We start from the raw sequence: 56,878 nt of genomic DNA, 5'->3' as shown, positions 1-56,878 counted from the left end.
CCCGCCTGCTGAACCAGTGTCAGCAACGGCTGCGGGTAAACGCCGAGGAAGAACGCAACCAGGGCGATGGCCAGCAGCATGACGCCGCCCGCCTTTTGTTCCCAGTGCAACTCGGCATCGTGGCGACGCAGGTTTGGCTCGATCAGGTACAGGGTGACCATCACGCGCAGGTAGTAGAAGACGCCAATGGCGCTGCCCAGTACCAGCGAACCTACCAGCCACCATTGGTGCGATTCGACACCGGTGGCGATGATGTAGAACTTGCCGATGAAGCCTGCGGTCAGCGGGATACCGGCCAGGGACAGCATCATCACGGTCAGTACGGCGGTCAGGTACGGACGGCGCCAGAACAGGCCGCGGTATTCGTACAGGGCATCCGCGTCACGGCCGTTGTACGGCGAGGACATCAGGGTGATCACGCCGAAAGCGCCGAGGCTGGTGATCACGTAGGTGACCAGGTAGACGCCGATGGCTTCCACCGCCAGACCCTTGCTCGCCACCAGGGCGATCAGCAGGTAGCCGAAGTGCGCGATGGACGAGTAACCGAGCAGACGCTTGAGGTTGCTCTGGGTCAGGGCCAGCAGGTTACCGAACAGGATCGAGGCGACAGCGATCACGCTCAGCACGTCGCTCAGTACGCCACTGCTTGCAGCAGGGGAGATCTGGAACAGACGCACCATCACTGCGAACACGGCGACTTTGGAAGCGGTCGCCAGGAACGCGGCGACCGGTGCCGGAGCACCTTCGTACACGTCCGGCGTCCACAGGTGGAACGGTACCAGCGACAACTTGAACGCCAGACCGATCAGCATCATGCCCAGGCCCAGTTGTGCCAGCGGGCTAGGCAGGCCAGTGGCAGCCAGTGCCTGACCGATACCGGTGAAGCTCAGCGAACCGGCGTCTGCGTACAGCAGCGCCATACCGAACAGCAGGAACGCGGAACCGGCGGCCGACAGCACCATGTACTTGATGCCGGCTTCCAGTGAACGCTTGTTGAAGAAGGCGTAAGCCACCAGACCGTAGACCGGCACCGACAGCAGTTCCAGACCGATGAACAACCCGGCCAGGTGCTGCGCGCTGACCAGAACCAGACCACCGGCGGCGGCCATCAGGATCAGCAGGTACAGTTCTTCACGGTTGCCCGGGTAACCCGAACCGCCGTCACCCAGATAGGCGTGGGCGAGGGTGACGCAGGCGAGGGTGGCGACCAGGATCAGCGCCATGTACAGGCATGCGAACGCATCGATCTGCAGCAATGGGGTGACGGCCAGAGGCGCGACTTTCAAGGCAGGCAGGATCGACAGCAAGGCCAGGTTCAGACCGGCCACAGAGATCAGGAAGGTCTGCGAGTGGTTGCGGCGCCAGGCGATTGCCAGCATCACCACGATAATGGTGAGGCTGGTGATCAACAGTGGCGCAAGCGCAATAAAGTGTTGAATCGTGAATTCCATAGCGCTCTTACCGGGCCGAAGCGAGTTGAGTGAAGGCGGTGCCGAGCCACTGCTGTACGCCATGCATCGTGGCGGCAGAAGTATCGAGGAACGGTTGCGGGTAGACGCCGAGGTAAATCAGCAGCACCGCAAGGCCTAGCACCATGATCAGTTCGCGAGCGTCCATACCGTGCAGGACCGCATCCGATTTGGACGGGCCGAAGTACGCACGGTGGATCATGATCAGCGAGTAGACCGAACCGAACACCAGACCGGACGTGGCAATCGCAGTGATCCATGGCCAGCTTGCAAAAGAGCCGATCAGGATCAGGAACTCGCCGACAAAGTTACCCGTGCCCGGCAAGCCCAGCGACGCGGCTGCAAAGAACAGGCTGATCGCCGGCAGGTAAGCAATACGCGACCACAGACCGCCCATCTCACGCATGTCACGAGTGTGCAGACGCTCGTACAACTGACCGCTGAGGATAAACAGTGCGGCTGCCGACACACCGTGCGCCAGCATCTGGATCACTGCACCTTGCAGGGCCAGTTGGCTGCCGGAGTAGATGCCGATCAACACGAAGCCCATGTGGGAAACGGAAGAGAAGGCGATCAGACGCTTGATGTCGGTTTGCGCGAACGCCAGGAACGCACCGTAGAAGATCCCGATCAGACCGAGGGTCATGGCGATCGGCGCGAACTCGGCCGAGGCGTTCGGGAACAGCGGCAGGGCGAAACGCAGCAGACCGTAGGCAGCGGTTTTCAGCAGGATACCGGCGAGGTCGACGGAACCTGCGGTCGGTGCCTGGGCGTGCGCATCAGGCAACCAGGAGTGGAACGGTACAACCGGCAGCTTGACCGCGAAGGCGATGAAGAAGCCGAGCATCAGGATGTACTCGGTGGTCATCGACATCTTGGTTTTCAACAGGTCGGCGTAGTTGAAGGTAATCACGCCAGTGTTGTTGAAGTTGACCAGTACCAGACCGAGGATCGCCACCAGCATGATCAGGCCGGAAGCCTGAGTGAAGATGAAGAACTTGGTCGCTGCGTAGATCCGGGTTTTCTTGCCGTCCGAAGAACTGTGACCCCAGAGCGCGATGAGGAAGTACATCGGCACCAGCATCATTTCCCAGAAGAAGAAGAACATGAACAGGTCGAGGGCGAGGAACACGCCGACAACACCGCCCAGGATCCACATCAGGTTCAGGTGGAAGAAGCCAACGTGACGTTGAATCTCTTTCCACGAGCAGAGTACCGAGAGGATACCCAGCAGACCGGTCAGCAGGATCATCAACAGCGACAGGCCGTCGAGGGCCAGGTGCACGCTGATGCCGAAACGCGCGATCCAGATGTGCTTGAACTCAAGCGCCCAAGTGGGATCGGCGCCAGGCGCCGGGGCAAATGAATAGTTGCCGGTTGCCCACAGCCAGAGGCCGATCGCGAGCAACAGGGACATGGTGATCAGCGCAATCCAGCGGGGCAGGGTAGCGCCGAAGCGCTCACCCATCCAGCACAGCAGGCCGCCGATGAAGGGGATCAGGATTAGCCAAGGCAGAATCATGACGGGCTCGTTTCCTTTCGCAAATTCGCAAGGTTCATATCAGACCGCTACCAGCACGATGGCGCCAATAACCAGCACGGCACCAGCAGCCATCGAAGCAGCGTACCAACGCAGTTGACCGGTCTCGGTGCGGCTCAGGGCAGTGTGACCACCCTTGGCCATACGCGGGATCAGACCGATGGTCTGGTCGAGCGGGTCTTTGCGCAGGATGTGGCTGATCGCAAGGTACGGCTTGACGAACAGTTTGTCGTAGATCCAGTCGAAGCCCCAGGCAGCGAACCACCAGGCCGACAGGAAACGCCCGACGCCGCTGTTGGCAATCGCCGTCACGAAGCGACGCTTGCCGAGGAACAGCAGGGCCGCCAGCAGGATACCGGCCAGAGCGATGGCGCCCGAGGCGATTTCCAGACTGTGCTTGGCTTCGCCACCGGCATGGCCAACGCTTTGCGGCAGTACGCCGTGCAGCGGCGGCACGATCATGGCGCCGACGAACGTCGACAGCACGATCAGCACCGACAATGGCAGCCAGTGAGCGATGCCGTGACCGGCGTGGGCTTCAGTCTTGGCTTCACCGTGGAACGCGATGAAGATCAGGCGGAAGGTGTACAGCGAAGTCATGAACGCACCGACCAGACCTGCGTAAAGCAGACCCTGGTTGCCGCTGGCGAACGCTTCCCAGAGGATTTCGTCCTTGGAGTAGAAGCCCGCGGTCACCAGTGGCAGGGCAGACAGAGCCGCGCCGCCGACGATGAAGCTGGCGTAGGCCAGTGGCAGTTTCTTCCACAGGCCGCCCATCTTGAAGATGTTCTGCTCGTGGTGGCAGGCAACGATCACCGCACCGGAAGCAAGGAACAGCAGCGCCTTGAAGAAGGCGTGGGTCATTAGGTGGAAGATCGCGCCATCCCAGGCACCTACACCCAGCGCCAGGAACATGTAGCCGATCTGGCTCATGGTCGAGTAGGCGAGGATACGTTTGATGTCGGTTTGAACCAGAGCGGCGAAACCGGCGAGTACCAGCGTCACACCACCAACGATGCCGACCAGGTGCAGGATGTCCGGCGCCAGGGTGAACAGACCGTGGGTACGCGCAATCAGGTAAACACCGGCGGTAACCATGGTTGCGGCGTGGATCAGTGCCGAAACCGGGGTCGGGCCAGCCATCGCGTCCGCGAGCCAGGTTTGCAATGGCAGTTGTGCCGATTTACCGACAGCGCCGCCCAGCAGCATCAGGGTCGCCAGGGTGATCCAGAAGTCGCCGACCTGGAATTTCTGCGGTGCCAGCACCAGCAGTTCCTGGATGTTCAACGTGCCCACTTGCTGGAACAGGATGAACAGGCCAATGGCCATGAACACGTCGCCGATCCGGGTCACGATGAAGGCCTTGAGTGCGGCGTTACCGTTGTTGCGGTTGCTGTAGTAGAAACCGATCAACAGGTACGAGCACAGGCCCACGCCTTCCCAGCCGAAGTACAGGAACAACAGGTTATCGCCCAGGACCAGGAACAGCATGCTGGCGATAAACAGGTTGGTGTACGAGAAGAAGCGCGAGTAACCCGCTTCACCGCGCATGTACCAGGAGGCGAACAGGTGGATCAGGAAACCTACGCCCACCACCACGCCGAGCATGGTGATCGACAGGCCGTCGATGTAGAGGGCGAAGTCAGGCTTGAAGCCTTCCACTGCCATCCACTGCCACAGCACCAGGGTGTAGTGACCGCCTTCGGGAGGCGCGACGTTGAATTGCCAGATGACGTAGGCGGTGACAATCGCCGACAAGCCAATGGAACCCACGCCGATCAGCGCCGAGAGGTTTTCCGACCAGCGTCCACGAGAGAACGACAGCAGCAGGAACCCGATCAGGGGGAATACGAAAGTCAGAAAGATTAGGTTCATCCGCGCATCTCACTGGCAGCGTCGATATCGAGCGTGTGGAAGCGGCGATACAGTTGCAGCAGGATCGCCAGACCAATACTGGCCTCGGCAGCTGCAAGGCTGATCACCAGGATGAACATGATCTGTCCATCCGGCTGGCCCCAACGGGCGCCTGCAACGATGAAGGCCAGTGCAGAGGCGTTCATCATCACTTCCAGACTCATCAACACGAACAAAATGTTGCGACGAACCATCAGGCCGACGAGGCCGAGGCAGAACAGGATGCCGGCAACCGCCAGACCATGCTCAAGAGGGATAGCAGGCATAAGTTACTCCGTCGCCTCGTTGCGGCCCAAATGGAACGCCGTGACGGCTGCGGCAAGCAGCAGCATCGAGGCGAGTTCGACCACCAGCAGATACGGGCCGAACAGGCTGATGCCCACGGCTTTTGCATCGACGGTGGTGTGGCCGATGGCCTGGCCGCTCTGGTGAGCGAACAGCACATACAGCAATTCGGCCAGCAGCAGGCCGGCGAGAATCACCGGCCCGGCCCAGATGCCGGGCTTGAGCCAGACGCGTTCCTGCTGAACCGCGGCGGGGCCGAGGTTGAGCATCATCACCACGAACACGAACAGCACCATGATGGCGCCAGCGTAGGCAATAACTTCCAGCACACCGGCGAACGGTGCGCCGAGGGCGAAGAAGGTCATGGCCACGGCGATCAACGAGATGATCAGGTAGAGCAGGGCGTGCACAGGGTTGGTGTTGGTGACCACACGTAGCGTGGCCACGACAGCGATACCCGATGCGAAATAGAAAGCGAATTCCATCGTTCTTCCTTAAGGCAGCAAGCTCTTCACGTTGATCGGTTCGGCTTCGTTCTGTGCAGAGCCTTTCGGCTTGCCAGCGATTGCCATACCTGCAACACGATAGAAGTTGTAATCAGGGTTTTTGCCGGGGCCGGAGATCAGCAGATCTTCTTTCTCGTACACCAGGTCCTGACGTTTGAACTCGGCCATCTCGAAATCCGGAGTCAACTGGATTGCGGTGGTCGGACAGGCTTCCTCGCAGAGGCCGCAGAAAATGCAGCGCGAGAAGTTGATACGGAAGAAGTCCGGGTACCAGCGACCGTCTTCGGTTTCAGCTTTCTGCAGCGAGATGCAACCCACCGGGCACGCCACGGCGCACAGGTTGCAGGCTACGCAGCGTTCTTCGCCATCGGGGTCGCGGGTCAGGACGATGCGACCACGGTAGCGTGGTGGCAGGTAGACCGCTTCTTCCGGGTATTGCAGGGTGTCGCGCTTGCGAAAACCATGGCCGAAGACCATGACCAGGCTGCGCAACTGGGTACCGGTACCCTTAACGATGTCGCCAATATATTTGAACATGGGTCAAATCCTCACTGAACCGCAACCGCGGGCGTGTTCAACAACACAACCGCAGCGGTCACCAGCAAATTGATCAGGGTCAGTGGCAGGCAGAACTTCCAGCTGAAGTCCATCACCTGGTCATAACGCGGACGCGGGATAGAGGCGCGCAGCAGGATGAACAGCATGATGAAGAACGCGGTCTTCAGGGCGAACCACAGGAACGACAGTTGCGGCAGGATGCCGAACGGACCGTGCCAGCCACCGAAGAACAGAGTGACCAGCAGCGCCGAGATCAAGATGATGCCGATGTATTCGCCAACGAAGAACATGCCCCATTTCATGCCGGCGTATTCAATGTGGTAACCGTCAGCCAGTTCCTGTTCCGCTTCCGGCTGGTCGAACGGGTGACGGTGAGTCACGGCGACGCCAGCGATGAAGAAGGTACAGAAGCCGAAGAACTGCGGAATGATGAACCACAGGTTCTGCGCCTGGTACTCGACGATGTCGCGCATGTTGAACGAACCGACCTGCACCACGATGCCCATCAGGGCCAGGCCCATGAACACTTCGTAGGACACGGTCTGCGCCGAGGCACGCAAGGCACCCAGCAGGGCGAACTTGTTGTTACTCGACCAGCCGGCGAACAGCACCGCGTAGACCGACAGACCGGCCATGGCGAAGAAGAACAGCAGGCCGATGTTCAGGTCCGCGACACCCCAGGTCGGGGTGATCGGGATGATCGCGAACGCAATCAGCAAGGCCGACATGGCCACAACCGGTGCCAGGGTGAAAATCACCTTGTCGGCAAACGGTGGCGTCCAGTCTTCCTTGAAGAACATCTTCAACATGTCGGCGGCGATCTGGAACATACCAAACGGACCAACGCGGTTCGGACCGTAACGGTCCTGCCACCAGCCCAGCAGGCGACGTTCGACAAAGCTGAGCAACGCGCCCGCGACCACAACGGCCAGCAGAATCACGATGGCTTTGACGACCGTCAGGATCACATCGATCACTTCAGGGGTGAACCAGGTCATTGCGCTGCCTCCTGCAGACCGTCGACGGATACGCCGGCGAATGCCGGTGGAATGCCGGCGATGCCCGCAGGCAATGCCACCAGACCTGCGCCCAGTTCTTCATTGATGCGCAGCGGCAGACGCAGGGTCTGACCGGCCACGTTCAGGCTCAGCAGCGCACCTTCGTTGACGCCCAGGCGATCCGCTTCGGACTTGGCCAGTGCAACGTAAGCCGCCGGAATGCGTTCCTGAACCGGAGCGGCTTTCGAAGAGGTTTCTTCGCTGCCGAACAGGTGGAAGAACGGCACGGCTTGCCAGGTACCCGGCATCGGGTTGAACGCACGCGGCGCTGCAGCGAACCAGTTCAGCGAATCACCAGTGCTTTCGATCAGGCGGGTGCCCGGATCGCCAGCGCGCAGGTGACCACCGACTTCGTCCTGGAACTTGTTCCAGGCTTGCGGCGAGTTCCAGCCCGGCGACCAGGCAAACGGCACTTGCTGACGCGGTTCGGCAGAGCCCGAGTAACCTTCCATGGAGAAGGCGAACGCGGTGTCTTTGTCTTGCGGGGTGCGTGGTTCGTGAACGCTGATGTCGGCGCGCATCGCGGTGCGACCGGAGTAACGCAGCGGCTCACGCGCCAGTTTCAGACCCTTGATACGGAACGCCGCGGACGGTGCAGCGTCGACAATACGCGCCAGTTGCGCGGTGCTCGAAGCAACGGCAGCGGTCACGTGGTCGAGTTGCGTCCAGTCGATTGGCTGATTCAGCAGGGTGGCGCGCAGGGCGTGCAGCCAGCGCCAGCCTTCGTGCACCAGAATGCTCGCGTCCAGGTATTGCGGATCGAAAACCTGGAAGAAACGCTGGGCGCGACCTTCCTGGCTGACCAGCGTACCGTCGCCTTCAGCAAAGCTCGCGGCTGGCAGAACCAGATGCGCGCGATCACTGGTAGCGGTTTTCTGATGGTCAGCGACGATCACCACTTTCGCGGCGTTCAGGGCTGCATCGACCTTGTCTTTGGCGGTGCGGGTGTAGAGATCGTTTTCCAGCACGACGATAGCGTCGGCCTTGCCATCAATCACTGCTTGCAGCGCAGCATCAACCGATTCGCCACCCAGCATGGCCAGACCGAGGCTGTTGGCTTCCGGCACGATCAGGCTGATGGAACCGTTCTTCTCGCGCAGCTTCAGGGCTTTCGCGATATTGGCAGCAGCCTCGATCAGCGCTTTGGAACCCAGCGAAGTACCGGCGATGATCAGCGGACGCTTGGCGGCGAGCAGGGCATCAGCGATGCGCTTGGCCAGTTCCAGTGCTTCAGCATCCAGGCCTTCCACAGCCGGTGCGCTGGCGTCCAGCGCGTGAGCCACAGCAAAACCGATGCGCGCCAGATCGTCCGGAGCTGCGTGAACGCATTCTTCGGCGATGTCGTCGAGCTTGGTTTCAGCCAGGCTGGCAATGAACAGCGGGTTCAGCGTGTGCTGACCGATGTTCTTCACCGCGGCATCGAGCCATGGCTGGACGCGCATGGCGTCGGCCATTTCTTCGGCTTTGCCCTTGACCGACTGACGCAGCGACAACGCCATACGGGCGGCGGTCTGGGTCAGGTCTTCACCGAGCACGAAGATGGCGTCGTGGTCTTCGATGTCACGCATGTTCGGTACTGGCAGCGGGCTGTCATTGAGCACTTGCAGAACCAGACGGATGCGTTCCAGTTCGGACGCTTCGATACCCGAGTAAAAATGTTCGGCGCCTACCAGTTCACGCAACGCGTAGTTGCTTTCGAGGCTGGCACGCGGCGAACCGATACCGACAATGTTGCGACCGCGCAGCAGATCGGCGGCTTTATCCAGCGCAGCGTCGAGGCTCAGCTTGGTGCCGTCGGCCAGCAGCGGCTGGCGTGGACGGTCGGTGCGGTTGACGTAGCCATAACCGAAACGGCCACGGTCGCACAGGAAGTATTGGTTCACCGAACCGTTGAAACGGTTTTCGATGCGACGCAGTTCGCCGTAACGCTCGCCCGGGGAGATGTTGCAACCGCTCGAGCAGCCATGGCAGATGCTCGGCGAGAACTGCATGTCCCACTTGCGGTTGTAGCGCTCGGAGTGAGTCTTGTCGGTGAACACACCGGTCGGGCAGACCTCGGTGAGGTTGCCGGAGAACTCGCTTTCGAGGGTGCCATCTTCGACGCGACCGAAGTACACGTTGTCGTGGGCACCGAACACACCGAGGTCGGTGCCGCCAGCGTAGTCTTTATAGAAACGCACGCAGCGGTAGCAAGCGATGCAGCGGTTCATTTCGTGGGAAATGAACGGGCCCAGTTGCTGATTCTGGTGAGTACGTTTGGTGAAGCGATAACGGCGCTCGTTGTGGCCGGTCATCACTGTCATGTCTTGCAGGTGGCAGTGACCGCCTTCCTCACAGACTGGGCAGTCGTGCGGGTGGTTGGTCATCAGCCATTCGACAACACTGGCGCGGAATGCCTTGGACTCATCATCGTCGATGGAGATCCAGGTGTTGTCGGTGGCGGGCGTCATGCAGGACATGACGATGCGACCACGGGTGTCGTTCTCGTCGGTGTACTGCTTGACCGCGCACTGGCGGCAGGCCCCGACGCTACCTAGCGCGGGGTGCCAGCAGAAATATGGAATGTCGAGGCCCAGCGACAGACATGCCTGTAACAGGTTGTCTGCCCCGTCGACTTCGAGCGCTTTGCCGTCTACGTGGATAGTGGCCATGGTTCAAAGGTCTTCGTTGGCCCGGTGTCAGCGGGCGTGGCTAATGGAATCTTGTTATCCGTCCGAATCCAGTCAGCCCCGAAAGGCGTCATCGGACGAAAGGCGAAGGGCACGGACCCTTCGCCTTTTAAGCGTTTACGCGCCGATTACGATCGGCCTTGCCAGAGGCGGGACGGCGCTTGCAGGCGCGATACCGGCTTCGAACTCTGGACGGAAGTATTTGATGGCACTGCCCAACGGCTCCACGGCACCCGGTGCGTGAGCACAGAAGGTTTTGCCCGGGCCGAGGAAACCGACCAGACCCAGCAGGGTCTCGATGTCGCCTGGCTGACCCTTGCCCTGTTCGATGGCCATCAAGAGCTTGACGCTCCATGGCAAACCATCGCGGCACGGGGTGCAGAAACCGCAGGATTCGCGGGCGAAGAACTGCTCCATGTTGCGCAGCAGCGAGACCATGTTGACGCTGTCATCCACCGCCATGGCCAGACCGGTACCCATACGGGTGCCTACTTTGGCAATGCCGCCGGCGTACATTTGTGCGTCGAGGTGTTCTGGCAGGAGGAAACCGGTACCGGCCCCGCCTGGCTGCCAGGCCTTGAGTTTGAAACCGTCGCGCATGCCGCCCGCGTAGTCTTCGAACAACTCGCGACCGGTGACGCCGAATGGCAATTCCCACAGACCCGGATTCTTGACCTTGCCGGAGAAGCCCATGAGCTTGGTACCCATGTCTTCAGAGCCTTCGCGGGCCAACGATTTGTACCAGTCAACGCCGTCGGCAATGATTGCCGGCACGTTGCACAGGGTTTCCACGTTGTTCACGCAAGTCGGCTTGCCCCAGACGCCGACGGCGGCAGGGAAGGGCGGCTTGGAGCGCGGGTTGGCGCGGCGGCCTTCGAGGGAGTTGATCAGTGCGGTTTCTTCACCGCAGATGTAACGCCCGGCGCCCGTGTGGACGAACAGCTCGAAATCAAACCCGCTGCCCAGAATGTTCTTGCCCAGCAGGCCAGCCGCCTTGGCTTCTTCCACGGCACGGTTGAGGTGCTTGGCGGCGGTGGTGTACTCGCCACGCAGGAAGATGTAGCCACGGTAGGTTTTCAGCGCGCGCGCGCTGATCAGCATGCCTTCGATCAGCAGATGGGGCAGTTGCTCCATCAGCATGCGGTCTTTCCAGGTGTTCGGCTCCATTTCGTCCGCGTTGCACAGCAGGTAGCGGATGTTGATGGATTCGTCCTTGGGCATCAGGCCCCACTTGACGCCCGTGGGGAAGCCTGCACCGCCGCGACCTTTGAGGCCTGCGTCTTTCACGGTCTGGACGATGTCGTCCTGGCTCATGTCGGCGAAGGCTTTGCGCGCTGCGGCGTACCCGTTCTTGGCCTGGTACTCGTCGAGCCACACGGCTTCGCCGTCGTCACGCAGACGCCAGGTCAGGGGGTGAGTTTCGGCCGACCGCTGAATGCGGTTGGCAGGACCGAAAGATGTCAGGGTCATACGTAGCCCTCGAGCAGTTTGGCGACGCCGGCAGGCTGCACATCACCAAAGGTGTCGTCGTCGATCATCAGCGCCGGTGCCTTGTCGCAGTTGCCGAGGCAGCAGACAGGCAGCAGGGTGAAACGACCGTCGGTGGTGGTCTGACCCAGGCCGATGCCCAGATTGTTCTGGATTTCGCTGACCACCGACTCGTGGCCGCCGATGTAGCAGACCATGCTGTCGCAGACGCGAATGATGTGACGGCCGACAGGCTGACGGAAGATCTGGCTATAGAACGTCGCCACACCTTCAACGTCGCTGGCCGGGATGCCGAGCATCTCGCCGATGGCGTACAGGGCGCCATCCGGCACCCAGCCACGTTCTTTCTGAACGATCTTCAGGGCCTCGATCGACGCCGCGCGCGGGTCTTCGTAGTGATGCAGCTCGTGCTCGATGGCCGAGCGCTCGGTTTCACTCAAGGTGAAACGGTCTGTCTGGATAAGCGTGCTGTTCATGCTTAGCGGTCCACGTCGGCCATAACGAAGTCGATACTACCCAGGTACGCAATCAAGTCCGCGACCATGCTGCCTTTGATCACCGAAGGGATCTGTTGCAGATGCGGGAAGCTTGGAGTACGGATCCGGGTACGGTAGCTCATGGTGCCGCCGTCGCTCGTCAGGTAATAACTGTTGATGCCCTTGGTCGCTTCGATCATCTGGAAGGATTCGTTGGCCGGCATGACCGGGCCCCACGAAACTTGCAGGAAGTGCGTGATCAAGGTTTCGATGTGCTGCAGCGTGCGCTCTTTGGGCGGCGGCGTGGTCAGCGGGTGATCCGCCTTGTACGGGCCTTCCGGCATGTTGCGCATGCACTGGTCGATGATCTTGATGCTCTGGCGCATTTCTTCAACGCGCACCATGCAGCGGTCGTAGGCATCGCCGTTGGCGGCCAGCGGCACTTCGAACTCGAAGTTCTCGTAGCCCGAGTACGGACGCGCTTTACGCAGGTCGAAATCGCAACCGGTCGAACGCAGACCCGCACCAGTGACACCCCATTCCAGGGCCTCTTTGGTGTTGTAGGCGGCAACGCCGATGGTACGACCCTTGAGGATGCTGTTCTGCAGGGCAGCCTTGGTGTATTCGTCGAGGCGTTTTGGCAGCCATTCAACGAAGTCTTTCACCAGTTTTTCCCAACCGCGCGGCAGGTCGTGGGCAACGCCACCGATGCGATACCAGGCCGGGTGCAGACGGAAACCGGTAATGGCTTCGATCACCGTGTACGCCTTCTGGCGGTCGGTGAAGGTGAAGAACACCGGCGTCATCGCGCCAACGTCCTGGATGTAAGTACCCAGGAACAGCAGGTGGCTGGTGATCCGGAAGAACTCGGCCATCATGATGCGGATGACGTCGACCTTCTCGGGCACCTTGATGCCGGCCAGCTTCTCGACCGAGAGCACGTACGGCAGGTTGTTCATCACGCCGCCGAGGTAGTCGATACGGTCGGTGTAAGGGATGAAGCTGTGCCAGGACTGACGCTCGGCCATCTTCTCGGCGCCACGGTGGTGGTAACCGATGTCCGGAACGCAGTCGACGATTTCTTCACCGTCCAGCTGCAGAATGATACGGAAGGCACCGTGAGCCGAAGGGTGGTTCGGGCCCAGGTTGAGGAACATGTAGTCCTCGTTCACGCCGGAACGCTTCATGCCCCAGTCTTCAGGACGGAAGCGTGCGGCTTCTTCCTCAAGCTGTTGCTTGGCGAGGTTGAGGCTGTACGGATCGAATTCGGTGGCGCGCGCCGGGAAGTCCTTGCGCAGCGGGTGACCTTCCCAGGTCGGCGGCATCATGATGCGCGACAGGTGGGGGTGGCCTTTGAAGTCGATGCCGTACATGTCCCAGACTTCACGCTCGTACCAGTTGGCGTTCGGCCAGATGCTGGTGACGGTCGGCAAGCTCAGGTCGCTCTCGGACAAGGCGACCTTGATCATCACGTCACTATTACGCTCAAGCGACATGAGGTGATAGAACACGGTGAACTCGGCGTCCGATGGCAGACCTTGACGCTTGGTGCGCAGACGCTCGTCCACGCCGTGCAGGTCATAGAGCATGACGTACGGCTTGGGCAGGTTGCGCAGGAAAGTCAGGACTTCGACGAGTCTGGCACGCGCCACCCACAGCACCGGCATGCCGGTGCGGGTTGGCTGGGCGGTGAACGCCTCTGGGCCAAAACGGTTGTTCAATTCAACGACCACATCCTGGTCGTCTGCCTTATAAGGCGGGATGTACAGAGCGCTGCCTGTAGTCATGGTTATTTTTTCGCTTTCGGTCAACGTAAAGAATGAAGCCAGCTTCTCGTTTCTTGGTAAGAACAGATCTGGATCAGACTTCGTCAGGGCTGCGCAGGTTGGTCACTGCGATTCGCTGTTCGCGGCGCTGTTCCTTCTGCGAAGGCATGTCGGCGCGATAAACGCCTTGATCACCAACGACCCAGGAAAGCGGGCGACGCTCCTTGCCAATCGATTCCTGCAACAGCATCAAGCCTTGCAGAAATGCTTCTGGACGGGGCGGGCAGCCAGGTACGTAGACGTCCACCGGCAGGAACTTGTCCACCCCTTGAACTACAGAGTAGATGTCGTACATGCCGCCGGAGTTGGCGCACGAACCCATGGAGATAACCCATTTCGGTTCGAGCATTTGCTCATAGAGACGCTGAATGATCGGCGCCATCTTGATGAAGCAGGTACCGGCGATAACCATGAAGTCGGCCTGACGCGGCGATGCCCGGATAACTTCGGCGCCAAAGCGCGCGATGTCGTGGGGTGCCGTGAAGGCGGTGGTCATTTCCACGTAGCAGCACGACAGGCCGAAGTTGTACGGCCACAGGGAGTTTTTACGTCCCCAGTTGACCGCGCCACTCAGCACGTCTTCGAGCTTGCCCATGAAAATGTTTTTGTGAACTTGATCCTCTAACGGATCGGAAACGGTTTCCCGTTCGCCGATCGGGTACTGATCGTTAGGAGCATCGGGGTCGATCCTGGTGAGATTGTATTGCATTGCCAAAGCCTCATTGTTTCAGCTTCGCCTGCCGCTTGCGACGAGCTTCCGGAGCCCAGTCAAGGGCGCCCACTCGGAACAGGTAGACAAGACCTGCCAACAGAATTGCTATGAAAACGAGAGCTTCGACGAATCCGGTCCAGCCGCTTTCGCGGACGGACACAGACCATGCAAAGAGAAAGAGGGCTTCGATATCGAAGATCACGAAGAGCATCGCGACCAGATAGAATTTGGCTGAGAGCCGCAAGCGGGCGCCACCGGTAGGTAGCATGCCCGACTCGAACGGCTCGTTTTTGCTGCGGCCCCAGGCTTTTGACCCGAGGAGGCTGGAGACACCAAGCATGAAGGCACACAGGCCGACGACACCCAAAAGGAAAATGGCAAAGCCCCAGTTGTGGGCCATGAGTCCTGTCGCTTCGGGCATGCTGGTAATCCTTAACAGAGAGCAAAGGTCTCTGAGCTTGATAAAGAAATAGGCAGTGACGATATGTCGCAGCAATCAATCGCGCTGATTTTATGGCTAAACACCCAGCAAGTAAAATTCCTATAGCGAAATTATTTATTGGAATAAGGACATAGCGCACCTCGAATGCCCTGAGGCCCATGCGTTGCGGGCATTAGCCGGGTTTCAATGAATAATGTTTTGTCGTGGATGTAACGAACATAGTTGTGACTGAATGATAATTAATATCGTTTGGGATGGTTTTGTAACTATTTAGCGGCGCAGTCGTTGGGAAGTTGTCTTATATACCCATTACTGCAAGTAGCGGCGGCGTCCGTTTTAGCTGATTTTCCTGGCGTGGATGCCGATCTGGATCAATGTTTTGTCTTGCAGGCTGAAGACGACACCTGTGGAAGCGAGCTGGCTCGCTCCCACAAGAGGTCTGTGGCGTTTGAGGAATCGCAGGCGAAAAAAAACGCCCCGAACCAGTCGGGGCGTCAGATGTGCAGCGCTGCGGTTAGCTTTTAATCGTTGCGCAACGGCCGTTTACTCAGTGAAGTCAATCAGTGGAACTGTTCTTCTTCGGTCGAACCGGTCAGTGCGGTTACCGAAGACGTGCCACCTTGAATCACGGTGGTCATGTCGTCGAAGTAGCCGGTGCCCACTTCCTGCTGGTGCGCCACGAAGGTGTAACCCTTGGAGGCGTCAGCGAATTCCTGCTCTTGCAGCTTCACGTAGGCAGTCATGTCGTTGCGGGCGTAGTCGTGCGCCAGGTTGAACATGCTGTGCCACATGTTGTGAATGCCGGCCAGGGTGATGAACTGGTGCTTGTAGCCCATGGCGGACAGTTCGCGCTGGAACTTGGCGATGGTCGCGTCGTCCAGGTTTTTCTTCCAGTTGAAGGAAGGCGAGCAGTTGTACGACAGCAGTTGGTCCGGGTATTCCTTTTTGATCGCTTCAGCAAAGCGACGGGCTTCGTCCAGATCCGGCTTGGCGGTTTCGCACCAGATCAGGTCAGCGTACGGCGCGTAAGCCAGGCCACGGGCGATTGCCTGGTCCAGACCGGCACGAACCTTGTAGAAACCTTCCTGAGTACGCTCGCCAGTCACGAACGGCTGGTCGTACGGGTCGCAATCGGAAGTCAGCAGGTCAGCAGCGTTCGCATCGGTACGCGCCAGAATGATGGTCGGTGTACCGGCAACGTCAGCAGCCAGACGTGCAGCGGTCAGCTTCTGTACGGCTTCCTGGGTAGGAACCAGTACTTTGCCGCCCATGTGGCCGCATTTTTTCACGGAAGCCAGTTGGTCTTCGAAGTGAACGCCGGCGGCGCCTGCTTCGATCATGCTCTTCATCAGCTCGTAAGCGTTCAGCACGCCGCCGAAACCGGCTTCGGCGTCAGCCACGATCGGCGCGAAGTAGTCGATGTAGCCTTCGTCGCCCGGGCCTTTGCCGGCTTTCCACTGGATCTGGTCAGCACGACGGAACGAGTTGTTGATGCGCTTGACCACGGTTGGAACCGAGTCCACCGGGTACAGCGACTGGTCCGGGTACATCGATTCTGCGGAGTTGTTGTCCGCAGCGACTTGCCAGCCGGACAGGTAAATGGCCTGGATACCGGCCTTGACCTGCTGAACAGCCTGGCCGCCGGTCAGGGCGCCCATGCAGTTGACGAAATCTTTGTCTGGACGGAAGGACGGCTTGGCACCCTGGGTGACCAGGTTCCACAGCTTCTCGGCGCCGAGTTTTGCAAAAGTGTGCTCAGGTTGAACCGAGCCACGCAGGCGGACGACGTCAGCAGCGGAGTAAGCGCGGGTCACGCCTTTCCAGCGCGGGTTTTCAGCCCAGTCTTTTTCGAGGGCTGCAATTTGCTGTTCGCGTGTCAGTGCCATGGAGATAAACCTCGTCGCGTCTTTTATGAAAAGTTGTTCTGCGGTGGAAAATTCCTGCGCTCGCTGACCAGAAGCTTAGGCGGTCAAGTCGGATTCGGCGGGGTAGGCGACGGGATGAACGATGGGCTCGAGGGGAAGTGAGCAGGTAAGGGCGGACTGCGGGCGTATTCGGGCGTCGTGGGCCTTTGTACGAACTACAGCGTGAAGCCGGGTTACCTAAATACGCTTCCGTCCCTCGGGACAACTTCGTTCCAGTCGGCAACCTCGTCAAACACACCTTGTGGGCGGTACAGACACGAAGCGGTTCGCGGGGTAGATGCGAACATCGCTTCGAAGACCCTTGCCAGGGCCTCTGATTAGCGGGAGCGAGGCCATCATGCCTTCGCTTTTTTGCCTCGTCAAACGTTTTGTAGTGCTTTTTTTCAAGCACTACATCTTTCGTCTAATACGACTAATCAGTCAGTTTTCGGTGGTTTAGTCCAAGGCTTCGACTTTCACCTTCAAGGTCATGTCATCCCGGCCTTGAGTCGAGTAGCTGCGGGCCAGACCCTGTTTGTCGGCCTGAGTCTGGCGATTCACACCGGCCAGAGTGATCCACTCGCCGAGACGTCCGCTGACGGTTGTGTCGGTACTTTGCACGTTCACTACATCGGGACGTTCCTGGCTCATACGGTCGCGATTGGTCGTGATTGCCAGGTGAACGATGTCGCCGGTGACGCTGGCGGTGACGTAGAAACCCTGGGTAACGTTACGGTACTCGGTCTGGCTGCTGTAATCGCCGTAGGAGTTGCTCTGGCTGCTGGTGATCGGCACGCTCTGGCCGACCTGGATCAGCGCCGGCATGCCGTCGGTGGCCTGGACTTGCTGGACGCCGCCGTCACGGCTGGAGGTGCTGCGGCTGATGATGCGGGTCTGCGCACCATCGACCGAATAACCTTCATCGCCACGGCCGTTGTTTTCATTGGTGTCGACGGTGATCAGCAGACGTTTTGGTGCCGTGTCGAGCTGAGTGATCAGCGCCTTGAGTTCCTCGATCTTGTCCGGCTCGGCTTTGACGATCAACTGGTTGCCATAGGCGCTGACCTGGCCGTCCTTGCCGATGAAGTCTTGCGCCATCGGCAGCATGTCGGCGCTGGTGCGGAACTTGAGGGGGACGACTTCTGTGGCTGCCATCACCGAAAAACTGCAGCCGAGCAGCAGGGTGGTGAGCAGGGTGCGTAGGGACATGTCCGTTATCTCCGCTTTCGAAAGGCTTGATATTGCCAGTTTGTCGGCCTGGGGTGGGGCAAGTTGAATCGTAGACAGCAAAACGCCCCGGCATCGTGGGATGTCGGGGCGTTTTACAGTGTGCTTCATGGCCTCTTCGCGAGCTAATGCTCGCTCCCACAGTGGTTTTCTGTTTGACACAAATCTGTGTCCACTGAAGTTCCCTGTGGGAGCGAGCCTGCTCGCGAAGGCTGCGCCTCGGTTTTAAGCCGAATGGCGAACCATATCGACGTGCGGAATCCCTGCTTCCAGGAACTCTTCACTGACCAGGCTGAAACCCAGGCGCTCATAAAACGCCGTAGCCTGCACCTGAGCGCTGAGCATCTGCTGCTTCAGACCGCGCGCTTCAGCTTCAGCGATGACCGCTTGCATCAGCGCATCACCGACCTTCATGCCGCGCCAGTCTTTGAGCACCGACACCCGGCCGATGTGCCCGTCGGGCAGCAGGCGCGCAGTGCCGATCGGAAAGTCGCCTTCAAAGGCCAGAAAATGCACCGCGCTTGCGTCATCCGCGTCCCACTCCAGCTCAGGTGGCACCGATTGCTCAGCGATAAATACCGTCTCACGAATGCGGCGGATCTCGGCGATGTCCTTTTGCCAATCTGCGACACGTACGCGAATCTTATTCATCGGCGAACCCCAGGCTCCCTTGCTTGACCAGCTCGCACAGCAGGCCACGACCGTCTTCGTCGTTCAGCCACTCACCGAGGTTGTCGACATGCAACGCATCAGCGGCGCAGATCAGTTTCAGCAGCTCACGCAGTTTGCCCGGCAGGTAACGGCTCTGGCCGCTGGCGAACAGCAGCAGATCGTCATCGACTTCTGACCACGCCAGACGTGCGCTTGGGTTGCGGATCAATACGGCGCCATCCTGCAGGGCGCTGAGGAAGTCTTCTTCTTCGACTTCTTCCGGGCCGACGACCAGTTCCGGGTAGCGCGGCTCGGTCATGTACTGGCCGAACCAGGTCAGCAACAGGCGCTCGTCGCTCATGTGCTCGGCGAGCAGGCTCTTCAGGCGATCCAGTGCATCGTGTTGAATCTGATGCGGATCGACCGCTGGCTGCGCGTCGGCATCGGTGTAGCGCTCTTCGTCAGTCAGGAACTGGCTGAGGAAATCGGTGAAGTGGGTCAGCACTTCGGATGCGCTTGGTGCGCGGAAGCCGACCGAGTAGGTCATGCAGTTATCCAAGGCGACGCCGCAGTGGGCCAGGCGCGGCGGCAGGTAAAGCATGTCGCCCGGTTCCAGAACCCACTCTTCAGTCTGTTCGAATTCAGCGAGGATGCGCAGGTCTGCGTGTTGCAGCAGCGGGCTCTCGGAATCGCACATCTGGCCGATTTTCCAGTTGCGCTTGCCGTGACCTTGCAGCAGGAACACGTCGTAGTTGTCGAAGTGCGGACCAACGCTGCCACCTGGTGCGGCGTAACTGATCATCACGTCGTCGACGCGCCAGCTCGGCAGAAAGCGGAAGCTTTCCAGCAGCTCGCTGACTTCCGGCACGAACTGGTCGACTGCCTGAACGAGCAGGGTCCACTCTTTTTCCGGCAATTTGCTGAATTCGTCTTCAGCGAACGGACCGCGACGCAGTTCCCATGGGCGCTCGCCGTGCTCGATCACCAGGCGCGATTCAACTTCTTCTTCCAGAGCCAGGCCGGCCAGTTCGTCGGCGTCGATCGGGCTTTCGAAGTCAGGAATCGCCTGACGGATCAGCAGTGGCTTTTTTTGCCAGTAGTCGCGCAGGAATTCGCGCGCCGTGAGGCCGCCCAGAAGTTGAAGAGGAATATCGGAATTCATATGTAACCTATTGAAAAAAAGCACTTTTCAGACGGGAATAAAAACGCCCGGCGCGGCCGGGCGTCTCAAACGGGTCAAGCGGTCAATCAGATGCGTTTGGCTTGCGCTACAGCGTTACCGATGTAGTTGGCCGGGGTCAGCAGTTTCAGCTCGGCTTTCGCTTCGGCTGGCATGTCCAGGCCGTCGATGAAAGTCTGCAACGCTTCAGGGCTGATGCCCTTGCCGCGGGTCAGTTCTTTCAGCTTCTCGTACGGGTTTTCGATGTTGTAGCGACGCATCACGGTCTGGATTGGCTCAGCCAGAACTTCCCAGCAAGCGTCCAGATCAGCGGCGATCTTCTGTGCATTCAGCTCAAGCTTGCTGATGCCTTTGAGGCTGGCTTCGTACGCGATCACGCTGTGGGCGAAGCCGACACCGAGGTTACGCAGTACGGTGGAGTCGGTCAGGTCGCGCTGCCAGCGGGAGATCGGCAGTTTGCTCGCCAGGTGCTGGAACAGCGCGTTGGCGATGCCCAGGTTGCCTTCGGAGTTTTCGAAGTCGATCGGGTTGACCTTGTGCGGCATGGTCGACGAACCGATTTCGCCAGCGATGGTGCGCTGCTTGAAGTAACCCAGGGAGATGTAGCCCCAAATGTCACGGTCGAAGTCGATCAGAATAGTGTTGAAGCGCGCAATGGCGTCGAACAGCTCGGCGATGTAGTCGTGCGGTTCGATCTGCGTGGTGTACGGGTTGAAACCCAGACCCAGCTCGTCTTCGATGAAGGCGCGGGCGTTGGCTTCCCAGTCGATCTGCGGGTAAGCCGACAGGTGAGCGTTGTAGTTGCCGACAGCGCCATTGATCTTGCCCAGCAGCGGAACGGCAGCGACTTGAGCGATTTGACGCTCGAGGCGGTAAACCACGTTCGCCAGCTCTTTACCCAGAGTGGTCGGGGAGGCTGGTTGGCCGTGGGTGCGCGACAGCATCGGCACGTCGGCGAAACGGATTGCCAGCTCGCGGATGGCGTCGCAGGTCTGACGCATCAGCGGCAGCATTACATCGTCACGGCCTTCGCGCAGCATCAGGGCGTGGGACAGGTTGTTGATGTCCTCGCTGGTGCAGGCAAAGTGGATGAATTCGCTGACGGCGGCCAACTCGGGCAGTTTGGCGGCTTGCTCTTTGAGCAGGTATTCGATCGCCTTGACGTCGTGGTTGGTGGTGCGCTCGATCTCTTTGACGCGCTCGGCGTGCTCCAGCGAGAAGTTTTCAGCCAGTTCATTGAGAACGGCGTTGGCCTCGGCGGAGAACGCTGGCACTTCAGGGATACCAGCGTGGGCGGCCAGGCGCTGGAGCCAGCGCACTTCAACCAGAACACGGGCACGGATCAGACCGTACTCGCTGAAAATCGGGCGCAGGGCCTGGGTTTTGCCGGCGTAGCGGCCGTCAACAGGGGAAACCGCAGTGAGCGAAGAAAGCTGCATGGGGTGTTCTCGGACAGTCGGGCAACGAAATGGGGCGCGTATCATACATGAAAAAATCCGCCGGTCCGTTGCCAACTGACCGGCGTATTACGCGTTACAGACTTCAAAGCGTTTGTTGCAGACGATTTACTCGCTGCGCATCAGCGGATACAGCTCTTTGAGCAGCTTGCGCCGGCTGATCACCAGCTGCCAGCGATGGCCGCCGAGCTGACGCCACAGGCGCGCCGAGCGAATCCCGGCGAGCAGCAGGGCACGAATTTTCGAGGCATTGCTCGGCTGTTGCAGGTTGCGCATGTCGCCGTGCACCTGAATGCGTTGGCGCAGCGTGCTCAGGGTGTCCTGATACAGCGCGCCGCAGGCGGCAATGACGTTTTCGTGCGCCGGGCCGAAATGCTCGACCTGCGACTGGATCTGCGGCAGACGCTTGCCGATCGCATCGAGCATGTCGTCGCGCTTGGCCAGTTGGCGCTCAAGGCCGAGCATCGACAGGGCATAGCGCAACGGTTCGCGCTGCAACGTGCTCGGATCGCGTTCAAGGGCGCCGATCAGTGCGCGATAGCCTTCGCGCAGATTGAGGTCGTCGCCGCCGTATACGTCCAGCGTGTCTTTCGGGTCGCGTACCAACAGACTGCCGAGCATGCAGGTCAGGCCGGCTTCGCTGGTCTGCCCGCTTTTGGCGATCCGGTCGACCAGCACGGCGGCGAGAAATACACCGCCCAGCGCCGTCAGTTGCTCCTGAGTCGGGCTCATGCCTGACCACTCCATGGCTCGGCGACTTCGATCACGCCGCCGCCGAGGCAGATTTCACCGTCATAGAACACCACGGATTGGCCCGGTGTTACCGCGCGTTGCGGCTCATCGAACACGGCGCGGTAGCCGGTTGCAGTCTGCTCCAGCGTGCAGGCCTGATCGCTCTGGCGATAACGCACTTTGGCAGTCAGGCGACGTGGCTGGCTCAGGTCGACCGGGTTGACCCAGTAGATTTCCGAGGCGAGCAGGGCGCCGGAGAACAACCACGGATGGTTGTTGCCCTGGCCGACGATCAGCTCGTTGGTGTCCAGATCCTTGCGCAGCACGTACCACGGCTCATCGCCGGCATCTTTCAGACCGCCGATGCCCAGGCCCTGACGCTGACCGATAGTGTGGTACATCAAGCCGTGGTGGCGGCCGATGACTTCGCCTTCGGTAGTCTTGATCTCGCCCGGCTGTGCCGGCAGGTACTGCTTGAGGAAGTCGCTGAAGCGCCGTTCGCCGATGAAGCAGATTCCGGTGGAATCCTTCTTCTTGGCGGTCGCCAGTTCGTATTTCTCGGCAATTGCGCGGACTTCAGGTTTTTCCAGTTCGCCGACCGGGAACAGGGTCTTGGCGATCTGTTCGCCGCCGACGGCGTGCAGGAAGTAGCTTTGATCCTTGTTGGCATCGAGGCCTTTGAGCAGCTCGGTGCGGCCATCGATGTCGCGGCGGCGCACGTAGTGGCCGGTGGCGATCAGGTCGGCACCGAGCATCATGGCGTAGTCGAGGAACGCCTTGAACTTGATCTCGCGGTTGCACAGGATGTCCGGATTCGGCGTGCGCCCGGCTTTGTATTCGGCCAGGAAGTGCTCGAACACGTTGTCCCAGTACTCGGCAGCGAAGTTGGCGGTGTGCAGCTTGATGCCGATCTTGTCGCAGACAGCCTGGGCATCCGCCAGGTCGTCCATGGCGGTGCAGTATTCCGTTCCGTCGTCTTCTTCCCAGTTCTTCATGAACAGGCCTTCCACCGCGTAACCCTGCTCGATCAGCAGGAGAGCGGAAACGGAAGAGTCCACGCCGCCGGACATGCCGACAATGACGCGCTTCTTGGATGTGTCAGAAGGGGCTGGATCACGCATAGGGATTCAATGAGTGTCTTTAAAAAGGACGCGATTCTATCAGGCTCGCGGCCTCAAGGCTAAAGAGAAGGGCGGATCAATTCGAGGCCGAAGTGATGGCCGGCCAGATAATCATCGATGCAACGGATGATCAGCTCGCTGCGCCAATGCTCGCGCTGCTCGATTAATTCGTCGCGGGTCAGCCACTTGGCGCCGACAATGCCGTCGTCGAGCTGATAATCCGGGTGATGTTTCAGTGCTTTGGCGACGAAGCAGATGCGTTGGTAGGTCACGCCGTTGCTGGGTGCGGTGTACAGATAAATGCCGACCACGCCGGTGGGTTCGACGTCCCAGCCGGTTTCTTCGAGGGTTTCACGAATGGCGGCATCGATCAGGGTTTCGTCAGGGTCGAGATGACCGGCGGGCTGGTTGAGCACGTTGCGGCCGGCCTTGTGCTCTTCAACCATCAGAAAGCGACCGTTGTCCTCGACGATGGTGGCGACGGTGATGTGGGGGAGCCATTCCATAAATCTTCCTCAATCTATTGGTTGAAGCCCAGTCCCTGAGGGAGCTGGCATGCCGGCGATAGCGGTGGGTCAGTCACCCTTCATGTTGGATGATAAGCCGTCACCGCTGGCAAGCCAGCTCCCACAGGGGTTTATGGTGATCATAAAACCCGGAAACACAAACCCCGGCACAAGGCCGGGGTTTGTTTACAGCGCTACAACCTTAAACCAGCGCAGCAATCGCCGCGTTGAGGGTTGCGCTTGGGCGCATGGCCTTGCTGATCAGCTCGGCATTGGCGTGGTAGTAACCGCCGATGTCGACTGGCTTGCCCTGAACGGCGTTGAGCTCGGCAACGATGGTTGCTTCGTTCTCGGTCAGAGTCTTGGCCAGAGTCGCGAACTGCGCTTGCAGTGCAGCGTCTTCGGTCTGGGCTGCCAGAGCCTGAGCCCAGTACATCGCCAGATAGAAGTGGCTGCCGCGGTTGTCGATGTTGCCGACTTTGCGCGATGGCGACTTGTTGTTGTCGAGGAACTGGCCAGTGGCCTGATCCAGGGTCTTGGACAGCACCAGTGCTTTCGGGTTGTTGTAGTTCACACCCAAATGCTCAAGCGAGGCTGCCAGGGCAAGGAACTCACCCAGCGAATCCCAGCGCAGGAAGTTTTCTTCAACCAGTTGCTGCACGTGCTTTGGAGCCGAGCCGCCGGCGCCGGTTTCGAACAGGCCACCGCCGTTCATCAGCGGCACGATCGACAGCATCTTGGCGCTGGTGCCCAGTTCCATGATCGGGAACAAGTCGGTCAGGTAGTCGCGCAGGACGTTGCCGGTCACCGAAATGGTGTCCTTGCCTTCGCGGGTGCGCTGCAGGGTGTACTTCATGGCATCGACTGGCGCCATGATCTGGATGTCCAGACCTGCGGTGTCGTGATCCTTCAGGTAAGCCTGAACTTTCTCGATCACTACGCCATCGTGAGCGCGCATTGGGTCCAGCCAGAAAATAGCGGGAGTGCTGCTGGCGCGAGCACGGTTGACGGCCAGTTTGACCCAATCCTGGATCGGCGCGTCTTTGGTCTGGCACATGCGGAAGATGTCGCCGGCTTCAACAGCCTGTTCCATCAGCAGGGTGCCTTTGCTGTCGGTCACGCGAACCACGCCGTCAGCCTTGATCTGGAAGGTCTTGTCGTGGGAACCGTATTCTTCGGCTTTTTTAGCCATCAGGCCAACGTTTGGCACGCTGCCCATGGTGGTCGGATCGAAAGCACCATTGGCTTTGCAATCTTCGATCACGGCCTGGTAGATGGTCGCGTAGCAGCGATCCGGGATCACAGCCTTGGTGTCGTGCAACTGACCGTCAGTGCCCCACATCTTGCCGGAGTCACGGATCATCGCTGGCATCGAGGCGTCGACGATAACGTCGCTCGGCACGTGCAGGTTGGTGATGCCTTTGTCGGAGTTGACCATCGCCAGCGACGGACGAGCAGCGTAGACCGCCGCCATGTCGGCTTCGATCTGCGCTTGTTGCTCGGCCGGCAGGGCTTTGATGCGAGCGTACAGATCACCGATGCCGTTGTTCAGGTTGAAGCCGATCTGGGCCAGCACGTCAGCGTGCTTGGTCAGTGCGTCTTTATAGAACTCGGCAACGATCTGGCCGAACATGATCGGGTCAGAGACCTTCATCATGGTCGCTTTCAGGTGCACCGACAGCAGCACGCCTTGAGCCTTGGCGCTTTCGATTTCAGCAGCGATGAACGCACGCAGGGCGTTTTTGCTCATCACGGCGCAGTCGAGAATCTCGCCAGCCTGAACGGTGGTTTTTTCTTTCAGGACGGTAGCGGTACCGTCTTTGGCGATCAGCTCGATTTTCACAGCGTCAGCGGCGTCGATCAGGGCAGCTTTTTCGCTGCCGTAGAAATCGCCGGTGCTCATGTGAGCGACGTGGGATTTGGAGTCTTTGGCCCAGGCGCCCATTTTGTGCGGGTGCTTGCGCGCATAGTTCTTGACCGACAGCGGTGCACGACGATCAGAGTTGCCTTCGCGCAGAACCGGGTTCACGGCGCTGCCCTTGATCTTGTCGTAACGCGCCTTGGCGTCTTTGTCGGCGTCGCTGGTCACGGTTTCCGGGTAGTCCGGCAGGTTGTAACCCTGAGCTTGCAGCTCTTTGATCGCGGCTTGCAGCTGTGGAACCGAAGCACTGATGTTCGGCAGCTTGATGATATTGGCTTCAGGCGTAACGGCCAGGTCGCCCAGTTCGGCGAGGTGGTCGGCTACGGCTTTGTCACCCAGTTGCTCGGGGAAGCTGGCCAGGATGCGCGCTGCAAGAGAGATATCGCGGGTTTCCACGGCGATATCGGCCGAGGCAGTGTAAGCCTCGATGATCGGCAGCAGGGAATAGGTGGCGAGGGCTGGGGCTTCGTCGGTGAAGGTATAGATGATCTTCGAGCGGGTGGGCATATTCGGATTAACTCTCTCTTCTTTGCTAAAGCGTGCGCAGAAACTCGAGGGGCGCCGGGTAAGCGCGTTCGTTCAAAGTCATCCATGAGCCGAATGTCGAGATTCTTCGCGGTGATGTTGGGTGCATCAGTAGAGCGTCAAGCAGTCGGGCCGCGGTAACAACCCGACCAATCAGGCGGAAAGTCTCGTTCTAGAGAGGCCAGCCGTCGTGACCCTTTGGTCAGCGGGCGGCATTATACATAGGTAGCTGGCAATCTGCCGATGGTTCATATGCAACGATTCTCGTCCATTGGTCTAAAGGTCGCAGGGCAGGGTGGGGCGTAGAGTCGTCGCGAATGCTTGAGTTTGGCGCTTTTCCCTTTGCTTTCAGGCTTGTACGAAACCAGATGTGCCTGCGCCGCGAACAGAGGGTTTGCGTGTTGATTTAACTGGGTTACGCTCGAACCAAGCCAGATGTTCAATCCAAACAATGGAGTTCAGCATGGGTTACAAGAAGATTCAGGTTCCAGCCGTCGGCGACAAAATCTCCGTCAATGCAGACCATTCTCTCAATGTTCCTGATAACCCGATCATCCCCTTCATCGAAGGTGACGGCATTGGTGTCGACATCAGTCCGGTGATGATCAAGGTTGTCGATGCTGCAGTTCAAAAGGCATACGGCGGCAAGCGCAAGATTTCCTGGATGGAAGTCTACGCCGGGGAAAAAGCCACTCAGGTTTACGATCAGGACACCTGGCTGCCTCAGGAAACCCTGGACGCAGTCAAGGATTACGTGGTTTCCATCAAAGGCCCGCTGACCACCCCGGTCGGTGGCGGTATCCGCTCGCTGAACGTGGCCCTGCGTCAGCAACTCGACCTCTACGTCTGCCTGCGCCCGGTGCGCTGGTTCGAAGGCGTGCCTAGCCCGGTGAAAAAGCCTGGCGACGTCGACATGACGATTTTTCGCGAGAACTCCGAAGACATCTACGCCGGTATCGAGTGGAAGGCCGGTTCGCCGGAAGCGACCAAGGTCATCAAATTCCTTAAAGAAGAAATGGGCGTCACCAAGATCCGTTTCGACGAAAACTGCGGCATCGGCGTCAAGCCGGTTTCCCTGGAGGGTACCAAGCGTCTGGCGCGCAAGGCACTGCAATACGTGGTCGACAACGACCGCGATTCGCTGACCATCGTGCACAAAGGCAACATCATGAAGTTCACCGAAGGTGCCTTCAAGGAGTGGGCCTATGAGGTGGCGGCTGAAGAGTTCGGTGCGACGCTGCTCGACGGCGGTCCGTGGATGCAGTTCAAAAACCCGAAAACCGGCAAAAACGTTGTGGTCAAAGACGCCATCGCCGACGCCATGCTCCAGCAGATCCTGCTGCGCCCGGCCGAATACGATGTGATCGCGACCCTGAACCTCAACGGTGATTACCTCTCCGACGCCCTCGCGGCGGAAGTGGGCGGTATCGGTATTGCGCCGGGCGCCAACCTGTCCGACACCGTGGCGATGTTCGAAGCCACCCACGGTACAGCACCGAAGTATGCCGGCAAGGATCAGGTCAACCCGGGTTCGTTGATTCTTTCGGCAGAAATGATGCTGCGGCACATGGGCTGGACCGAGGCGGCGGATCTGATCATCAAGGGCACCAACGGCGCCATCAGTGCCAAGACTGTGACCTATGACTTCGAGCGTCTGATGGACGGCGCCAAGCTGGTTTCGTCTTCGGGCTTCGGTGATGCGCTGATCTCGCACATGTAACAGCAACACCCTGCAACAAAAACCGCCCCGCTCGAGATGATCGAGCAGGGCGGTTTTTTTATGGCTGAAGGTATCAGGGCGTCAACTGGTGACCTTTTGTTCTCTGGCGACGACGGGGGTCGTTTCTTTTTTGGCGTCGTCGGCTTCAATCTTCACAGCATGCAAACCTTTGGGGCCCTGCACGATGTCGAATTTCACCAGCTGTCCTGCCTTAAGGGTTTTGTAACCCTCCATCTCGATAGCAGAATAATGCGCGAAGAAATCAATTTCTTCGCCATCGTCATCGCGACCTTCGCGGGAGTCAGTATTTATGAAGCCGAACCCTTTGGCATTGTTGAACCATTTCACCTTGCCGACAGCCATGCTCAAATCCCTCTGCAACAGACTCCATCGCTGGAGTATCATCCAAGTCATCCGCAATCTAATTCGTTAAAAGAATTGACTCCGCGGATCTTTTTTACCCACTGTGGGCTCTATTGGTTGTAACACCGTTTTCCCGATAGTCAAGGTGACCGGGCAGTCGGAGTTGAAAACGTGGACAACCGCCCCCACCACTGTATTTGCACAACTGACGAACCTTTCTTTCCATGCATGCAATCAGCCAGATTCGACTAACATTCAATCAGGATCGCCCGACTCTCCAAAAGGATCACCCGGAGGAGCGCGACGACGATTCGGCGGGCGTTGCTGTTCAGGAGGCAAAGCCTGCGTTACAGGCGCCGCCGATGTACAAGGTGGTTTTGTTCAACGATGACTACACACCGATGGATTTCGTCGTCGAAGTGCTCGAGGTGTTTTTTAACCTGAATCGCGAGCTGGCGACCAAGGTCATGCTGGCCGTCCATACAGAAGGGCGGGCAGTATGTGGAGTGTTTACCCGCGACATCGCCGAGACAAAGGCCATGCAGGTCAACCAGTACGCCAGGGAAAGCCAGCATCCGCTACTCTGTGAAATCGAGAAGGACGGTTAATCGCCGACCACTTGGGTATGAGGTGAAGCTATGTTAAACCGCGAGCTCGAAGTCACCCTCAATCTTGCCTTCAAGGAGGCTCGTTCGAAACGTCATGAATTCATGACCGTCGAACACCTGCTGCTGGCCCTATTGGACAATGAGGCTGCCGCCACCGTTTTGCGTGCCTGCGGCGCGAACCTCGACAAACTCAAGCACGATCTGCAGGAGTTCATCGACTCCACCACGCCATTGATCCCCGTCCATGACGAGGATCGCGAAACCCAGCCAACCCTGGGCTTTCAACGTGTGCTGCAACGTGCTGTTTTCCACGTGCAGAGCTCGGGCAAACGCGAAGTGACTGGCGCCAACGTGCTGGTTGCAATCTTCAGTGAGCAAGAGAGTCAGGCAGTGTTTCTGCTGAAACAGCAGAGCGTTGCGCGCATCGATGTCGTCAATTACATCGCGCACGGCATTTCCAAAGTGCCGGGGCATGGCGATCACTCTGAAGGTGAACAAGATATGCAGGACGACGAGGGCGGTGAGTCTTCTTCTTCAGGCAATCCTCTGGATGCTTATGCCAGCAACCTCAACGAACTGGCGCGTCAGGGGCGTATCGACCCGTTGGTCGGACGCGAACTGGAAGTCGAGCGCGTCGCACAGATTCTCGCGCGTCGGCGCAAGAACAATCCGCTGCTGGTAGGCGAGGCTGGTGTGGGTAAAACCGCGATTGCCGAAGGCCTGGCCAAGCGTATTGTCGATAACCAGGTGCCAGACCTGCTGGCTGGCAGCGTTGTTTATTCCCTTGATCTCGGTGCTCTGCTCGCAGGCACCAAGTATCGCGGTGATTTCGAGAAGCGCTTCAAGGCGCTGCTCAATGAACTGAAAAAACGTCCGCAAGCCATTCTGTTCATCGACGAAATCCACACCATTATTGGTGCCGGTGCGGCGTCGGGTGGCGTGATGGATGCGTCGAACCTGCTCAAGCCTTTGCTATCGTCTGGCGATATTCGTTGCATCGGTTCGACTACGTTCCAGGAATTTCGCGGCATATTCGAGAAGGATCGTGCGCTCGCACGACGCTTCCAGAAGGTCGATGTCGTCGAGCCGTCGGTGGAAGACACCATCGGTATCCTGCGCGGCCTGAAAGGGCGTTTCGAGGCGCATCACAACATCGAGTACAGCGATGAGGCGTTGCGCGCCGCTGCCGAACTGGCTTCGCGCTACATCAACGACCGGCACATGCCGGACAAAGCCATCGACGTCATTGACGAAGCCGGCGCTTACCAGCGCCTGCAACCGGTCGAGAAGCGCGCCAAGCGTATCGAAGTGCCGCACGTCGAAGACATCGTGGCGAAGATTGCACGGATTCCGCCGAAGCACGTCACCAGTTCCGATAAGGAGTTGCTGCGTAACCTCGAGCGCGATTTGAAGCTGACGGTATTTGGTCAGGATGCGGCGATCGATTCGCTGTCGACTGCGATCAAGCTCTCCCGTGCAGGCCTCAAGTCGCCAGACAAGCCAGTCGGTTCGTTCCTGTTCGCAGGGCCAACCGGTGTCGGTAAAACCGAGGCCGCACGGCAATTGGCCAAGGCGCTGGGTATCGAACTGGTTCGCTTCGACATGTCCGAGTACATGGAGCGCCACACTGTATCGCGTCTGATCGGTGCGCCTCCAGGCTATGTCGGCTTTGATCAGGGCGGTCTGTTGACCGAAGCGATTACCAAGCAGCCGCATTGCGTATTGCTGCTCGATGAAATCGAGAAGGCGCACCCGGAAGTCTTCAACCTGCTGCTGCAGGTGATGGATCATGGCACGCTCACCGATAACAACGGGCGCAAGGCGGATTTCCGCAACGTGATCGTGATCATGACCACCAACGCCGGTGCCGAAACGGCCGCGCGCGCTTCGATTGGTTTCACTCATCAGGATCACTCGTCTGATGCGATGGAAGTGATCAAGAAGAGCTTCACGCCGGAATTCCGTAACCGTTTGGATACCATTATCCAGTTTGGTCGCCTCAGTCATGAGGTCATCAAGAGTGTGGTGGACAAGTTCCTTACCGAGCTTCAGGCGCAGCTGGAAGACAAGCGAGTGCTGTTGGAAGTTACCGACGCGGCGCGCAGTTGGCTGGCGGCCGGTGGTTACGACTCGGCAATGGGCGCGCGTCCGATGGCGCGTCTGATCCAGGACAAGATCAAGCGTCCGCTTGCGGAGGAGATTCTGTTTGGCGAGTTGGCCGAGCATGGTGGCGTGGTTCACATCGACATCAAGGATGGTGAGATGACCTTTGACTTCGAAACTACGGCTGAGATGGCCTGACGGCCTGTTGTAAGCGAAAGGCGCCTTCGGGCGCCTTTTTGTTGTCAGGCGTTTTTGGGTGTATATCCGTTGCTGCTGTGATGGCTTATTACGGTTTCACCCTTACGGCGACTCACTTTTTTCAAGCGCCAAAAAAAGTAAGCAAAAAACGCTTGCTCCTACGTGCGGCCCGCTCGCTGGGGCTCGGGGTCCCTTCGCTCCGGGATCGATCCGGGCGCAGCGTCTCCGGTTTGCTGCGCTGCACCTCCTCTCGCTGTGTTTGGCTTCGCCAAACGGTCGCTGCGCTCCCACCCCCGGATCAATCCCGGAACGAAGCCTGCCGACGTCGCCTGTGGATCAAGAGCTGCAGCCGAGCTAACGCTCATCCTGTTGAATGGTGAGGAGCACAGCGTGGTCGGCTTTGGATTTGTGGTGGATTTGCCCCTCATCGGAACGCCGCCCGCCCAGCCCTCTCCCGAGGGAGGGGGGCCGATTTGTGTGTTTTTCAAAGCCTGAGTTCGACTCGGTATCGCACGTCGGCGTAGTTCGCCCAAGCACCCCGGTCAGTCCCCTCTCCCTCCGGGAGAGGGCTATGGTGAGGGGCTCTTGATCTGGCTTTTGATCTTGCTTCGGCTTTTGATCTTTTGCCCCATCGGCAGGCCGAGCGAAGGTGTTCATCCGGGGATTAGGCGCGCAGCGCCGTGCGGCGTAGCCGCATACATCGAGAGGAGGTGCAGCGCAGCAAACCGTAGTCGATGCCCCCGGATGGACGCCGTAGCGAGGGAACACTGAGCCTCAGCGAAGTGCCGTACGCCGGGGCAAAGCCTTTTGGGTTACCTTTTCGGCGTTTGGAAAAGGTGACTCGCCGTAAGGGCGAAACCCTAATCAGCAACACCCGCAGCAACGGATATACACCTAAAATCCAAACCCCCAAAGAACCCAAACCCCAGACACAAAAACGCCCGGCATAAAGCCGGGCGTCTTGTATTGACTTGATTAACGAGCGCGGTAAGTGATGCGCCCTTTGCTCAAGTCATAGGGCGTCAGCTCGACGCGCACTTTGTCGCCGGTAAGAATACGAATGTAGTTCTTGCGCATCTTGCCGGAAATATGCGCGGTTACGACGTGCCCATTTTCCAACTCCACACGAAACATGGTGTTGGGCAGGGTGTCGACGACAGTGCCTTCCATTTCGAAGCTGTCTTCTTTCGACATGCAGTAAAGCCCTCGGTATCCAATGAATGGCCCGGTGCAACTGCGCCAGGCAAAAGCGGCGTGCATTGTGCCCGAAAAATGGTGTTTACGCCAAGGGGTTTACGGCTTGTCGTTAGTTCAGGATCACCCAGCGCTGATTAATCAGCAGTTCGATGGGGCGATATTGGGTCTTGTAGTTCATCTTTTTGCAATTCTTGATCCAGTAACCAAGGTAGACCGCTTCAAGTCCGCGGCGCTGACTCTCGGCGATTTGCCACAGAATCGCGAAACGTCCAAGGCTGCGCCGTTCTTCGGCCGGCTCGTAAAAGGTGTAGACCGCCGACAAGCCGTTCGGCAGCAAATCGGTCACGGCTACCGCCAGCAACCGTCCGTCGAGTCGGAACTCGTAAAAGCGTGAGAAGGGCAGGTCGCGCACCAGAAAAGTCGAGAATTGATCACGGCTTGGCGGGTACATGTCGCCGTCGGCGTGGCGCTGTTCGATGTAGCGCTGGTACAGCTCGAAGTATTCTTCGCTGAACCCCGGTTTCGCCGACTGTACCTGCAAGTCGGCGTTGCGCTTGAAAATCCGCTTCTGCTGACGATTGGGGATGAACTGCGCCACCGGAATGCGCGCAGGCACACACGCATTGCAATTCTGGCAATGGGGGCGGTACAGATGATCGCCGCTGCGACGAAAGCCCATTTCCGACAGGTCTGCGTAGACGTGCACATCCATGGGCTGACTAGGGTCGAGAAACAGGGTCGTGGCCTGTTCCTCGGGCAGATAGCTGCAAGAGTGAGGCTGAGTGGCATAGAACTTCAATCGCGCCAACTCGGTCATGATCAACCCTCGGGATAAGCTGGTGAATTAAGTGTAAGCCACGCGCGCAAAAGTCGCTCAGCAAACCCAGGTGGCGTGATTGGGCTGATCCAGATGCCTTGCCAGATAGCCTGCGAATTCGTGGCGGGGAATCGCCCGGGCGCCGAGGCTGTGCAGGTGGTCGGTGGGCATCTGGCAGTCGATCAGCACGAATCCTGATGCTTGCAGGTGCCGGACCAGCGTGGCAAAGCCGTACTTGGAAGCATTGTCGGCGCGGCTGAACATCGATTCGCCAAAAAACAGCTGCCCCATCGCCAGCCCGTAAAGGCCGCCGACCAGTTCGCCCTGATCCCACACTTCCACCGAATGAGCGAAGCCGCGCTGGTGCAGTTCAACGTAGGCGTCTTGCATGGCCTCAGTGATCCAGGTGCCATCGGCGTAATCCCTTGGCGCGGCGCAGGCGCGGATCACGGCTTCGAAGTCCTGGTCGAAAGTCACCTCATAGCGCTCCTTGCGCAGCAATTTGCCCAGACTGCGCGAAACATGCAGTTCGTCGGGAAACAGCACGGTGCGAGGGTCAGGCGACCACCAGAGAATCGGCTGACCTTCGGAAAACCACGGAAAGCAGCCATGGCGATACGCCTGGATCAGGCGGTCGGCGGAGAGGTCGCCGCCGGCGGCGAGCAATCCGTTGGGTTCGCGCATGGCCTTTTCCAGCGGTGGAAAAGTCAGGGAATTACGTTGTAACCAAGTCAGCATGGCATCCAGGCTTGCAGAAGGGGAGGGCGGTGCGGGCTACTCGGCCCGCGATAAATTGTGCCGCGAAATGCGGCGAATGTCGTGCCGATCCTGCTCGACGTTCGCGGTGTTGCAACTTGGTGCGCTGGATGCGGTCGTAAGCGAGCACTGCGCGCCGGCCCGCGACGTGTCTGCTGTGGGCCTGGCAGGCAGTCTGCGACCGTTCGCAGGGGGCAGGTGTCAATGTTTCGCTACGTTCATCAAATACACCTCATAAGCCTTTGTCACAAAAGACAATGCATGCTCAAATTGGATCGCGGGTTTTGCGCGCTTGGCTATGCTCAATGCTGCGGGTCTGAACCATGGCATCGGACGTACAAACCCGTACAATGCCGGGCTGTTACACAATATTTGCCGGTTAGCGTGTTTATAGCTGTGTATGTAAAAGCTGCCGCTCAGTGTTAAAAGTAGTCCCAGTTGTGCCCGTCAACTTTTTTACCTGCCTGGATTGGGCAGTTTTTTATCGTCATTCAATAGATGGACGCGCCTCGGGCGCAGGAAAAGTAGCGTTTTGAAGAAATCCACCGAAGCACCAAAAACAGTCGTTCCGCTCTGGCGCCAACAGTTGCACTACCGGCTCAAGGAAGGTGCATTGATCGCCATCGGCGCGCTGTGCCTGTTCCTGATGATGGCTTTGCTGACCTACGGCAAGGACGATCCGGGCTGGAGCCACAACAGCAAGATCGACGACGTGCAGAACTTCGGCGGCCCGGCGGGCTCCTACAGCGCCGACATCCTGTTCATGGTGCTCGGTTACTTCGCCTACATCTTCCCGTTGCTGCTGGCGGTCAAGGCCTATCAGATCTTCCGTCAGCGCCACGAGCCATGGCAGTGGAGCGGCTGGCTGTTCTCCTGGCGCCTGATCGGCCTGGTATTTCTTATTCTTTCCGGTGCGGCGCTGGCGCATATCCATTTTCACGCTGCAACCGGTCTGCCGGCCGGTGCCGGTGGTGCGCTGGGCGAGAGCCTCGGCGACCTGGCGAAAAACGCATTCAATATTCAGGGCAGCACGTTGCTGTTCATCGCGCTGTTTCTGTTCGGCCTGACGGTGTTCACCGACCTGTCGTGGTTCAAGGTGATGGACATCACCGGCAAGATCACCCTGGACCTGTTCGAACTGTTCCAGGGTGCGCTAAACCGCTGGTGGTCGGCCCGCACCGAGCGCAAGCAACTGGTTGCGCAACTGCGTGAAGTCGACGATCGCGTACATGATGTGGTCGCACCGACAGTCACCGACAAACGTGAACAGGCCAAGGTCAAGGAACGCCTGATCGAGCGTGAGCAGGCGCTGAGCAAGCACATGTCCGATCGCGAAAAACAGGTGCCACCGGTCATCGCCCCGGCGCCGACCAAAGCGCCCGAGCCGAGCAAGCGCGTGCAGAAAGAGAAACAGGCACCGTTGTTTGTCGACAGCGCGGTGGAAGGCACCTTGCCGCCAATCTCGATCCTCGATCCTGCGGAAAAGAAACAACTCAATTACTCCCCGGAGTCGCTGGCAGCGGTCGGCCACTTGTTGGAGATCAAGCTCAAGGAATTCGGCGTCGAAGTCACCGTAGACTCGATCCATCCGGGTCCGGTGATCACCCGTTACGAAATCCAGCCGGCTGCGGGCGTCAAGGTCAGCCGTATCTCCAACCTGGCAAAAGACCTGGCGCGCTCCCTGGCAGTGACCAGTGTGCGGGTGGTCGAGGTCATTCCGGGCAAGACTACCGTCGGTATCGAGATTCCCAACGAAGACCGGCAGATCGTGCGCTTCTCCGAAGTGCTGTCGACGCCCGAGTACGACAACTTCAAATCGCCGGTCACGCTGGCGCTGGGGCACGACATTGGTGGCAAACCGGTCATCACTGACCTGGCGAAGATGCCGCACTTGCTGGTGGCCGGTACGACCGGTTCCGGTAAGTCCGTGGGTGTAAACGCGATGATCCTGTCGATCCTGTTCAAGTCCGGCCCGGAAGACGCCAAGCTGATCATGATCGACCCGAAGATGCTCGAGCTGTCGATCTACGAAGGTATTCCGCACCTGCTGTGCCCGGTAGTGACCGACATGAAGGACGCCGCCAACGCCCTGCGCTGGAGCGTCGCCGAGATGGAGCGTCGCTACAAGCTGATGGCGAAGATGGGGGTGCGAAACCTGTCCGGCTTCAACGCCAAGGTCAAGGAAGCCCAGGACGCTGGCGAGCCACTGAGCGATCCGCTGTACAAGCGCGAAAGCATTCACGACGAAGCACCGTTGCTGCAGAAGCTGCCGACCATCGTCGTGGTCGTCGACGAATTCGCCGACATGATGATGATCGTCGGCAAGAAGGTTGAAGAGCTCATCGCCCGTATCGCCCAGAAGGCGCGTGCGGCGGGTATTCACTTGATTCTTGCGACACAGCGGCCGTCGGTGGACGTGATCACCGGTCTGATCAAGGCCAACATTCCGACTCGTATGGCGTTCCAGGTGTCGAGCAAGATCGACTCCCGGACCATCATCGATCAGGGCGGCGCCGAACAACTGCTCGGCCACGGTGACATGCTCTACATGCCACCGGGTACCAGTCTGCCGATCCGGGTTCACGGTGCGTTCGTGTCCGACGAAGAAGTCCACCGTGTGGTCGAGGCGTGGAAACTGCGCGGCGCCCCGGAATACAACGACGACATCCTCAACGGTGTCGAAGAGGCGGGCAGCGGCTTTGAAGGCAGCAGCGGTGGTGGCGACGGCGACGATCCTGAGGCAGACGCACTGTACGACGAAGCCGTACAGTTCGTGCTGGAAAGCCGTCGCGCATCGATCTCCGCTGTACAGCGCAAGCTGAAAATCGGCTACAACCGCGCTGCACGGATGATCGAAGCCATGGAAATGGCCGGCGTCGTCACATCAATGAACACCAACGGTTCGCGTGAAGTCCTGGCGCCTGGCCCGGTACGCGACTGATTGCAAAAGCAAGAGGCGGGACAATGATGTGCCGCCGCTCTCCCAACGAGTATTCAAGAGGACTCCCATGCGTCTAATCCGCATGCTGCTGCCAGTACTGGCTCTGACCACACTCACGGCCCACGCCGATGACAAGGATGTGGCGCGTCTGACCCAATTGCTGGAAACATCCAAGACCCTGAGCGCAAACTTCTCGCAGCTGACCCTTGATGGCGGCGGCACGCAGTTGCAGGAAACCACTGGCAACATGACCTTGCAGCGTCCGGGCCTGTTCTACTGGCACACCAATGCGCCGGCCGAGCAGACCATGGTTTCTGACGGCAAGAAAGTCACCCTGTGGGACCCGGATCTTGAGCAGGCGACCATCAAGAAACTCGATGAGCGTCTGACCCAGACCCCGGCGCTGCTGCTGTCCGGTGACGTGTCGAAGATCAGCAAGAGCTTCGACATCAGCGCGAAAGAAGCGGGTGGCGTGATCGACTTCACCCTCAAGCCGAAAACCAAGGACACGCTGTTCGACAACCTGCGCCTGTCGTTCCGCAACGGTCTGCTCAACGACATGCAACTGATCGACAGCGTTGGTCAGCGCACCAACATCCTGTTCACCGGGGTGAAGGCCAACGAGCCAGTGCCAGCGTCGAAGTTCAAGTTCGATATCCCGAAGGGCGCTGACGTTATCCAGGAATAAACGCTCCCACGGGAGTTGCTGTTCTTACTGAGGTTTCATAGGTAGTGATGGATCTGTTTCGCAGTGCACCGATTGCCCAGCCACTGGCCGCGCGTTTGCGTGCGACCAATCTGGATGAGTACGTCGGTCAGGAGCACTTGCTGGCTCGCGGCAAGCCTCTGCGTGAGGCGCTGGAGCAGGGTGCTCTGCATTCGATGATTTTCTGGGGCCCGCCGGGCGTGGGTAAAACCACGCTGGCGCGTTTGCTCGCGGAGGTCTCGGATGCACACTTCGAAACGGTGTCGGCGGTGCTCGCCGGGGTCAAGGAGATCCGTCAAGCCGTTGAAATCGCCAAGCAGCAGGCCGGCCAGTACGGCAAGCGCACGATTCTGTTCGTCGATGAAGTACATCGTTTCAACAAGTCCCAGCAGGATGCGTTCCTGCCGTACGTTGAAGACGGCACGCTGATCTTCATCGGCGCCACCACTGAAAACCCTTCGTTTGAACTGAACAACGCGCTGTTGTCGCGGGCCCGCGTCTACGTCCTGAAAAGTCTCGACGAGGCGGCGCTGCGCAAGCTCGTACATCGCGCGCTGACTGAAGAGCGCGGCTTGGGCAAACGTAACCTGACGTTGAGCGACGAAGGCTTCCAGATGTTGCTGTCCGCCGCCGATGGCGATGGCCGGCGTTTGCTCAATTTGCTGGAAAACGCCTCCGACCTTGCCGAAGACGATAGCGAGATCGGTACCGAGCTGCTGCAAAGCCTGCTCGGCGACACCCGTCGGCGTTTCGACAAGGGTGGCGAGGCTTTCTACGACCAGATTTCCGCGCTGCACAAATCGGTGCGCGGCTCCAATCCCGACGGTGCGCTGTACTGGTTCGCGCGGATGATCGACGGCGGTTGCGATCCGCTGTACCTGGCCCGGCGCGTGGTGCGTATGGCCAGCGAAGACATCGGCAACGCCGACCCGCGCGCCCTCAGCCTGTGTCTGGCTGCATGGGAAGTGCAGGAGCGCCTCGGCAGCCCGGAAGGCGAGTTGGCGGTGGCCCAGGCCATCACGTATCTGGCTTGCGCGCCAAAAAGCAACGCGGTGTACATGGGTTTCAAGACCGCGTTGCGTGCTGCCGCCGAAAACGGCTCGCTTGAGGTGCCGCTGCACCTGCGCAACGCGCCGACCAAACTGATGAAACAACTGGGCTACGGTGACGAATACCGTTATGCCCACGACGAGCCGGACGCTTACGCCGCGGGCGAAGACTATTTTCCGGAAGAGCTTGAGCCGATCCCGTTTTATCAGCCGGTGCCCCGAGGCCTTGAGTTGAAGATCGGCGAAAAGCTCAATCACCTCGCGCAACTCGATCGTTTAAGCCCAAGACAGCGGAGAAAATAGTGATTCCATTGATTATTGCGGTGTCCGCTGGCGGGGTCGCCGGCACGTTGTTGCGCTTCGCTACCGGCAATTGGGTCACCGCCAATTGGCCGCGGCACTTCTATACCGCGACGCTGGCCGTTAATATCGTGGGCTGTCTGCTGATTGGCGTGTTGTACGGCCTGTTTTTGATACGCCCGGAAGTGCCGATCGAGGTACGCGCCGGGTTGATGGTTGGCTTCCTCGGGGGGCTGACGACTTTTTCATCCTTTTCACTGGATACGGTGCGCCTGCTGGAAAGCGGGCAAGTACCGCTGGCCCTGGGCTATGCGGCACTCAGCGTATTCGGCGGGCTGCTCGCAACGTGGGCTGGCCTGTCTTTGACCAAACTTTGATAACGAGAAACCGACATGCTCGATTCCAAACTGTTACGTAGCAACCTTCAGGACGTAGCGGACCGCCTGGCTTCCCGTGGCTATGCCCTGGATACCGCGCGCATCGAAGCGCTGGAAGAACAGCGCAAGACCGTCCAGACCCGCACCGAAGCACTGCAGGCTGAGCGTAATGCGCGTTCCAAATCCATCGGTCAGGCCAAGCAGCGCGGCGAAGACATCGCGCCGTTGATGGCGGACGTCGAGCGCATGGCAGGCGAATTGAGCGCCGGTAAAGTGGAACTGGACGCCATCCAGACCGAACTGGACGCGATTCTGCTCGGCATCCCGAACCTGCCGCACGAATCCGTTCCAGTCGGCAAAGACGAAGATGACAACGTTGAAGTGCGCCGCTGGGGCACCCCGACTGCGTTTGATTTTGAAGTCAAAGACCACGTAGCCCTGGGCGAGAAGTTCGGCTGGCTGGATTTCGAAACCGCCGCCAAGCTGTCCGGTGCACGTTTCGCCCTGTTGCGTGGCCCGATCGCCCGTCTGCACCGCGCACTGGCGCAGTTCATGATCAACCTGCACGTCAACGAGCACGGCTATGAAGAGGCCTACACGCCTTATCTGGTCCAGGCCCCGGCGCTGCAAGGCACCGGTCAACTGCCGAAGTTCGAAGAAGACCTGTTCAAGATCGCCCGCGAAGGCGAAGCCGATCTGTACCTGATCCCGACCGCCGAAGTTTCGCTGACCAACATCGTTGCTGGCGAAATCGTCGATTCGAAACTGCTGCCGATCAAGTTCGTTGCGCACACGCCGTGCTTCCGTAGCGAAGCGGGCGCGTCGGGTCGTGACACCCGCGGCATGATCCGTCAGCACCAGTTCGACAAGGTTGAAATGGTCCAGATCGTTGAGCCGTCCACGTCGATGGAAGCGCTGGAAGGCCTGACCGCCAACGCCGAGAAAGTCCTGCAGTTGCTGGGTCTGCCTTACCGCACCCTGGCGCTGTGCACTGGCGACATGGGCTTCAGCGCGGTCAAGACTTACGACCTCGAAGTGTGGATTCCGAGCCAGGACAAGTACCGCGAAATTTCGTCGTGCTCCAACTGCGGCGACTTCCAGGCCCGCCGCATGCAGGCGCGTTTCCGTAACCCGGAAACTGGCAAGCCTGAGCTGGTACACACCCTGAACGGCTCTGGCCTGGCGGTTGGTCGTACTCTCGTTGCCGTGCTGGAAAACTACCAGCAGGCCGACGGTTCGATCCGCGTGCCGGACGTACTGAAGCCGTACATGGGTGGCCTTGAGGTCATCGGTTAAATGAAATATCTGCCGCTGTTTCACAACCTGCGCGGCAGTCGTGTGTTGGTCGTCGGTGGGGGGGAAATTGCCTTGCGCAAATCCCGCCTGCTGGCCGACGCCGGTGCGCTGCTGCGGGTGGTCGCACCTGAAATCGAAACGCAACTGCGTGAACTGGTCGTTGCCAGCGGCGGCGAGTGCCTGTTACGCGGTTACGCCGAAGCGGATCTGGACGGCTGCGTGCTGATTATCGCCGCCACCGACGACGAAACGCTGAACGCACAGGTCTCCACCGATGCTCATCGGCGTTGCGTGCCGGTCAACGTGGTCGATGCGCCTGCCTTGTGCAGCGTGATCTTCCCGGCCATCGTTGATCGTTCGCCGCTGATCGTCGCGATCTCCAGCGGCGGCGATGCGCCGGTGCTGGCCCGTTTGATCCGCGCCAAGATCGAAACCTGGATTCCGTCCACCTACGGCCAATTGGCCGGTCTGGCGGCGCGTTTCCGCAATCAGGTGAAAAACCTGTTTCCGGATGTGCAGCAGCGTCGCGGGTTTTGGGAAGACGTCTTTCAAGGCCCGATTGCCGATCGGCAACTGGCCGGCCAAGGCACTGAAGCCGAACGTCTGCTGCAAGCCAAGATCGACGGCGAAGCGACCATCACTACCGGTGAGGTGTATCTGGTGGGCGCAGGGCCAGGTGATCCGGATTTGCTGACCTTCAAGGCTTTGCGTCTGATGCAGCAAGCCGATGTGGTGCTGTACGACCGTTTGGTCGCCCCCGCGATTCTTGATCTGTGCCGTCGCGACGCCGAGCGGGTATATGTCGGCAAGCGTCGCGCCGATCATGCTGTGCCGCAAGATCAGATCAACCAGCAACTGGTCGATCTGGCCAAGGCCGGCAAGCGTGTGGTGCGGTTGAAGGGGGGGGATCCGTTTATCTTCGGCCGAGGCGGCGAAGAGATCGAAGAGCTGGCGGCCCATGGCATTCCATTTCAGGTGGTGCCGGGGATTACCGCGGCCAGCGGTTGCGCGGCGTATGCCGGGATTCCCCTGACTCACCGCGATCACGCGCAGTCGGTGCGATTTGTCACCGGCCATTTGAAGGACGGTTCCACCGATCTACCGTGGGTCGACCTTGTTGCGCCTGCGCAGACGCTCGTGTTCTACATGGGCCTGGTAGGTTTGCCGGTGATCTGCGAGCAGTTGATCAAGCATGGTCGCTCGGCGGATACCCCGGCGGCGCTTATTCAGCAGGGCACCACGGTCAATCAGCGGGTCTTTACTGGCACGCTGGCAGATTTGCCGCGTTTGGTGGCGGAACATGAAGTGCATGCGCCGACATTGGTGATCGTCGGCGAAGTGGTGCAGCTGCGCGAGAAACTGGCGTGGTTTGAGGGGGCTCAGGCGCAAGTCTGAGTCAAAGCAAAAAGATCGCAGCCTTCGGCAGCTCCTACAGGGAACGCATTCTCATGTAGGAGCTGCCGAAGGCTGCGATCTTTTGCTTTTGTGGTTAGCCCTTACACCAAACCTCTTTCCCACCCAACCGCGCCCGATCATGGGCCACAGTGAAATCCTGCTCCGGCCCCTTCGGCACAACCCCTGTCGGGTTAATCGTCTTGTGGCTGCCGTAGTAGTGATTCTTGATGTGCTGAAAATCCACCGTCTCGGCGATCCCCGGCCACTGATACAGCTCACGCAGCCAGTTCGACAGATTCGGGTAATCGGCGATCCGTCGCAGGTTGCACTTGAAGTGGCCGTGATACACCGCATCGAAGCGGATCATCGTGGTAAACAGACGAACGTCCGCTTCAGTCAGGTATTCACCCGACAGATAACGATTGGCATCCAGCACCTGTTCCAGGTGATCCAGTTCGGCAAACACCTCATCGAACGCCTCTTCATAAGCCTGTTGCGAGGTGGCGAACCCGGCGCGATACACGCCGTTGTTGACTGCCGGATAAATCCGCTCGTTCAAGGCATCGATCTCGCTACGCAGCGGGGCCGGGTAGAAGTCCAGATCATTGCCGGTCAGATCATCGAACGCGCTGTTGAACATGCGGATGATCTCTGCCGATTCATTGCTGACGATGCGTTTGAGTTTTTTGTCCCACAGCACCGGCACGGTGACGCGCCCGGTGTAGTCCGGCGTATCGGCGGTGTAGCGTTGGTGCATGAAGTCGAAGTGATCGAGCTGGTCGCCGGTCGAGCCGAGCGCGGTGTCGAAGGTCCAGCCGTTCTCCAGCATCAGCCAACTGACCACGGAAACGTCGATCAGGTTTTCCAGGCCTTTGAGTTTGCGCAGGATCAGCGTGCGATGCGCCCACGGACAGGCGAGCGAAACGTAGAGATGATAGCGCCCGGCCTCGGCCGCAAAGCCGCCTTCGCCGCTCGGGCCTGGCTGGCCGCCAGCAGTGACCCAGTTGCGCCGTTGCGCTTGTTCGCGCTGGAACGCGCCGTCCTTGCTGCTTTCGTACCACTTGTCCTGCCAGCGGCCATCGACGAGTAAACCCATGATCAAGACTCCGTAAACCAATAAACGTTGGAGTCGAGTCTATTCCGATGAGTTCGAACAAAAAGCGCAAAGATCGGGCGCAAATGATCGGTTAAATCGATTTGTCCCGCGCCGCCCAGAATTGCTCGGCCGTTTCGAATGCCTGCTCACGGGGCTGGCCGAGACCACGTAACGCCAACGCCATGGTCGAAATCAGGGCCATTTGCGGATAGCTGTCGACCACATCGCCGCGCCATACGGCTTTCAGATGCTCAACGTCCAGCGAGGCCGGTTTGACGTGGCGTTGCGCCGACAATTGCGGCCATTCCTCGTCCCAGCTCTCGCCACCCGTGGTGCCGTAGAGATGGCTGTCGGCATCCGGGTTGATTTCTATCTCACCGCCATCACCCTTGACCACAATCGCCGTGTCGCCGAGCAGGCCGCTGGCGTCGCGGTGCACGGCTTGATAACCGGGGTGGAAGATACTTTGCAGACCGCAGCGCGCGCGCAGCGGATTGAGAATCCGCGCCAGCGAGTGGATCGGCGAGCGCAGGCCCAGGGTGTTGCGCAAATCGATCATCTTCTGCAATTGCGGCGCCCAGTCCACCAGCGGCATGAACGCCAGACCCCCGTTGTCCAGCGCCGTACCGACTTGCTGCCAGTTGCGGCACAACGCAATACTCAGTTCGCCCAGCAGTTGCTCGCTGTACAGACGCCCGGCAGTGTGCGCGCCGCCACCATGCATGAAGATGCGCACGCCGTTCTGCGCCAGGCACTTGGCCGCCAGCAGATACCACGGCAGATGCCGCTTCTTGCCCGCGTAGGTTGGCCAGTCCAGATCGACATTCAAGGCTGGTGCCTGCAGACGCTCACGCAGCGCTTCGGTAAAACCGGCCATTTCCTCGGCGCTTTCTTCCTTGTGCCGCAGCAACATCAGAAAAGCGCCGAGTTGGGTGTCTTCGACCTTGTCGTCGAGCACCATGCCCATTGCTTCCCGGGCCTCGACGCGAGTCAGGTCGCGAGCGCCGCGCTTGCCCTTGCCAAGAATTCGCACGAACTGGGCGAATGGATGCTCGGCGGGCGTTTCGAGGGTCAACGCTGGATAGTCGGTCATAGGCAATTCGTCGGTTTGGGCAGGCCCGCCAGTTTTGCGGCGAGTTTGGCAGGGGTGCCTTTGAACAGTCGGTTCAGGTGCAGGCTGTTGCCTTTGTCCACGCCGAGCTTCAGCGCGGTGTACTTGATCAGCGGCCGCGTGGCCGGGGACAGCTGGAATTCTTCATAGAAGCTGCGCAGCAGCTCGAGGACTTCCCAGTGTTCGGGGGTCAACTCGATGTCTTCGGCGGCGGCGAGGGCACTGGCGACGTCGCGTGACCAGTCGCTGAGGTCAACGAGGAAGCCGTCCTTGTCCAGTTCGATGGCGCGGGCGCCGACGGTCATGGAATTCATAGCCAACTGTTGACCTTGTCGTGGTGGATCGACAGCTCGACGAAGGCCGGATAATCGATGGCTTTGGCCCAGTCCGGCGCTTCGATGGCGCGAGCCTCCATATCTTCGGCCAGAACGAATAATTTGATTTGGCGGCATTGCAGTTCGGTAAACGGCGCGGTACCCGGTTGCAACGCATAGACCGCATCACCGGACAACAGCAAAGCGTCGGCACTGCCGATGACACGCAGGCAACTCGTCAGACGATCATCGCCGAACGGAGAATGAGACAACACATGCAAAGTCGACATCAGAGGGTGATCACTTGGTCGTAACGGTCAATAAGGGCGGTGATTTGCTCGGCGGCGAGCGGTGCTGCTTCGTCCAGCGAGAATTCGCCAAGGCCGCGAGCGCTGGCACTGTCGGCGCAATAGAACAGTTCTTCGACGCCAAACATCGGCAACGCTTGCAGGTTGGCACTCAGGTCTTTCTGTTGCACAGCCCTGGCGTTTTGCCCCGCGGCCAGTTGCAGCACGCCGTCATCGAGAAACAGCAGGCCGATCGGCAGATCGAAAGCGCCGCCGGCCAGCACGATGTCCAGCGCTTCGCGGGCAGCAGGGCCGGACCACGGCGACTGGCGGCTGATTAGCAGCAAAGATTTGGCCATCTCACGCACCTCCGAAGCAGATCAAGCGGTCGGCGTCTTGCGCCGCATCATGCAACTGACCGAGGCCGGACAATTCCCACGGTGTGCTGACGGACACGGCATCTCGCTGATAGCGTTGGGCCTCTTCGGCATTCAGCACGCCGCGGCGCAGGGCTGCGGCGATACACACCACGCCATCGAGTTGTCGCTCGCTGATGAATGCACGCCATTGTTTGGGCAGGTCCAGTTCGTCCTGCGGCGTGACCACCGCGTCGGAGGCGTTGTAGACGCCGTCCTGGTAGAAAAACAGCCGGACAATCTCATGCCCGCCGGCCAATGCAGCCTGCGCAAACAGCAGGGCTCGGCGCGAGGAGGGCGCATGGGCGGCGGAAAACAGCGCAATGGCGAACTTCATGACGGACTCGATCAGCAAAACTGCGGGCATGATAAAGCTTTATCGGGGTATCCGCGAAATCCAGGTTATGCATATAACCCTGTGGGAGCGAGCTTGCTCGCGAAAGCGTCTTGTCAGGCGCCGAGATGTTGAATGTGAAGGCCCCTTCGCGAGCAATCTCGCTCCCACAGAGATAGGTGTCAGGCATCAGTCAGCGGGGCATGTAGCCTAATTGCCAGCGTCGGGGAATTGTCAGGGATAGCAACCCCACCACTGCCGCCAGCAAACCGCTGACGAACATCGCCCTGAGTCCCAAATGGTGTTCCAGTACTGCCCCAAGAATCGCGCCGATAAACATCCCGCTCCACGGCACCAACTGCACCCGCCAACCACCACGGCGTTCGCCGAGCATCCAGCGACCCAGTCCTCGTCCGAATCGCGACAGCGCCCCGGTCACGTAGGTCAGCCCGACCGGAAGGCCGTTCACTTCCTCGACTGCGGCGTTAAGCATGCCCATCGCGATGATTGCCGCCAGCAGCGCCGGCAGTTGTGCATCAATTGGTAACGCTGCCGCCATGCAGAGCAGGGTGGCGATACACAGCAGCAAGGGTAGCGTGCGCCGCCCGCCAAGCCGTGCAACCACCACGCCCAGGGCATTGCCGATGACAAATGTGGCCACCAGGATGACCAGGCGTAACGTCAGCCCCATGTCGCCATCACTGATCGCCACGGCCAGGCGTGTGGTATTGCCGCTCATGAACGAGACGAAATCGCCGCTGGCCATAAAGCCGATTGCATCCGTCATCCCGGCCAGCACCGACAGGCTCGCCACCAGCGCGAGACCCACACGACCGCGCCATTTCTGCTTGTGCAGATGGCCGGGACTGGCACGGTGGGTCGAGGTTGAGGGCAGCATCGGTGCGGATATCCTTGAGCAATGATTACGGTTCTATGCCATACAGATCGCAGTATTCCAGCCACTCCATCCCGGCCATTTCCGCGACTTCGCGATGCACTTCCAGACGTTGCGCCTGATACTCCTCAGGCGTTTCGGCCGTCAGTTGCAAGGTCAGTTCCCAGGCAAACAAGCCTCGACTTTCCGCCTCGGCCTCAAACGCTTCATGCAAGCGTTCCTCGCGATACTCTGCCTGGGTTTCACCTTTGGCCTGGGCCAGCAATGGATTGATATGGTCGAGGGTTTCGCGCAAGTCGGGGTGCGCGTCGAGAAACAGTTTCAGAGCATGTTCATGTCGCTGGTCGGTAGGCGCCATGTGTTTTCCTTGTGAGGCTGATGACCTTAGGTTGCCGCAGCTGCCCGCGCGTGTCGCGCTATAAATGCAGTAAAGCAGAACGATTCCTGCTGCTGCGGTGATACAGTCCGCTTTTTTGTGAATGAGCGAATGCAATGCGAATTCTGATGGTGGCGCTGGCCGCGACGGTGCTGGCCGGTTGCGCGGGTTCGGTGATGGACAATGCCCGCACCCAAACCCCAAACAAGGTTCTGACCTCGAACAAACCCGAAAAAGTCGTGGCCCAGTGCGTGCAATTCGCCTGGCAGGACGAAGCCGTGTTCGGCGTCGATGCCGGGGCTTATCTGCAGCCGGGCAAGAAGGGCGGTTCGACGGTGTACACGCGTTCGGCGGAGTCGTTTGTCGATGTGAGTACGGATGCTTCCGGTACGGTGTTGAATTACTTCGCGCAGAAGGATGATTTTGTCGCCAAGCGACGGTTGGCGGCGTTGGCGACTTGTCTTTAAGGTCAGTCAGTTGCCCTATGCGGTGACATCAATGGCTTCATCGCGGGCAGGCCCGCTCCCACAGGCTTTGTGAGCGACACATTCACTGTGGCAGCGAGCTTGACCGCGATGGGGCCAGTCGACTCAACCCATCAAGCGCTTCTGGAAATAATGCCGTCTATGCCCCGGCGGATAGTCAACGATCTCCCCGAACTGGCTGAACCCAAGTTTCTTGTAGAACTCTGGCGCCTGAAAACTGAAAGTGTCCAGCCAGATGCCCAGGCAGTTCTTTTCCTTCGCCATCGATTCGGCCATGGTCATCAGCTCCGAGCCGACTCCCTGCCCCCGACCCTGCTCCGGGACTGACAGCAATTCAATGTACATCCACTGAAAAATCACCCGACCATACAATCCGCCGAGAATCGCGTCGTGTTCATCGCGCACCATCAGGGCGAAGGGCTCCGATTTCGAGCCACCTGTCTGGGCGTCGTTGTAGGCGATCAAGGGCTGGAGAATGGCCTGACGTTGTTCTTCCGTAGGGTTTTGCGACAACTCGATGCGCAAGTTCATGCAGGACTTCCTTGTGGTGTGAGCCCCCAGCCTATCCTGCGCGAGGGGTGTCTTCCAAGTCCCTGTTCAACCCCGTGGAACCGTCGCTCCCGCGTTGCGGTCTAGCTTTGACAGCGTCATTTCAGAACGCGGTTGATGAGGACCCCCCATGAATATTTTCGAAGCCCTTCGTGAAAGCCATGATCGCCAGCGCAGCTACGCCGAAAACCTGATCAAAACCAGTGGCGATACCCCTGAAAGGGCAGAGGCCTACAAGCAACTCAAGGCCGAGTTGCAAGCCCACGAAACTGCCGAGGAACGCCACTTCTATATCCCGCTGATGGCGTTCGACAACGGTGTTGACCTTAGCCGGCACGCCATCGCCGAGCACCATGAGATGGACGAAATGATGGAAGAGCTGGACGAGACCGAGATGTCCAGCCCGGCATGGCTGGCGACCGCTAAAAAGCTTTCGGACAAGGTTCATCACCACCTCAAGGAAGAGGAGCAGAAGTTCTTCCAGATGGCCGGCAAGTTACTCAGCGAAAAGCAGAAAGAACAGTTGGCTGGGGAATACGAAAAGGAGTTCAACGCTCAGTTAGGCTGAGTTGAGCATGGCGACTTTTGCAGCGTCGGCGTGTAGTCCTTTTGCCATAAGCGAGGTGGGCTTTTTCTTAGGGTGCTGTATATGCATACAGTGTTTATTGGTGTTTTGAGCGCGGCTGACGATGAGTGCGACAAAACCGCCGATGGACAAAAAAATCACCTCCGTTAGCTTGAAGGCCTCTCCTCGGGAAGGAGAGTTCTTTAATCAACGGAGTGAAAAACATGAATCAAGCAAACCCTGAAACCCCACTGCGACATGGTCGTGTCACCTCTCCAGCAAGCCGTGGCTCGGTCGTCATTGATCTAGGGCTGCTGGGCGACTGGCAGGTCAATGAAATGGAAGGCGGCAAGAACTTTCCGGCGCTGGTTGCCGGACCGTTTCCGCCACCCTACGAAACCGACTCCGCCAGTGTCGCCCCGCCCGCAGACGGTTACATTCTCAGCGGCGGCAAGACTGATGCGCGCGATTGCGTGAACTTCACCCAGGAGGAAATGAGCAAGAAACTCAATCGTCCATTCACGTGGCCGCTGCTCAATGTCACCCCGGGTCAGATCCTCGAGATCAAATGGGCATACACCGCGCCGCACACCACTCGTGGCTATCGCTGGCTGATCACCAAGGACGGCTGGGACCCGAAGCAACGCATCACCCGGGCGCAACTCGAAGCACAACCGTTCTTTGAGGACTTCTACACTCAGGTGCCTTACTACAGTCATTCGGCAGATCTCAAAGCCAAGGTCAACCACTCGGTGAAACTGCCGGCGAGCAAGAAAGGCCATCACGTCATCGTACTGATGTGGATCGTTGCCAACACCGGTAACGCCTTCTATCAGGCGTTCGACGTCGACTTCAAATAACGGCGCATTGTCGTCAAATTCACAGGTTCTGAAGGATTAGGACATGTCAGATATCGATTTCTCATTGATGCAAAACGCAGCGAGTGATGCGGCTTCGCTGATGCCGGGCATTGCCGGCAAAAAAATCCTCATGGGTTTTTGGCACAACTGGCCAGCGGGCTTGAGCGACGGCTATCGGCAAGGCCGGTTTGCCAGCATCGCTTTGGAGGATGTGCCCAGGGAATACAACGTGGTCGCTGTAGCCTTCATGAAGGGCAGCGGTATTCCGACCTTCAAGCCGTTCAACGTCTCCGATGCCGAGTTCCGCCGTCAGGTCGGCGTGCTTAACAGTGAGGGGCGGGCGGTGCTGATTTCTCTCGGTGGCGCCGATGCACACATCGAACTGTATAGCGGTCAGGAGCAACCGCTGGCCAATGAAATCATCCGCTTGGTGGAAACTTATGGCTTTGACGGGCTGGACATCGATCTTGAACAGAGCGCGATTGATTTCGCCGCCAACAAGACTGTCCTGCCGGCCGCACTGAAACTGGTCAAGGATCACTACGCAGGCCAGGGCAAGCATTTCATCATCAGCATGGCCCCGGAGTTTCCGTACCTGACCACCAACGGCAAGTATGTCGGCTATTTGCAGGCACTGGAAGGCTACTACGACTTCATCGCACCGCAGTTTTACAACCAGGGCGGCGACGGGGTCTGGGTGCCGGAGGCCAATAACGGTGCCGGCGCGTGGATCGCACAGAACAACGATGTGCTGAAAGAGGACTTCCTCTATTACCTGACTGAAAGTCTGGTGACGGGCACTCGAGGTTTTAGCAGGATTGCCGCGGATAAATTCGTCATCGGTCTACCGGCCAACGTCGATGCCGCCGCCACTGGTTATGTCATCGACAACACTGTGGTGGGCAATGTGCTCAAGCGGCTGGCAATCAAGGGGCATCCTATCAAGGGGTTGATGACCTGGTCGGTGAACTGGGACAACGGCACCAATAAGGATCGCGTGCCGTATGACTGGGAGTTCAGTCAGCGTTACGGGCCGTTGATTCACGGCGCCCGATTGACCGGGCAGGAGATCGAAGAGACGGTTGCGCGTTCCGCTCTTTAGCTGCAGATAAACAAGCCCGGTAGCGCTGCCGGGCTTTTTTAATTGGCGCGATTATTCGACCATGGCAGCCTATCGATGGAAAAAGGATCAGACGTCATGACCGACACAGCCGGACGGGTCAACATTGTCGACACTCAGGTGTTGTCCCACGATTGGTATCTGCTGAAGAAAATCACCTTCGACTACCAGCGCAATAATGGTGAGTGGCAGCGTCAGACGCGCGAGGTGTATGACCGCGGTAATGGCGCTGCCATTTTGCTGTTCAACCGACAGAAGCGCTCTGTGGTGCTGACCCGGCAGTTCCGCTTGCCGGTGTTCGTCAACGGCCATGACGGTCTGCTGATCGAAGTGGCGGCAGGCTTGCTGGAGGGGGCCGCCCCGGAACAGCGGATTCGCGATGAGGCCGAGGAAGAAACCGGCTATCGCGTACATGACGTGAAGAAGGTATTCGAGGCCTACATGAGCCCCGGTTCGGTGACCGAGAAACTGCACTTCTTTATTGCCGAGTACGACTCGGCATCGAAGGTCAGCGACGGTGGCGGTCTGGAAGAAGAAACCGAAGAGCTGGAAGTGCTGGAGTGGTCATTCGATGAAGCGCTGGCAGCCTTCCATCGAGGTGAGATCTGCGATGCCAAGACCATCATGCTGCTGCAATACGCGGCGATGAATAACCTGTTCAACCTGTAAAGCAACGGCCGCAGCCTTCGGTGTTCCCTGTAGGAGCTGCCGCAGGCTGCGATCTTTTGATCTTTCTGCGCGTACTAAAATAAATCTCCCGTTTGACCCGCTCCCGACCAATCACCACCCTCGAGCCTCAACAACCGCTCCTTCGCCTCAAGCCCCCCGGCAAAACCAGTCAACTTTCCCGACGCGCCAATCACCCGGTGACACGGCGCAACAATCGAAATCGGGTTGCGCCCATTCGCTGCGCCCACTGCCCGTACGGCGGTGGGTTTGCCGATCTGTTGGGCAATCTGGCTATAGGTGCGGGTCTCTCCGAACGGAATGGTCAGCAACGCCGCCCAGACCTGTTTCTGAAAGTCCGTGCCGAAAAAATCCAGCTCCAGCTCGAAGCAATTGCGCGTCCCGGCAAAATACTCTTCCAGTTGCCGAGCAGTTTTCAGCAGGACCGGATTGTCCGGTGCTTCAGTCATCGGTCCAAGACGCACGCGGCTCGGTCGGTCGTTTTCCCAGAGGATGGCCGCCAGTCGCGAGCCGTTCGCGACCAGCTTCAGCTCGCCAACCAGCGAGGGCAGGGTGATGAAGGTAAACGACATGCGAGCAAACTCCGATTCGGTGCGGCAACAGCGCCCAGCATACTGGCTGATCAGGGAGGCGCAAAATGCAAACCCGACCATACTGCTTCTTGCTCTTGACGAATTCCCCCCTGTTTTGCACAGACCCTGAAAACAAAAAAGAGATCGACTCATGAAGTACGAACCTTTGGCCAAATCGCTGATAGCGACCACGCTGGCACTCAGCTGCCTCATGGCTCACGCCGCCTCGGTGGCACCGGTTGCCGCGGAAAACGGCATGGTGGTTACCGCGCAACATCTGGCCACGCATGTCGGTGTCGACGTGTTGAAAAGCGGTGGTAACGCCGTGGATGCGGCGGTCGCGGTAGGTTATGCGCTGGCGGTGGTCTATCCCGCTGCGGGCAACCTCGGTGGCGGCGGTTTCATGACCATTCAGTTGGCAGACGGACGCAAAACCTTCCTCGACTTCCGCGAAAAAGCCCCGCTGGCGGCGACCGCCGATATGTACCTCGACAAGGAAGGCAACGTCATCCCTGAACTGAGTACACGCGGCCATTTGGCCGTCGGCGTGCCGGGCACTGTGTCTGGTATGGAGTTGGCGCTGAGCAAGTACGGTACCAAGCAGCGCAAGGAAATGATTGCCCCCGCAATCAAACTGGCTGAAGACGGTTTTGAGCTGGAGCAAGGCGACGTCGAGTTGCTGGAGTACGCCACCGACGTGTTCAAGAAGGACATGCGCGATTCCGGCTCGATCTTCCTCAGCAACGGCGAACCGATGCAGGTCGGCCAGAAACTGGTGCAGAAAGACCTCGGCAAAACCCTGCGAACCATTTCCGAAAAGGGCGCTGATGGCTTCTATAAAGGCTGGGTGGCCGACGCCATCGTGACCTCCAGCCAGGCGAACAAGGGCATCATCACCCAGGCCGACCTCGACAAATACAAGACCCGCGAACTGGCCCCGGTGGAGTGCGATTACCGCGGCTATCACGTGGTCTCGGCGCCGCCGCCAAGCTCTGGTGGCGTGGTGATCTGCCAGATCATGAATATTCTCGAAGGTTATCCGATGCAGGACCTGGGCTTCCATTCAGCCCAGGGTATGCACTATCAGATCGAAGCGATGCGTCACGCATATGTTGATCGCAACAGCTATCTGGGCGATCCGGATTTCGTCAAGAACCCGATCGAGCACCTGCTGGACAAGAACTACGCAACCAAACTGCGTGACGCCATCCAGCCGCAAAAGGCCGGTGTCTCCGCCGAACTGAAACCCGGCACAGCACCCCATGAGGGCAGCAACACCACTCACTATTCGATCGTCGACAAGTGGGGCAACGCGGTCTCGGTCACCTACACGCTCAACGACTGGTTCGGTGCCGGTGTGATGGCGAGCAAGACCGGGGTGATCCTCAATGACGAGATGGACGACTTCACCTCGAAAGTCGGCGTGCCGAACATGTACGGCCTGGTGCAGGGCGAAGCCAATGCCATCGCTCCGGGCAAGGCGCCGCTGTCATCGATGAGCCCGACCATCGTCACCAAGGATGGCAAAGTGGTCATGGTGGTCGGGACGCCGGGCGGCAGCCGCATCATCACCGCGACTTTGCTGACCATGCTCAACGTCATCGACTACGGCATGGGCTTGCAGGAGGCGGTCGATGCGCCGCGTTTCCATCAGCAATGGATGCCGGAGGAAACCAACCTCGAAGACTTCGCCGCCAGCCCCGACACGAAGAAGATTCTCGAGAGCTGGGGCCACAAGTTCGCCGGTCCGCAGGACGCCAACCATATCGCCGCGATTCTGGTTGGCGCACCGTCGCTGGGCGGTAAACCGGTCGGCAAAAACCGCTTCTACGGCGCCAACGATCCACGGCGCAATACAGGGTTGTCATTGGGTTACTGAGAGGCGTAAAAAGGGGGCGGACTCACGTCCGCCCCTGTCTCAAGGACTGATCAAGGAAGGCTCATCATGACCACCGCATTACTGATCATCGACGTCCAGCGCGCTCTGTGCTCGGGCGAATACCAATGCCATGACATCCACCGCGTGATCGACACCATCAACAACCTCAGCAACCGCGCGCGCAAGGCAGGGGTGCCGGTTGTGTTGATTCAGCATGAAGAAAAGGACAGTCCACTGGCCTTCGGTGCCGAAGGCTGGCAATTGGCGGAAGCGCTTGAGACGGCCCCGAAAGATCTGCGCGTTCGCAAAACCACCCGGGATTCGTTTTACCAGACCGATCTGCGCAAACTGCTGCCGAGCGAAGATTTCGAGCGTTTGGTGATCTGCGGTCTGCAAACCGATTACTGCGTCAATGCCACCGTGCGCCAGGCCCATCAATTGGGTTACGACGTGGTGCTGGCGGCCGACGCCCATTCCACCGTCGACAACGGCAACATGAGTGCCGAAGACATCATTGGCGAGCACAACAAGGATCTGGCGCACCTGACCGGCTCGGTGGCGCGGATTGACGTAAAACCCGCCGCAGCAATCCAGTTCTAACCTCGATTTACTGTGGGAGCGAGCTTGCTCCCACAGTGACCTGCGGTTGGCCCACGACCGCTGTCTATTCCAAGGATTTCCGTGAGCAGCACAGGCATACTGCCCGCCGTCTGAAGAATGGAATCTCTCGATGTTGCCTTTCAACCCCCGTCACGTTTTATTGCTCATATCTCTCGCTTTTGCGCCCTTCGTCAACGCCAGCAGTTTCGATTGCGCCAGCGCCAGTGGCAAAACTGAAAAAGCGATTTGTGCCGACGGTTACCTTTCGGGGCTCGACGAAAAACTCGCCCAGCAGTGGCGCTTAAGCCTGGCCAAAGTCGCCGACCCCAAAGCCCTGAAGACAGATCAACGGCAATGGCTGAAAAGTCGCGACGCGTGCGGCGACTCGGCTGCCTGTTTGCGTCGACAGTACGTCAGGCGTCTGGTCGAACTCGAACATGCCGTTCAGCCCTTCAGTTGGGACGCGACCTGGCAACTCATTCCGCCAGGCACGTCGACTTTTGCGACGGTGGTCACCAAACGGCTTGATGCCACGCACATCAGCGTCGCCATCACCGCGGGTGAGGGGGCCAACTCCGGTGATCTGGAGGGCGTTGCAACTCTCAAGGACGGTAAAGCCCTATACGCAGAAGACGAATGCACCCTCAGCTTCACACCCATCAACGGCGTGCTGGATATCTCGCAAGTCGGGGCCGGTGGCTATTGCAGTGCCGGAATGGGCGTGTATTACACCGGTCGTTTTGTCGCCTCGCAGCAGCCGTTGACGCTGGACTACGACATGCTCAGCCTTGGCCTGGCGCGAACGCCGGAGGAAAATCAGACCTTGCGCACGCTGCTCAAGGACGATTACCGAAAACTGGTGGAGTTATCTGGCTCGTTGATGGCGGCTGAGCCTTCAACCGATGTGCCGGACAGTCAGGTCGTGGAAATGTGGATGCGCGGCCTCGGCGGCACCGGCATCGTGATGCGTTCAAGTGATGCTCGGTTCTGGGTGCTGCTACAAACTTACGATGCCCAAGGTCACGCGCGCCTGCGTTACTACACCAACGCGCCACAATGGAAATCGCGCTTACCTGACGCCCTGCAGGCCTGGAATGAACGCATGAAAAACCACCATGATCGCCCCGTGGATTTTATGCCCTGAGCCCGGCGTTCAGCGCTTTGCGGGATGGATCATTTGTTCGAAACGCAGGGCTGACCGGACTCAATCAGCAACCGTTCGATCTGCGCCAATTCCCAGGTACTGAGCAGACTCACCGGATCGGTGCCGAAGCGCTGCCAGCTATCGAGCGCACCTTCGTCGCCCTCGCAGTTGCGGGCGTATTCACAGTGATGCAACCGTTCGCCTTCAAAATCCAGCACAAGGCGCCAGCCGTCGATATCCACCGTGACCAGTCCGGCCTCGGTGCGTGCCTCGCAGCTGAACGTCAGCACGCCCAGCGCGGCCTGGCGCAGTCGCTGGCAAACCTCACGGGCGGTCAGAAATGCAGACATGTTTGGACTCGATGCGTACAGGAACGCGCCAGCATAAGGCGTGAGTTGCAATGTGTCAGCGTATTGCTGGATCGATGTCGGACAATTCCGTAAGATCCGCAACCCTCTTTATTCGCTGCACTCTTTTCAGCAAATCCGCGGCCGTGCACGGCGGCCGCTCAGTCAGGTAAGCCATGAAACCGATACGTCTGCGCGCCGATGTCCTGGCCGGACTCACCACCTCGTTTGCCCTGTTGCCCGAATGCATTGCGTTCGCGCTGGTGGCCCACCTCAATCCGCTGATGGGCCTTTATGGCGCTTTCATCATTTGTACGCTGACGGCATTGTTCGGCGGTCGCCCGGGGATGGTCTCCGGTGCGGCGGGGTCGATGGCGGTGGTGATTGTGGCGCTGGTGGTGCAGCACGGCGTGCAATATCTACTGGCGACCGTGTTGCTGGGCGGTTTGATCATGATGGTGTTCGGGCTGCTACGCCTGGGCAAACTGGTGCGCATGGTGCCGCACCCGGTGATGCTCGGCTTCGTCAACGGCCTGGCGATCATCATTGCGCTGGCGCAACTGGAGCATTTCAAAAACGGTGAAGACTGGCTCAGCGGTACGCCGCTGTACCTGATGACCGGGCTGGTGGCGCTGACCATGGCCATCGTCTACATCCTGCCGCGCCTGACCCGCGCAGTGCCGCCGGCGCTGGTGGCGATTCTCGGCGTGGGCCTGCTGGTTTATCTGTTCGGCCTGCCGACCCGCACGCTCGGCGACATGGCGCACATAGCCGGTGGCTTGCCGACCTTTGCCTTGCCGGACATTCCGTGGAATATGCAAACCCTGGGCATCATCGCGCCGTACGCGATCCTGATGGCGCTGGTCGGTTTGCTGGAAACCCTGCTGACGCTGAACCTTACCGACGAAATCACCGAAACCCGTGGCTACCCGGATCGCGAGTGCGTGGCGCTCGGCGCGGCGAACATGGTCTCCGGCGCGTTTGGCGGCATGGGCGGTTGCGCGATGATTGGCCAGACCGTGATCAACCTCAGCTCCGGTGGTCGCGGGCGTTTGTCGGGCATCGTCGCGGGCGTGTTGATTCTGCTGTTTATCCTGTTTCTGTCGCCCCTGATCGAGCGTATTCCGCTGGCGGCACTGGTCGGCGTGATGTTTGTGGTGTCGCAGCAGACCTTCGCCTGGGCGTCGTTACGGGTGGTGAACAAAGTGCCGCTCAACGATGTGTTGGTGATCATCGCCGTGACCACTA

At 59.2% G+C, this 56,878-nt stretch carries 54 protein-coding genes and 1 pseudogene (2 of these 55 cut by a window edge); 18 read left to right on the top strand and 37 right to left on the bottom strand.

Annotated elements, in window-relative coordinates; genetic code table 11:
* From nuoN to H8B20_RS15150, 22 genes are all read right to left on the bottom strand, one after another.
* Window positions 1-1,451, bottom strand: the 5' portion of a protein-coding gene (gene nuoN / locus H8B20_RS15255) for an NADH-quinone oxidoreductase subunit NuoN (RefSeq protein WP_042559875.1). Its footprint begins 13 nt before the window's first position; 1,451 of the gene's 1,464 nt are visible here — the first part of the coding sequence; the start codon lies at window positions 1,449-1,451; its stop codon lies beyond the left edge, outside the window.
* Window positions 1,452-1,458: 7 nt separating this feature from the next.
* Window positions 1,459-2,991, bottom strand: a complete 1,533-nt coding sequence (gene nuoM, locus H8B20_RS15250; protein WP_042559874.1) for an NADH-quinone oxidoreductase subunit M — start codon at window positions 2,989-2,991, stop codon at window positions 1,459-1,461.
* A gap of 39 nt (window positions 2,992-3,030) precedes the next feature.
* Window positions 3,031-4,884 carry an NADH-quinone oxidoreductase subunit L gene (gene nuoL / locus H8B20_RS15245; protein ID WP_047301931.1) on the bottom strand — a complete coding sequence of 618 codons (1,854 nt, stop codon included), beginning with the start codon at window positions 4,882-4,884 and terminating at the stop codon, window positions 3,031-3,033.
* Window positions 4,881-5,189: an NADH-quinone oxidoreductase subunit NuoK gene (gene nuoK / locus H8B20_RS15240; RefSeq protein ID WP_003223790.1), complete on the bottom strand. Its 309-nt coding sequence runs from the start codon at window positions 5,187-5,189 to the stop codon at window positions 4,881-4,883. Before nuoK ends, nuoL begins: the two co-directional genes overlap by 4 nt.
* A gap of 3 nt (window positions 5,190-5,192) precedes the next feature.
* Window positions 5,193-5,693, bottom strand: a complete 501-nt coding sequence (gene nuoJ, locus H8B20_RS15235; protein ID WP_042559872.1) for an NADH-quinone oxidoreductase subunit J — start codon at window positions 5,691-5,693, stop codon at window positions 5,193-5,195.
* A gap of 9 nt (window positions 5,694-5,702) precedes the next feature.
* The gene (gene nuoI / locus H8B20_RS15230) at window positions 5,703-6,251 is read right to left on the bottom strand and encodes an NADH-quinone oxidoreductase subunit NuoI (RefSeq protein ID WP_007920177.1); all 549 of its coding nucleotides are present in this window, start codon (window positions 6,249-6,251) and stop codon (window positions 5,703-5,705) included.
* An 11-nt stretch (window positions 6,252-6,262) separates the two neighbouring features.
* Window positions 6,263-7,270 (bottom strand): NADH-quinone oxidoreductase subunit NuoH, encoded by a 1,008-nt coding sequence (nuoH, locus tag H8B20_RS15225; protein WP_042559870.1) that lies wholly within the window; start codon window positions 7,268-7,270, stop codon window positions 6,263-6,265.
* Window positions 7,267-9,981, bottom strand: a complete 2,715-nt coding sequence (nuoG, locus tag H8B20_RS15220; RefSeq protein ID WP_210623729.1) for an NADH-quinone oxidoreductase subunit NuoG — start codon at window positions 9,979-9,981, stop codon at window positions 7,267-7,269. Before nuoG ends, nuoH begins: the two co-directional genes overlap by 4 nt.
* A 135-nt stretch (window positions 9,982-10,116) precedes the next feature.
* Window positions 10,117-11,469 carry an NADH-quinone oxidoreductase subunit NuoF gene (gene nuoF / locus H8B20_RS15215; RefSeq protein ID WP_210623728.1) on the bottom strand — a complete coding sequence of 451 codons (1,353 nt, stop codon included), beginning with the start codon at window positions 11,467-11,469 and terminating at the stop codon, window positions 10,117-10,119.
* Window positions 11,466-11,963: an NADH-quinone oxidoreductase subunit NuoE gene (nuoE, locus tag H8B20_RS15210; protein WP_042559867.1), complete on the bottom strand. Its 498-nt coding sequence runs from the start codon at window positions 11,961-11,963 to the stop codon at window positions 11,466-11,468. The genes nuoF and nuoE overlap by 4 nt, the downstream gene beginning before the upstream one ends.
* 2 nt (window positions 11,964-11,965) lie before the next feature.
* On the bottom strand, window positions 11,966-13,750 hold the full coding sequence (nuoC, locus tag H8B20_RS15205) for an NADH-quinone oxidoreductase subunit C/D (RefSeq protein WP_047302093.1): 1,785 nt from the start codon (window positions 13,748-13,750) through the stop codon (window positions 11,966-11,968).
* Window positions 13,751-13,823: 73 nt separating this feature from the next.
* On the bottom strand, window positions 13,824-14,498 hold the full coding sequence (locus H8B20_RS15200; RefSeq protein WP_042559865.1) for a NuoB/complex I 20 kDa subunit family protein: 675 nt from the start codon (window positions 14,496-14,498) through the stop codon (window positions 13,824-13,826).
* A 10-nt stretch (window positions 14,499-14,508) separates the two neighbouring features.
* The gene (locus H8B20_RS15195; RefSeq protein ID WP_003223812.1) at window positions 14,509-14,922 is read right to left on the bottom strand and encodes an NADH-quinone oxidoreductase subunit A; all 414 of its coding nucleotides are present in this window, start codon (window positions 14,920-14,922) and stop codon (window positions 14,509-14,511) included.
* A 581-nt stretch (window positions 14,923-15,503) separates the two neighbouring features.
* Window positions 15,504-16,829, bottom strand: a complete 1,326-nt coding sequence (aceA, locus tag H8B20_RS15190) for an isocitrate lyase (RefSeq protein WP_010458877.1) — start codon at window positions 16,827-16,829, stop codon at window positions 15,504-15,506.
* 474 nt (window positions 16,830-17,303) lie between these two features.
* A complete protein-coding gene (locus tag H8B20_RS15185; protein WP_210623727.1) occupies window positions 17,304-18,056 on the bottom strand; it encodes a secretin N-terminal domain-containing protein in 753 nt (250 codons plus the stop codon).
* Between the two features lie 243 nt (window positions 18,057-18,299).
* Window positions 18,300-18,725 carry a GNAT family N-acetyltransferase gene (locus H8B20_RS15180; protein ID WP_042559863.1) on the bottom strand — a complete coding sequence of 142 codons (426 nt, stop codon included), beginning with the start codon at window positions 18,723-18,725 and terminating at the stop codon, window positions 18,300-18,302.
* On the bottom strand, window positions 18,718-19,887 hold the full coding sequence (locus H8B20_RS15175; protein ID WP_210623726.1) for a ribosomal protein uL16 3-hydroxylase: 1,170 nt from the start codon (window positions 19,885-19,887) through the stop codon (window positions 18,718-18,720). The genes H8B20_RS15180 and H8B20_RS15175 overlap by 8 nt, the downstream gene beginning before the upstream one ends.
* Window positions 19,888-19,973: 86 nt before the next feature.
* Complete coding sequence (gene purB / locus H8B20_RS15170; protein ID WP_042559861.1) at window positions 19,974-21,344, bottom strand: adenylosuccinate lyase; 1,371 nt, start codon at window positions 21,342-21,344, stop codon at window positions 19,974-19,976.
* 126 nt (window positions 21,345-21,470) lie between these two features.
* A complete protein-coding gene (gene hflD / locus H8B20_RS15165; protein WP_042559860.1) occupies window positions 21,471-22,094 on the bottom strand; it encodes a high frequency lysogenization protein HflD in 624 nt (207 codons plus the stop codon).
* A complete protein-coding gene (mnmA, locus tag H8B20_RS15160; protein WP_150604178.1) occupies window positions 22,091-23,215 on the bottom strand; it encodes a tRNA 2-thiouridine(34) synthase MnmA in 1,125 nt (374 codons plus the stop codon). Before mnmA ends, hflD begins: the two co-directional genes overlap by 4 nt.
* 59 nt (window positions 23,216-23,274) lie before the next feature.
* Complete coding sequence (locus tag H8B20_RS15155; protein ID WP_042559858.1) at window positions 23,275-23,721, bottom strand: NUDIX hydrolase; 447 nt, start codon at window positions 23,719-23,721, stop codon at window positions 23,275-23,277.
* Window positions 23,722-23,923: 202 nt separating this feature from the next.
* Window positions 23,924-26,149 (bottom strand): NADP-dependent isocitrate dehydrogenase, encoded by a 2,226-nt coding sequence (locus H8B20_RS15150; RefSeq protein WP_042559857.1) that lies wholly within the window; start codon window positions 26,147-26,149, stop codon window positions 23,924-23,926.
* Between the two features lie 481 nt (window positions 26,150-26,630).
* Here H8B20_RS15150 and icd point away from each other — a divergent pair, with 481 nt between their 5' ends.
* Window positions 26,631-27,887, top strand: a complete 1,257-nt coding sequence (gene icd, locus H8B20_RS15145) for an NADP-dependent isocitrate dehydrogenase (protein ID WP_042559856.1) — start codon at window positions 26,631-26,633, stop codon at window positions 27,885-27,887.
* Between the two features lie 81 nt (window positions 27,888-27,968).
* On the opposite strand, the gene H8B20_RS15140 is transcribed toward icd, so the two are convergent.
* On the bottom strand, window positions 27,969-28,250 hold the full coding sequence (locus H8B20_RS15140; protein WP_210623725.1) for a cold shock domain-containing protein: 282 nt from the start codon (window positions 28,248-28,250) through the stop codon (window positions 27,969-27,971).
* A gap of 224 nt (window positions 28,251-28,474) precedes the next feature.
* On the opposite strand from H8B20_RS15140, the gene clpS reads away from it, so the two are divergent.
* Complete coding sequence (gene clpS, locus H8B20_RS15135; RefSeq protein WP_042559854.1) at window positions 28,475-28,858, top strand: ATP-dependent Clp protease adapter ClpS; 384 nt, start codon at window positions 28,475-28,477, stop codon at window positions 28,856-28,858.
* Between the two features lie 30 nt (window positions 28,859-28,888).
* Window positions 28,889-31,159, top strand: coding sequence for an ATP-dependent Clp protease ATP-binding subunit ClpA (clpA, locus tag H8B20_RS15130; protein WP_047301913.1), 2,271 nt, complete (start codon window positions 28,889-28,891; stop codon window positions 31,157-31,159).
* A gap of 975 nt (window positions 31,160-32,134) precedes the next feature.
* On the opposite strand, the gene infA is transcribed toward clpA, so the two are convergent.
* The 3 genes from infA to aat all read right to left on the bottom strand — a co-directional run bounded on the left by infA (window position 32,135) and on the right by aat (window position 33,911).
* Window positions 32,135-32,353, bottom strand: coding sequence for a translation initiation factor IF-1 (gene infA, locus H8B20_RS15125; protein ID WP_002553999.1), 219 nt, complete (start codon window positions 32,351-32,353; stop codon window positions 32,135-32,137).
* A 112-nt stretch (window positions 32,354-32,465) separates the two neighbouring features.
* Window positions 32,466-33,173: an arginyltransferase gene (locus tag H8B20_RS15120; protein ID WP_210623724.1), complete on the bottom strand. Its 708-nt coding sequence runs from the start codon at window positions 33,171-33,173 to the stop codon at window positions 32,466-32,468.
* A 57-nt stretch (window positions 33,174-33,230) separates the two neighbouring features.
* Entirely contained in the window at window positions 33,231-33,911 is a 681-nt protein-coding gene (gene aat, locus H8B20_RS15115) for a leucyl/phenylalanyl-tRNA--protein transferase (protein ID WP_210623723.1), read from the bottom strand.
* A 550-nt stretch (window positions 33,912-34,461) separates the two neighbouring features.
* Between aat and H8B20_RS15110 the strand changes: the two genes are divergently transcribed.
* The 6 genes from H8B20_RS15110 to cysG all read left to right on the top strand — a co-directional run bounded on the left by H8B20_RS15110 (window position 34,462) and on the right by cysG (window position 41,993).
* Window positions 34,462-36,870, top strand: coding sequence for a DNA translocase FtsK (locus H8B20_RS15110; RefSeq protein ID WP_042559850.1), 2,409 nt, complete (start codon window positions 34,462-34,464; stop codon window positions 36,868-36,870).
* Between the two features lie 67 nt (window positions 36,871-36,937).
* On the top strand, window positions 36,938-37,558 hold the full coding sequence (gene lolA / locus H8B20_RS15105) for an outer membrane lipoprotein periplasmic chaperone LolA (protein ID WP_210623722.1): 621 nt from the start codon (window positions 36,938-36,940) through the stop codon (window positions 37,556-37,558).
* 47 nt (window positions 37,559-37,605) lie between these two features.
* The gene (locus H8B20_RS15100; RefSeq protein WP_210623721.1) at window positions 37,606-38,928 is read left to right on the top strand and encodes a replication-associated recombination protein A; all 1,323 of its coding nucleotides are present in this window, start codon (window positions 37,606-37,608) and stop codon (window positions 38,926-38,928) included.
* Complete coding sequence (gene crcB / locus H8B20_RS15095) at window positions 38,928-39,302, top strand: fluoride efflux transporter CrcB (RefSeq protein WP_042559847.1); 375 nt, start codon at window positions 38,928-38,930, stop codon at window positions 39,300-39,302. The genes H8B20_RS15100 and crcB overlap by 1 nt, the downstream gene beginning before the upstream one ends.
* Window positions 39,303-39,317: 15 nt before the next feature.
* Complete coding sequence (gene serS / locus H8B20_RS15090; RefSeq protein ID WP_210623720.1) at window positions 39,318-40,598, top strand: serine--tRNA ligase; 1,281 nt, start codon at window positions 39,318-39,320, stop codon at window positions 40,596-40,598.
* A complete protein-coding gene (gene cysG / locus H8B20_RS15085) occupies window positions 40,599-41,993 on the top strand; it encodes a siroheme synthase CysG (protein ID WP_042559845.1) in 1,395 nt (464 codons plus the stop codon). It abuts the gene before it with no gap.
* A 94-nt stretch (window positions 41,994-42,087) separates the two neighbouring features.
* Here cysG and H8B20_RS15080 read toward each other — a convergent pair whose 3' ends face one another.
* From H8B20_RS15080 to H8B20_RS15045, 8 genes are all read right to left on the bottom strand, one after another.
* A complete protein-coding gene (locus H8B20_RS15080; protein WP_210623719.1) occupies window positions 42,088-43,089 on the bottom strand; it encodes a glutathione S-transferase family protein in 1,002 nt (333 codons plus the stop codon).
* A gap of 91 nt (window positions 43,090-43,180) precedes the next feature.
* Window positions 43,181-44,182, bottom strand: a complete 1,002-nt coding sequence (locus H8B20_RS15075) for a glycosyl transferase family protein (RefSeq protein ID WP_210623718.1) — start codon at window positions 44,180-44,182, stop codon at window positions 43,181-43,183.
* A complete protein-coding gene (locus H8B20_RS15070) occupies window positions 44,179-44,514 on the bottom strand; it encodes a TusE/DsrC/DsvC family sulfur relay protein (protein WP_210623717.1) in 336 nt (111 codons plus the stop codon). Before H8B20_RS15070 ends, H8B20_RS15075 begins: the two co-directional genes overlap by 4 nt.
* On the bottom strand, window positions 44,511-44,804 hold the full coding sequence (tusB, locus tag H8B20_RS15065) for a sulfurtransferase complex subunit TusB (protein ID WP_042559841.1): 294 nt from the start codon (window positions 44,802-44,804) through the stop codon (window positions 44,511-44,513). Before tusB ends, H8B20_RS15070 begins: the two co-directional genes overlap by 4 nt.
* Window positions 44,804-45,160 (bottom strand): sulfurtransferase complex subunit TusC, encoded by a 357-nt coding sequence (gene tusC / locus H8B20_RS15060; RefSeq protein ID WP_210623716.1) that lies wholly within the window; start codon window positions 45,158-45,160, stop codon window positions 44,804-44,806. The genes tusB and tusC overlap by 1 nt, the downstream gene beginning before the upstream one ends.
* Window position 45,161: 1 nt before the next feature.
* The gene (gene tusD, locus H8B20_RS15055) at window positions 45,162-45,554 is read right to left on the bottom strand and encodes a sulfurtransferase complex subunit TusD (protein ID WP_210623715.1); all 393 of its coding nucleotides are present in this window, start codon (window positions 45,552-45,554) and stop codon (window positions 45,162-45,164) included.
* A gap of 190 nt (window positions 45,555-45,744) precedes the next feature.
* Entirely contained in the window at window positions 45,745-46,449 is a 705-nt protein-coding gene (locus tag H8B20_RS15050) for a YoaK family protein (RefSeq protein WP_042559839.1), read from the bottom strand.
* A 25-nt stretch (window positions 46,450-46,474) separates the two neighbouring features.
* The gene (locus H8B20_RS15045; protein WP_210623714.1) at window positions 46,475-46,804 is read right to left on the bottom strand and encodes a DUF6388 family protein; all 330 of its coding nucleotides are present in this window, start codon (window positions 46,802-46,804) and stop codon (window positions 46,475-46,477) included.
* 134 nt (window positions 46,805-46,938) lie between these two features.
* Here H8B20_RS15045 and H8B20_RS15040 point away from each other — a divergent pair, with 134 nt between their 5' ends.
* The gene (locus H8B20_RS15040) at window positions 46,939-47,289 is read left to right on the top strand and encodes a hypothetical protein (RefSeq protein WP_210623713.1); all 351 of its coding nucleotides are present in this window, start codon (window positions 46,939-46,941) and stop codon (window positions 47,287-47,289) included.
* A gap of 123 nt (window positions 47,290-47,412) precedes the next feature.
* On the opposite strand, the gene H8B20_RS15035 is transcribed toward H8B20_RS15040, so the two are convergent.
* A complete protein-coding gene (locus H8B20_RS15035) occupies window positions 47,413-47,838 on the bottom strand; it encodes a GNAT family N-acetyltransferase (RefSeq protein ID WP_042559836.1) in 426 nt (141 codons plus the stop codon).
* A 148-nt stretch (window positions 47,839-47,986) separates the two neighbouring features.
* Here H8B20_RS15035 and H8B20_RS15030 point away from each other — a divergent pair, with 148 nt between their 5' ends.
* From H8B20_RS15030 to H8B20_RS15015, 4 genes and pseudogenes are all read left to right on the top strand, one after another.
* Window positions 47,987-48,424: a hemerythrin domain-containing protein gene (locus H8B20_RS15030; RefSeq protein ID WP_042559835.1), complete on the top strand. Its 438-nt coding sequence runs from the start codon at window positions 47,987-47,989 to the stop codon at window positions 48,422-48,424.
* A 221-nt stretch (window positions 48,425-48,645) separates the two neighbouring features.
* Window positions 48,646-49,281 (top strand): lytic polysaccharide monooxygenase auxiliary activity family 9 protein, encoded by a 636-nt coding sequence (locus H8B20_RS15025; RefSeq protein ID WP_210623712.1) that lies wholly within the window; start codon window positions 48,646-48,648, stop codon window positions 49,279-49,281.
* A gap of 43 nt (window positions 49,282-49,324) precedes the next feature.
* Window positions 49,325-50,326: pseudogene (locus tag H8B20_RS15020) on the top strand (chitinase); the annotation flags it as partial.
* Window positions 50,327-50,479: 153 nt separating this feature from the next.
* On the top strand, window positions 50,480-51,070 hold the full coding sequence (locus H8B20_RS15015) for an NUDIX domain-containing protein (RefSeq protein WP_210623710.1): 591 nt from the start codon (window positions 50,480-50,482) through the stop codon (window positions 51,068-51,070).
* A 74-nt stretch (window positions 51,071-51,144) separates the two neighbouring features.
* Here H8B20_RS15015 and H8B20_RS15010 read toward each other — a convergent pair whose 3' ends face one another.
* A complete protein-coding gene (locus H8B20_RS15010) occupies window positions 51,145-51,660 on the bottom strand; it encodes a methylated-DNA--[protein]-cysteine S-methyltransferase (RefSeq protein ID WP_210623709.1) in 516 nt (171 codons plus the stop codon).
* A 151-nt stretch (window positions 51,661-51,811) separates the two neighbouring features.
* Here H8B20_RS15010 and ggt point away from each other — a divergent pair, with 151 nt between their 5' ends.
* From ggt to H8B20_RS14995, 3 genes are all read left to right on the top strand, one after another.
* Window positions 51,812-53,539 (top strand): gamma-glutamyltransferase, encoded by a 1,728-nt coding sequence (gene ggt, locus H8B20_RS15005; protein ID WP_210623708.1) that lies wholly within the window; start codon window positions 51,812-51,814, stop codon window positions 53,537-53,539.
* A gap of 66 nt (window positions 53,540-53,605) precedes the next feature.
* Window positions 53,606-54,139 carry a cysteine hydrolase family protein gene (locus H8B20_RS15000; RefSeq protein ID WP_210623707.1) on the top strand — a complete coding sequence of 178 codons (534 nt, stop codon included), beginning with the start codon at window positions 53,606-53,608 and terminating at the stop codon, window positions 54,137-54,139.
* A gap of 130 nt (window positions 54,140-54,269) precedes the next feature.
* On the top strand, window positions 54,270-55,283 hold the full coding sequence (locus H8B20_RS14995; RefSeq protein WP_210623706.1) for a lysozyme inhibitor LprI family protein: 1,014 nt from the start codon (window positions 54,270-54,272) through the stop codon (window positions 55,281-55,283).
* Between the two features lie 29 nt (window positions 55,284-55,312).
* On the opposite strand, the gene H8B20_RS14990 is transcribed toward H8B20_RS14995, so the two are convergent.
* Window positions 55,313-55,633, bottom strand: coding sequence for a DUF7693 family protein (locus H8B20_RS14990; protein ID WP_210623705.1), 321 nt, complete (start codon window positions 55,631-55,633; stop codon window positions 55,313-55,315).
* A 173-nt stretch (window positions 55,634-55,806) separates the two neighbouring features.
* Here H8B20_RS14990 and H8B20_RS14985 point away from each other — a divergent pair, with 173 nt between their 5' ends.
* Window positions 55,807-56,878: the 5' portion of a SulP family inorganic anion transporter gene (locus H8B20_RS14985; protein ID WP_047301884.1), read on the top strand. Its footprint extends 374 nt past the window's final position; the window shows 1,072 of its 1,446 coding nt (coding positions 1-1,072); the start codon lies at window positions 55,807-55,809; its stop codon lies off the right edge, out of view.

The organism is Pseudomonas sp. P42, from assembly GCF_017973755.1.
GTDB classification, from domain to species: Bacteria; Pseudomonadota; Gammaproteobacteria; order Pseudomonadales; family Pseudomonadaceae; genus Aquipseudomonas; species Aquipseudomonas iridis.
Note: the sequence above shows the minus strand (reverse complement) of the source record. Positions and strands in the feature narration are given on the sequence as shown.

Coding starts and splice junctions, on each gene's coding strand:
- nuoM (WP_042559874.1), bottom strand. CDS start 2,991: ATGATTCTGCCTTGGCTAATCCTGATCCCCTTCATCGGCGGCCTGCTG.
- nuoL (WP_047301931.1), bottom strand. CDS start 4,884: ATGAACCTAATCTTTCTGACTTTCGTATTCCCCCTGATCGGGTTCCTG.
- nuoK (WP_003223790.1), bottom strand. CDS start 5,189: ATGCCTGCTATCCCTCTTGAGCATGGTCTGGCGGTTGCCGGCATCCTG.
- nuoJ (WP_042559872.1), bottom strand. CDS start 5,693: ATGGAATTCGCTTTCTATTTCGCATCGGGTATCGCTGTCGTGGCCACG.
- nuoI (WP_007920177.1), bottom strand. CDS start 6,251: ATGTTCAAATATATTGGCGACATCGTTAAGGGTACCGGTACCCAGTTG.
- nuoH (WP_042559870.1), bottom strand. CDS start 7,270: ATGACCTGGTTCACCCCTGAAGTGATCGATGTGATCCTGACGGTCGTC.
- nuoG (WP_210623729.1), bottom strand. CDS start 9,981: ATGGCCACTATCCACGTAGACGGCAAAGCGCTCGAAGTCGACGGGGCA.
- nuoF (WP_210623728.1), bottom strand. CDS start 11,469: ATGACCCTGACATCTTTCGGTCCTGCCAACCGCATTCAGCGGTCGGCC.
- nuoE (WP_042559867.1), bottom strand. CDS start 11,963: ATGAACAGCACGCTTATCCAGACAGACCGTTTCACCTTGAGTGAAACC.
- nuoC (WP_047302093.1), bottom strand. CDS start 13,750: ATGACTACAGGCAGCGCTCTGTACATCCCGCCTTATAAGGCAGACGAC.
- H8B20_RS15200 (WP_042559865.1), bottom strand. CDS start 14,498: ATGCAATACAATCTCACCAGGATCGACCCCGATGCTCCTAACGATCAG.
- H8B20_RS15195 (WP_003223812.1), bottom strand. CDS start 14,922: ATGCCCGAAGCGACAGGACTCATGGCCCACAACTGGGGCTTTGCCATT.
- aceA (WP_010458877.1), bottom strand. CDS start 16,829: ATGGCACTGACACGCGAACAGCAAATTGCAGCCCTCGAAAAAGACTGG.
- H8B20_RS15185 (WP_210623727.1), bottom strand. CDS start 18,056: ATGTCCCTACGCACCCTGCTCACCACCCTGCTGCTCGGCTGCAGTTTT.
- H8B20_RS15180 (WP_042559863.1), bottom strand. CDS start 18,725: ATGAATAAGATTCGCGTACGTGTCGCAGATTGGCAAAAGGACATCGCC.
- H8B20_RS15175 (WP_210623726.1), bottom strand. CDS start 19,887: ATGAATTCCGATATTCCTCTTCAACTTCTGGGCGGCCTCACGGCGCGC.
- purB (WP_042559861.1), bottom strand. CDS start 21,344: ATGCAGCTTTCTTCGCTCACTGCGGTTTCCCCTGTTGACGGCCGCTAC.
- hflD (WP_042559860.1), bottom strand. CDS start 22,094: ATGAGCCCGACTCAGGAGCAACTGACGGCGCTGGGCGGTGTATTTCTC.
- mnmA (WP_150604178.1), bottom strand. CDS start 23,215: ATGCGTGATCCAGCCCCTTCTGACACATCCAAGAAGCGCGTCATTGTC.
- H8B20_RS15155 (WP_042559858.1), bottom strand. CDS start 23,721: ATGGAATGGCTCCCCCACATCACCGTCGCCACCATCGTCGAGGACAAC.
- H8B20_RS15150 (WP_042559857.1), bottom strand. CDS start 26,149: ATGCCCACCCGCTCGAAGATCATCTATACCTTCACCGACGAAGCCCCA.
- icd (WP_042559856.1), top strand. CDS start 26,631: ATGGGTTACAAGAAGATTCAGGTTCCAGCCGTCGGCGACAAAATCTCC.
- H8B20_RS15140 (WP_210623725.1), bottom strand. CDS start 28,250: ATGGCTGTCGGCAAGGTGAAATGGTTCAACAATGCCAAAGGGTTCGGC.
- clpS (WP_042559854.1), top strand. CDS start 28,475: ATGCATGCAATCAGCCAGATTCGACTAACATTCAATCAGGATCGCCCG.
- clpA (WP_047301913.1), top strand. CDS start 28,889: ATGTTAAACCGCGAGCTCGAAGTCACCCTCAATCTTGCCTTCAAGGAG.
- infA (WP_002553999.1), bottom strand. CDS start 32,353: ATGTCGAAAGAAGACAGCTTCGAAATGGAAGGCACTGTCGTCGACACC.
- H8B20_RS15120 (WP_210623724.1), bottom strand. CDS start 33,173: ATGACCGAGTTGGCGCGATTGAAGTTCTATGCCACTCAGCCTCACTCT.
- aat (WP_210623723.1), bottom strand. CDS start 33,911: ATGCTGACTTGGTTACAACGTAATTCCCTGACTTTTCCACCGCTGGAA.
- lolA (WP_210623722.1), top strand. CDS start 36,938: ATGCGTCTAATCCGCATGCTGCTGCCAGTACTGGCTCTGACCACACTC.
- H8B20_RS15100 (WP_210623721.1), top strand. CDS start 37,606: ATGGATCTGTTTCGCAGTGCACCGATTGCCCAGCCACTGGCCGCGCGT.
- serS (WP_210623720.1), top strand. CDS start 39,318: ATGCTCGATTCCAAACTGTTACGTAGCAACCTTCAGGACGTAGCGGAC.
- cysG (WP_042559845.1), top strand. CDS start 40,599: ATGAAATATCTGCCGCTGTTTCACAACCTGCGCGGCAGTCGTGTGTTG.
- H8B20_RS15080 (WP_210623719.1), bottom strand. CDS start 43,089: ATGGGTTTACTCGTCGATGGCCGCTGGCAGGACAAGTGGTACGAAAGC.
- H8B20_RS15075 (WP_210623718.1), bottom strand. CDS start 44,182: ATGACCGACTATCCAGCGTTGACCCTCGAAACGCCCGCCGAGCATCCA.
- H8B20_RS15070 (WP_210623717.1), bottom strand. CDS start 44,514: ATGAATTCCATGACCGTCGGCGCCCGCGCCATCGAACTGGACAAGGAC.
- tusB (WP_042559841.1), bottom strand. CDS start 44,804: ATGTCGACTTTGCATGTGTTGTCTCATTCTCCGTTCGGCGATGATCGT.
- tusC (WP_210623716.1), bottom strand. CDS start 45,160: ATGGCCAAATCTTTGCTGCTAATCAGCCGCCAGTCGCCGTGGTCCGGC.
- tusD (WP_210623715.1), bottom strand. CDS start 45,554: ATGAAGTTCGCCATTGCGCTGTTTTCCGCCGCCCATGCGCCCTCCTCG.
- H8B20_RS15050 (WP_042559839.1), bottom strand. CDS start 46,449: ATGCTGCCCTCAACCTCGACCCACCGTGCCAGTCCCGGCCATCTGCAC.
- H8B20_RS15045 (WP_210623714.1), bottom strand. CDS start 46,804: ATGGCGCCTACCGACCAGCGACATGAACATGCTCTGAAACTGTTTCTC.
- H8B20_RS15040 (WP_210623713.1), top strand. CDS start 46,939: ATGCGAATTCTGATGGTGGCGCTGGCCGCGACGGTGCTGGCCGGTTGC.
- H8B20_RS15035 (WP_042559836.1), bottom strand. CDS start 47,838: ATGAACTTGCGCATCGAGTTGTCGCAAAACCCTACGGAAGAACAACGT.
- H8B20_RS15030 (WP_042559835.1), top strand. CDS start 47,987: ATGAATATTTTCGAAGCCCTTCGTGAAAGCCATGATCGCCAGCGCAGC.
- H8B20_RS15025 (WP_210623712.1), top strand. CDS start 48,646: ATGAATCAAGCAAACCCTGAAACCCCACTGCGACATGGTCGTGTCACC.
- H8B20_RS15015 (WP_210623710.1), top strand. CDS start 50,480: ATGACCGACACAGCCGGACGGGTCAACATTGTCGACACTCAGGTGTTG.
- H8B20_RS15010 (WP_210623709.1), bottom strand. CDS start 51,660: ATGTCGTTTACCTTCATCACCCTGCCCTCGCTGGTTGGCGAGCTGAAG.
- ggt (WP_210623708.1), top strand. CDS start 51,812: ATGAAGTACGAACCTTTGGCCAAATCGCTGATAGCGACCACGCTGGCA.
- H8B20_RS15000 (WP_210623707.1), top strand. CDS start 53,606: ATGACCACCGCATTACTGATCATCGACGTCCAGCGCGCTCTGTGCTCG.
- H8B20_RS14995 (WP_210623706.1), top strand. CDS start 54,270: ATGTTGCCTTTCAACCCCCGTCACGTTTTATTGCTCATATCTCTCGCT.
- H8B20_RS14990 (WP_210623705.1), bottom strand. CDS start 55,633: ATGTCTGCATTTCTGACCGCCCGTGAGGTTTGCCAGCGACTGCGCCAG.